General features: G+C 70.1%; 51 protein-coding genes and 1 pseudogene (1 of these 52 only partly in view). 37 read left to right on the forward strand and 15 right to left on the reverse strand.

Features of this window, described 5'->3' with window-relative positions; translation table 11 throughout:
• Positions 1-147 (forward strand): annotated as a pseudogene (locus JCR33_RS25695) (IS110 family transposase); the annotation flags it as partial.
• Positions 148-168: 21 nt separating this feature from the next.
• On the opposite strand, the gene JCR33_RS09215 reads toward JCR33_RS25695, so the two are convergent.
• The 3 genes from JCR33_RS09215 to JCR33_RS09225 form a co-directional block, all read right to left on the reverse strand.
• Positions 169-1131, reverse strand: a complete 963-nt coding sequence (locus JCR33_RS09215; RefSeq protein ID WP_232372471.1) for an NAD(P)H-dependent flavin oxidoreductase — start codon at positions 1129-1131, stop codon at positions 169-171.
• 7 nt (positions 1132-1138) lie between these two features.
• Positions 1139-1450, reverse strand: a complete 312-nt coding sequence (locus JCR33_RS24930) for a YegP family protein (RefSeq protein ID WP_198881772.1) — start codon at positions 1448-1450, stop codon at positions 1139-1141.
• A 145-nt stretch (positions 1451-1595) separates the two neighbouring features.
• Positions 1596-3110, reverse strand: coding sequence for a UxaA family hydrolase (locus JCR33_RS09225; RefSeq protein WP_198881773.1), 1515 nt, complete (start codon positions 3108-3110; stop codon positions 1596-1598).
• 277 nt (positions 3111-3387) lie between these two features.
• Here JCR33_RS09225 and JCR33_RS09230 point away from each other — a divergent pair, with 277 nt between their 5' ends.
• Both JCR33_RS09230 and ppa read left to right on the forward strand, forming a co-directional pair.
• On the forward strand, positions 3388-4194 hold the full coding sequence (locus tag JCR33_RS09230) for a hypothetical protein (protein WP_198881774.1): 807 nt from the start codon (positions 3388-3390) through the stop codon (positions 4192-4194).
• Between the two features lie 195 nt (positions 4195-4389).
• A complete protein-coding gene (gene ppa, locus JCR33_RS09235) occupies positions 4390-4926 on the forward strand; it encodes an inorganic diphosphatase (protein ID WP_198881775.1) in 537 nt (178 codons plus the stop codon).
• A 155-nt stretch (positions 4927-5081) separates the two neighbouring features.
• Here the strand turns inward: ppa and JCR33_RS09240 are convergent, their stop codons facing one another.
• A complete protein-coding gene (locus tag JCR33_RS09240) occupies positions 5082-6002 on the reverse strand; it encodes a LysR family transcriptional regulator (protein ID WP_269751166.1) in 921 nt (306 codons plus the stop codon).
• 147 nt (positions 6003-6149) lie between these two features.
• Here JCR33_RS09240 and phnA point away from each other — a divergent pair, with 147 nt between their 5' ends.
• The 20 genes from phnA (at position 6150) to JCR33_RS09340 (ending at position 27575) form a co-directional block, all read left to right on the forward strand.
• A complete protein-coding gene (phnA, locus tag JCR33_RS09245; RefSeq protein WP_198881777.1) occupies positions 6150-7418 on the forward strand; it encodes a phosphonoacetate hydrolase in 1269 nt (422 codons plus the stop codon).
• Positions 7419-7420: 2 nt separating this feature from the next.
• On the forward strand, positions 7421-8692 hold the full coding sequence (locus tag JCR33_RS09250; RefSeq protein ID WP_198881778.1) for an alkaline phosphatase family protein: 1272 nt from the start codon (positions 7421-7423) through the stop codon (positions 8690-8692).
• A complete protein-coding gene (locus tag JCR33_RS09255) occupies positions 8689-10242 on the forward strand; it encodes an ABC transporter substrate-binding protein (RefSeq protein WP_198881779.1) in 1554 nt (517 codons plus the stop codon). Before JCR33_RS09250 ends, JCR33_RS09255 begins: the two co-directional genes overlap by 4 nt.
• A 6-nt stretch (positions 10243-10248) precedes the next feature.
• The gene (locus JCR33_RS09260) at positions 10249-11118 is read left to right on the forward strand and encodes an ABC transporter permease (protein ID WP_198881780.1); all 870 of its coding nucleotides are present in this window, start codon (positions 10249-10251) and stop codon (positions 11116-11118) included.
• Complete coding sequence (locus JCR33_RS09265; protein WP_198881781.1) at positions 11118-12029, forward strand: ABC transporter permease; 912 nt, start codon at positions 11118-11120, stop codon at positions 12027-12029. The genes JCR33_RS09260 and JCR33_RS09265 overlap by 1 nt, the downstream gene beginning before the upstream one ends.
• Positions 12026-13639 (forward strand): dipeptide ABC transporter ATP-binding protein, encoded by a 1614-nt coding sequence (locus tag JCR33_RS09270; RefSeq protein ID WP_198881782.1) that lies wholly within the window; start codon positions 12026-12028, stop codon positions 13637-13639. Before JCR33_RS09265 ends, JCR33_RS09270 begins: the two co-directional genes overlap by 4 nt.
• A 99-nt stretch (positions 13640-13738) precedes the next feature.
• Positions 13739-14953: a TsoY family (seleno)protein gene (locus tag JCR33_RS09275; RefSeq protein WP_198881783.1), complete on the forward strand. Its 1215-nt coding sequence runs from the start codon at positions 13739-13741 to the stop codon at positions 14951-14953.
• Between the two features lie 57 nt (positions 14954-15010).
• Positions 15011-15733: a Crp/Fnr family transcriptional regulator gene (locus JCR33_RS09280; protein WP_198881784.1), complete on the forward strand. Its 723-nt coding sequence runs from the start codon at positions 15011-15013 to the stop codon at positions 15731-15733.
• Entirely contained in the window at positions 15730-17397 is a 1668-nt protein-coding gene (locus JCR33_RS09285) for an ABC transporter ATP-binding protein/permease (protein ID WP_198881785.1), read from the forward strand. Before JCR33_RS09280 ends, JCR33_RS09285 begins: the two co-directional genes overlap by 4 nt.
• On the forward strand, positions 17394-19004 hold the full coding sequence (locus JCR33_RS09290) for an amino acid ABC transporter ATP-binding/permease protein (protein WP_198881786.1): 1611 nt from the start codon (positions 17394-17396) through the stop codon (positions 19002-19004). The genes JCR33_RS09285 and JCR33_RS09290 overlap by 4 nt, the downstream gene beginning before the upstream one ends.
• Before the next feature lie 107 nt (positions 19005-19111).
• Positions 19112-20731: a cytochrome ubiquinol oxidase subunit I gene (locus tag JCR33_RS09295; RefSeq protein ID WP_198881787.1), complete on the forward strand. Its 1620-nt coding sequence runs from the start codon at positions 19112-19114 to the stop codon at positions 20729-20731.
• Between the two features lie 5 nt (positions 20732-20736).
• Positions 20737-21900 carry a cytochrome d ubiquinol oxidase subunit II gene (gene cydB / locus JCR33_RS09300; protein ID WP_198881788.1) on the forward strand — a complete coding sequence of 388 codons (1164 nt, stop codon included), beginning with the start codon at positions 20737-20739 and terminating at the stop codon, positions 21898-21900.
• Between the two features lie 13 nt (positions 21901-21913).
• Positions 21914-22048 carry a cytochrome bd-I oxidase subunit CydX gene (cydX, locus tag JCR33_RS09305; RefSeq protein WP_198881789.1) on the forward strand — a complete coding sequence of 45 codons (135 nt, stop codon included), beginning with the start codon at positions 21914-21916 and terminating at the stop codon, positions 22046-22048.
• 176 nt (positions 22049-22224) lie between these two features.
• On the forward strand, positions 22225-23529 hold the full coding sequence (locus tag JCR33_RS09310) for an NAD(P)/FAD-dependent oxidoreductase (protein ID WP_232372473.1): 1305 nt from the start codon (positions 22225-22227) through the stop codon (positions 23527-23529).
• 10 nt (positions 23530-23539) lie between these two features.
• Positions 23540-23896, forward strand: coding sequence for a DUF5368 domain-containing protein (locus JCR33_RS09315; RefSeq protein WP_198881791.1), 357 nt, complete (start codon positions 23540-23542; stop codon positions 23894-23896).
• Positions 23893-24855 carry an SLAC1 anion channel family protein gene (locus JCR33_RS09320; RefSeq protein WP_332461153.1) on the forward strand — a complete coding sequence of 321 codons (963 nt, stop codon included), beginning with the start codon at positions 23893-23895 and terminating at the stop codon, positions 24853-24855. The genes JCR33_RS09315 and JCR33_RS09320 overlap by 4 nt, the downstream gene beginning before the upstream one ends.
• Positions 24856-25006: 151 nt before the next feature.
• Positions 25007-25501 carry a bacterioferritin gene (locus JCR33_RS09325; protein WP_198881792.1) on the forward strand — a complete coding sequence of 165 codons (495 nt, stop codon included), beginning with the start codon at positions 25007-25009 and terminating at the stop codon, positions 25499-25501.
• A 117-nt stretch (positions 25502-25618) separates the two neighbouring features.
• Positions 25619-26128, forward strand: coding sequence for a hypothetical protein (locus JCR33_RS09330; RefSeq protein ID WP_211110188.1), 510 nt, complete (start codon positions 25619-25621; stop codon positions 26126-26128).
• 11 nt (positions 26129-26139) lie between these two features.
• On the forward strand, positions 26140-26730 hold the full coding sequence (locus JCR33_RS09335; protein ID WP_198881793.1) for a rhodanese-like domain-containing protein: 591 nt from the start codon (positions 26140-26142) through the stop codon (positions 26728-26730).
• A gap of 242 nt (positions 26731-26972) precedes the next feature.
• Positions 26973-27575, forward strand: a complete 603-nt coding sequence (locus tag JCR33_RS09340; protein WP_198881794.1) for an SAM-dependent methyltransferase — start codon at positions 26973-26975, stop codon at positions 27573-27575.
• A 45-nt stretch (positions 27576-27620) separates the two neighbouring features.
• Here the strand turns inward: JCR33_RS09340 and JCR33_RS09345 are convergent, their stop codons facing one another.
• On the reverse strand, positions 27621-28568 hold the full coding sequence (locus JCR33_RS09345) for a LysR substrate-binding domain-containing protein (protein WP_198881795.1): 948 nt from the start codon (positions 28566-28568) through the stop codon (positions 27621-27623).
• A 110-nt stretch (positions 28569-28678) separates the two neighbouring features.
• On the opposite strand from JCR33_RS09345, the gene JCR33_RS09350 reads away from it, so the two are divergent.
• A complete protein-coding gene (locus tag JCR33_RS09350) occupies positions 28679-29335 on the forward strand; it encodes a peroxiredoxin (RefSeq protein ID WP_198881796.1) in 657 nt (218 codons plus the stop codon).
• A gap of 175 nt (positions 29336-29510) precedes the next feature.
• On the opposite strand, the gene JCR33_RS09355 is transcribed toward JCR33_RS09350, so the two are convergent.
• A complete protein-coding gene (locus tag JCR33_RS09355) occupies positions 29511-30944 on the reverse strand; it encodes an ATP-binding protein (protein WP_198881797.1) in 1434 nt (477 codons plus the stop codon).
• Complete coding sequence (locus JCR33_RS09360; RefSeq protein WP_198881798.1) at positions 30941-31606, reverse strand: response regulator; 666 nt, start codon at positions 31604-31606, stop codon at positions 30941-30943. The genes JCR33_RS09355 and JCR33_RS09360 overlap by 4 nt, the downstream gene beginning before the upstream one ends.
• A gap of 105 nt (positions 31607-31711) precedes the next feature.
• Between JCR33_RS09360 and dsbD the strand changes: the two genes are divergently transcribed.
• From dsbD to JCR33_RS09380, 4 genes are read left to right on the forward strand one after another with little or no spacing between them, the layout of a single operon-like run.
• The gene (gene dsbD / locus JCR33_RS09365; RefSeq protein WP_198881799.1) at positions 31712-33562 is read left to right on the forward strand and encodes a protein-disulfide reductase DsbD; all 1851 of its coding nucleotides are present in this window, start codon (positions 31712-31714) and stop codon (positions 33560-33562) included.
• Positions 33562-34380, forward strand: coding sequence for a TlpA disulfide reductase family protein (locus JCR33_RS09370; RefSeq protein WP_198881800.1), 819 nt, complete (start codon positions 33562-33564; stop codon positions 34378-34380). The genes dsbD and JCR33_RS09370 overlap by 1 nt, the downstream gene beginning before the upstream one ends.
• Positions 34377-35036: a L,D-transpeptidase gene (locus JCR33_RS09375; RefSeq protein WP_198881801.1), complete on the forward strand. Its 660-nt coding sequence runs from the start codon at positions 34377-34379 to the stop codon at positions 35034-35036. Before JCR33_RS09370 ends, JCR33_RS09375 begins: the two co-directional genes overlap by 4 nt.
• A gap of 25 nt (positions 35037-35061) precedes the next feature.
• Positions 35062-35667 carry a DsbA family protein gene (locus JCR33_RS09380; RefSeq protein ID WP_198881802.1) on the forward strand — a complete coding sequence of 202 codons (606 nt, stop codon included), beginning with the start codon at positions 35062-35064 and terminating at the stop codon, positions 35665-35667.
• Positions 35668-35673: 6 nt separating this feature from the next.
• Here the strand turns inward: JCR33_RS09380 and JCR33_RS09385 are convergent, their stop codons facing one another.
• Together JCR33_RS09385 and JCR33_RS09390 are read right to left on the reverse strand one after the other, a co-directional pair.
• Positions 35674-36489, reverse strand: a complete 816-nt coding sequence (locus JCR33_RS09385; RefSeq protein ID WP_198881803.1) for a TrmH family RNA methyltransferase — start codon at positions 36487-36489, stop codon at positions 35674-35676.
• Positions 36486-37334 (reverse strand): class I SAM-dependent methyltransferase, encoded by an 849-nt coding sequence (locus tag JCR33_RS09390; RefSeq protein ID WP_332461154.1) that lies wholly within the window; start codon positions 37332-37334, stop codon positions 36486-36488. Before JCR33_RS09390 ends, JCR33_RS09385 begins: the two co-directional genes overlap by 4 nt.
• A 180-nt stretch (positions 37335-37514) precedes the next feature.
• Here JCR33_RS09390 and JCR33_RS09395 point away from each other — a divergent pair, with 180 nt between their 5' ends.
• From JCR33_RS09395 to JCR33_RS09430, 8 genes are all read left to right on the forward strand, one after another.
• Positions 37515-38270, forward strand: coding sequence for a CoxG family protein (locus JCR33_RS09395; protein WP_198881805.1), 756 nt, complete (start codon positions 37515-37517; stop codon positions 38268-38270).
• 42 nt (positions 38271-38312) lie between these two features.
• Complete coding sequence (locus JCR33_RS09400) at positions 38313-38801, forward strand: (2Fe-2S)-binding protein (protein WP_198881806.1); 489 nt, start codon at positions 38313-38315, stop codon at positions 38799-38801.
• 39 nt (positions 38802-38840) lie between these two features.
• Positions 38841-41204 carry a xanthine dehydrogenase family protein molybdopterin-binding subunit gene (locus JCR33_RS09405; protein WP_198881807.1) on the forward strand — a complete coding sequence of 788 codons (2364 nt, stop codon included), beginning with the start codon at positions 38841-38843 and terminating at the stop codon, positions 41202-41204.
• 13 nt (positions 41205-41217) lie between these two features.
• A complete protein-coding gene (locus JCR33_RS09410) occupies positions 41218-42018 on the forward strand; it encodes an FAD binding domain-containing protein (protein WP_198881808.1) in 801 nt (266 codons plus the stop codon).
• 8 nt (positions 42019-42026) lie between these two features.
• A complete protein-coding gene (locus JCR33_RS09415) occupies positions 42027-42566 on the forward strand; it encodes a prolyl-tRNA synthetase associated domain-containing protein (RefSeq protein ID WP_232372475.1) in 540 nt (179 codons plus the stop codon).
• Between the two features lie 136 nt (positions 42567-42702).
• A complete protein-coding gene (trxA, locus tag JCR33_RS09420; protein ID WP_211110189.1) occupies positions 42703-43641 on the forward strand; it encodes a thioredoxin in 939 nt (312 codons plus the stop codon).
• 14 nt (positions 43642-43655) lie between these two features.
• Complete coding sequence (locus tag JCR33_RS09425; protein WP_198881809.1) at positions 43656-44333, forward strand: LON peptidase substrate-binding domain-containing protein; 678 nt, start codon at positions 43656-43658, stop codon at positions 44331-44333.
• 9 nt (positions 44334-44342) lie between these two features.
• Positions 44343-44528: a Trm112 family protein gene (locus tag JCR33_RS09430; RefSeq protein ID WP_198881810.1), complete on the forward strand. Its 186-nt coding sequence runs from the start codon at positions 44343-44345 to the stop codon at positions 44526-44528.
• Between the two features lie 34 nt (positions 44529-44562).
• On the opposite strand, the gene JCR33_RS09435 is transcribed toward JCR33_RS09430, so the two are convergent.
• The 5 genes from JCR33_RS09435 to JCR33_RS09455 form a co-directional block, all read right to left on the reverse strand.
• The gene (locus tag JCR33_RS09435; protein WP_198882195.1) at positions 44563-46284 is read right to left on the reverse strand and encodes an ABC transporter ATP-binding protein; all 1722 of its coding nucleotides are present in this window, start codon (positions 46282-46284) and stop codon (positions 44563-44565) included.
• Between the two features lie 208 nt (positions 46285-46492).
• Positions 46493-47617: a serine hydrolase domain-containing protein gene (locus JCR33_RS09440; protein WP_198881811.1), complete on the reverse strand. Its 1125-nt coding sequence runs from the start codon at positions 47615-47617 to the stop codon at positions 46493-46495.
• A gap of 105 nt (positions 47618-47722) precedes the next feature.
• Positions 47723-50899 (reverse strand): efflux RND transporter permease subunit, encoded by a 3177-nt coding sequence (locus JCR33_RS09445; protein ID WP_198881812.1) that lies wholly within the window; start codon positions 50897-50899, stop codon positions 47723-47725.
• Positions 50896-52515 (reverse strand): efflux RND transporter periplasmic adaptor subunit, encoded by a 1620-nt coding sequence (locus JCR33_RS09450; RefSeq protein WP_198881813.1) that lies wholly within the window; start codon positions 52513-52515, stop codon positions 50896-50898. The genes JCR33_RS09445 and JCR33_RS09450 overlap by 4 nt, the downstream gene beginning before the upstream one ends.
• A gap of 169 nt (positions 52516-52684) precedes the next feature.
• Positions 52685-54181: an amidohydrolase family protein gene (locus tag JCR33_RS09455; RefSeq protein WP_198881814.1), complete on the reverse strand. Its 1497-nt coding sequence runs from the start codon at positions 54179-54181 to the stop codon at positions 52685-52687.
• A 153-nt stretch (positions 54182-54334) separates the two neighbouring features.
• On the opposite strand from JCR33_RS09455, the gene JCR33_RS09460 reads away from it, so the two are divergent.
• Complete coding sequence (locus JCR33_RS09460; protein WP_198881815.1) at positions 54335-56254, forward strand: tetratricopeptide repeat-containing sulfotransferase family protein; 1920 nt, start codon at positions 54335-54337, stop codon at positions 56252-56254.
• Here JCR33_RS09460 and JCR33_RS09465 read toward each other — a convergent pair.
• Positions 56244-56487, reverse strand: partial view of a sensor domain-containing diguanylate cyclase gene (locus JCR33_RS09465; RefSeq protein WP_198881816.1) — the final stretch only. The gene runs 812 nt beyond the window's last position; only the last 244 of its 1056 coding nucleotides appear in the window; its start codon lies off the right edge, out of view — the gene reads right to left on this strand; it ends in the stop codon at positions 56244-56246. The genes JCR33_RS09460 and JCR33_RS09465 overlap by 11 nt on opposite strands.

Raw genomic sequence — 56487 nt, forward strand, 5'->3', positions numbered from 1 at the left:
AACCCTGACCTCAAGGTGGTCTACCAGCGCCTTATCAGCGCGGGAAAGCCGCCCAAAGTGGCCCTCACCGCACTGATGAGGAAGCTCCTCATCCTCGCAAACGCCCTCCTGCGCGATGGCCGCCTTTGGACCGAGAAAGCCGATTGAAAAAGACGGATACTCTAGCGGCTAGCGTCGCTTCTGCCCGAGGCCGGAGATGACCGCTTCGGCTTCGCGCACCATGCGCTGGAGGATCTGCGCGGCGGGCGGGGCGTCGGCGATGAGGCCCACCGCCTCGCCGACGAAGACGCCCACGTTGTCGGGATCGCCGTCGCGAAAGGCGGCGGCGTAGGCCTCGGCCTCGCGCGCGGCGACGGCGCGATGGCCTTCGGGGTCGCCCTCCCAGCGGCGGACGAAGGCGTTGTCGAGCACGCGGGCGGTGAACTCGGCCGGCCAGTCGAACAGGCGGGCGATGTCGGTGGCCCGCTGGCGGACGGTGCCGTCACCCGTGGTGGCGAGGGCGGCCGCGCGGTGGCGGGGGTGGCTGAGCGCCTCCTCGCTCGCCCAGAAGCGGGTGCCGACGAGGGCCCCGTCGGCGCCGAGGGCGAGGGCGGCGGCGAGCCCTCGGCCGTCGGCGATGCCGCCGGCGGCGAGGAGCAGCGGTTCCGCGCCCACCGCGTCGCGAACTTCAGGCACCAGCGTCATGGTAGCGCGCGCCGCGCCGTGGCCACCGGCTTCGGTGCCTTGCGCCACGATCACGTCGGCGCCGGCGGCATGCACGGCACGGGCCGCGGCGACGGTCTGGACCTGGCAGATCAGCGCGGCGCCGGCCGCGCGGATCCGCTCGGCGTAGGGCGCGGGATCGCCGAAGGAGAGCATCACCGCCCGCGGCCGGTGCGCCAGCGCCTCGGCGAGGGCGGTGTCGTCACCATCGAGCCGCCAGGTGATGAAGCCGACGCCGACGGCCGCGTTGCCGGCGTCGCGAAAGGCGTCCTCGACGAAGCGGGGATCGGCGTAGCCGCCGCCGATGAGGCCCAGCCCGCCGGCGGCGGTGACCGCGGCCGCGAGCCGGCCGCCCGACACCATCGCCATCGGCGCCGACACGATCGGCGCCGTGAGGCCGAAGCGCTCCGTCAGGCGGGTCGCGATCATTGCGGCGTCAGCCGGCGTATCCCTGGCGCGTGGCGTTGGCCTCGGCATCGTCCCGCGAGGGGAAGCCGGTGGCGGCGGCACCGACGATCTTGCCGTTGGAGGCCGTCCGGCGCCACCGCCAATGACCGGTCTTGTCCTCGTAGAATTCCCACTTGTCCTTGGCGTTCTTGCCGCGGCTCGCGTTGGCTTCGCAGTCGCCCTTGTCCTTATAGCCCTCGCACGCGGCGCCGACGATCTGGCCCTCGGGGCTCGTCATGCGCCACCGCCATTCGCCACGCTTGTCCTGATAGATCTCGACCGAGTCTTTCTTCTTTGCCATCGCCGCCTTCCTTCCCTGAGCAGATCAGAATGGCGGGATTTTGGTACTCGATGCAAGCACTTGATGCAAAGGCAGGCATGACGGTGCCGCCTTTTCGGGCGTCCGGCACGGCTTGGACGGGGCAAGTCGTGCCGGAACCAAGCCGCTACATCACCGCGCCGATCTGCCAGGGTACGAACTCGTGGTCGCCGAGCCCCTGGGCTTCGGACTTGGTGGCCTCGCCCGACGCGACCGCGAGAATGCGCTCGTAGATGTGCCGGCCGACCTCCTCCACCGTCTTGTCGCCGGAGAGGATGGGGCCGGCGTCGACGTCCATGTCCTCGTTCATCTTGGTGGCGAGCTCCGACGTGGTCGCCACCTTGATGGTCGGCGCGGGCTTGGAGCCGAAGGCGGAGCCGCGGCCGGTGGTGAACACCACCACGTTGCAGCCCGACGCGATCTGGCCGGTGACCGAGGCGGGGTCATAGCCCGGCGAGTCCATGAAGGCGAAGCCCGGCGTGCGCACCTCGTCGCCGTACTCGTAGACGCCGGTCAGGGGGGTGGTGCCGCCCTTCGCCGCCGCACCCAGCGACTTCTCGAGGATGGTGGTGAGGCCGCCGCGCTTGTTGCCGGGGGAGGGGTTGTTGTCCATGGAGCCCTTGTTGCGGGCCACGTAGTCCTCCCACCAGCGGATGCGCTCGATGAGCTTCTTGCCCACCTGCGGCGTCGCCGCGCGCTCGGCGAGAAGGTGCTCGGCGCCGTAGATCTCCGGCGTCTCGGCGAGCACGCCGGTGCCGCCTTGGCCGACGAGAAGGTCGCACGCGTAGCCGAGCGCCGGGTTGGCGGTGATGCCCGACCAGGCGTCCGAGCCGCCGCACTGCAGCGCCACGGTGAGGGCGGAGGCGGGGCAGGGCTCGCGCCGCGCCTCGTTGGCGATGGGCAGCATCGCCTCCACCTTGGCGATGCCGGCGTCCACCGTCCGCTTCAGCCCGGCGACGTCCTGGATGTTCATGGTGGCGAAGAGCGGCCCTTGCTTGAGGCCGTAGGCTTCGAGGAGCCAGTCGATCTGGTTCATCTCGCAGCCGAGACCCACCATCACCACGCCGGCGAGGTTCGGGTGGCGGGCGTAGCCCCACATGACGCGCTGGAGGGCGGCGAACCCGTCTCCCGAGCCGGCCATGCCGCAGCCGGTGCCGTGGGCGAACGCCACCACGCCGTCGACGTTGGGGTAGGCGGCGAGGCGCTCGGGCGTGAAGTGGGCGGCGATCTTGTGGGCCGCCGTCGCCGAGCAGTTCACGCTGGTGAGGAGGCCGATATAGTTGCGCGTCCCGATGCGACCGCTGTCGCGCCGGTAGCCCATGAAGGTGTCGGCCGCCGTCGGCGCGGGCGCGGGGCGCAGGTTGGTGCCGAAGGTGTATTCCACGTCCGTCGCCCGGAAGGCGAGGTTGTGATCGTGCACGTGGGCGCCCGCCGGGATGGTCTCGCTCGCGTAGCCGATGATCTGAGCGTACTTCTTCACCGGCTCGCCGGTCTTGATGGTGCGCGTCGCGATCTTGTGGCCGCGCGGGACCAGACTCAGCGTGGCGACGTCCTCGATGGTGGTTCCGGCTTCGAGCGGCCGCGTGGCGGTCACCACGTCGTCCGAGGCATCGAGGCGAACGAAAACTCGATCTACTCCCATGGTCTTCTTTTATCCCGTTGTCGGCATGCGACCCACCATATGGCATCGCAGGCGTGAACGCACGGGGTGTCTCGATCTCTTTTAAGCTGCTCCTATTCTTATTTCATATGTCTGTTAATGGATTTGATTCAGCGGTCAGATGCGATGCTCTGGTGAGCCTTCCGAAGAAAAAGACGAATGATCGATGAAACTCTAGGGTGTTGTCGGCGATTGTTCGAAGGCAGTCGAAAGAACGGCGTCAAGTTGCTGCGGAGGCTGCAGACTAGGGAGTGAAATGATGCGTAGTGAATGGGTTGGCGCGCGAGCTTTACTGCTCGCCGCCATGATGTCGAGTACCGCCCTCGTCGCGCCGGCCGCGGCGCAGGTGTCTGTCGGCGGCGGCGGCGGGTCCGTGGCCGATGCCGACGTTTCGGCGAGTGTCGGCGGCGGATCGGTTGCCGACGCGGACGTCTCCGCAAGTGTTGGCGGCGGTTCGGTCGCCGATGCCGACGTCGGTGCGACGGTGGGCGGCGGCGGCTCCGTCGCCGATGCGAATGCCGGCGCGACGGTTGGCGGGGGCGGCTCCGTGGCCGACACGAACGCCGGCGCAACGGTCGGTGGCGGCTCCGTGGCCGACACGAATGCCGGCGCGACGGTCGGGGGCGGCTCCGTCGCCGACGCGAATGCCGGCGCAACGGTCGGTGGGGGCGGCTCGGTCGCCGACGCCGATGTCGGTGCGACGTTGGGCGGTGGCTCGGTCGCCGATACGAGCGTCGGCGCGACGGTCGGCGGTGGCTCCGTCGCCGACGTGAATGTCGGCGCCACCGTGGGCGGCGGCTCCACCGGTTCTACCGGGTCGACCGGCGGTACCGGAGCGACCGTCGGCAGCACCGGCGGGGTCGGGAGCACCGGCGGAGCCGGCGCCGGAACGGCAGGCTCGGGCACGAGCGGCACGATCGACGTCGCCGAGCTCAACGCCCGGATCGGCCGGATGTCCGAAGCCGAGGTTCAGGCGCTGAAGCGCCGCTGCCGCTCCATTCTGGCGAACCCGCGGATCTATGAAGCCGACCTCGCGTCCCTTTGCCGCCTGCTCAGCCAGATCTGACACGGACGGGGCGTCGCCCCCGAGGTTGCCGCCGGGGCACCCCGCAAGGGGTGTCCCGGCGCTCGCGCATCGGCTTTTGGGCGCTATGCCGCAGTGCAAGAAAAGAAACCTTGATTTCATGCCTGCCGCGGGCAATGACGCCCCTTCTATACGGACCGTCGCCGCCGCCGGGCGGGGAGAAAGAGGAATTGAGCCATGCGCCTCGACGCCATCCCGATCGGGACCAACCCGCCGGAAGACTTCAACGTCGTGATCGAAGTGCCTGTCGGCGGCGAGCCCATCAAGTACGAGCTCGACAAGGAGTCGGGCGCACTCTGGGTCGACCGCTTCCTCTACACGCCGATGCGCTTTCCGGTGAACTACGGCTTCGTGCCGCACACCCTGTCGGAAGACGGCGATCCGATGGACGTGCTCATCGCGAGCACCCGCCCCATCGTGCCCGGCGCGGTGATGAACGCGCGCCCGATCGGCGTTCTCCACATGGAGGACGAGAGCGGGTCCGACGAGAAGATCCTCGCGGTCCCCGTGAGCAAGCTCACGCTGCGCTACGAGAAGCTGAAGACCTACTCCGATGTGCCGGCGATCACGCTGCAGCAGATCGAGCACTTCTTTCAGCACTACAAGGACCTCGAGCCCAACAAGTGGGTGAAGGTGACCGGTTGGGGCGACGAGAACGAAGCGAAGAAGATGTTTCTCCAAGCCATCGAGCGCGCCAAGGCGAGCAAGGCCTGATCGCGGGCCCGCTCGGACCCACGAGGGGGCCGATGGGAGAGCCGGGGCATCGGCGTTTCCCAAGACGACACACGGTGGCCGTTCGAGCCGGCCATCGTCGCCATGCGACGGCCCGCTGAGGCCGATCGCCCGGCACGGCCGCCGGAGCCGGTGCTTCAGATCGATCGAGGATCGCCGAGACCGTCGAGCGCGGCGGCCGGCCCGCCAGCCATCAGGCGCCAGTGGCGCACCATGGCGGTGGCGAGAGCGTTCGCGGCGTCGGGGTGCCGGCCGTCCGGGTTGACGCCGACGCTGTAGCGGGCGCCGGGCACGCGCAGCGCCGCCCATGGCTCGACGAGGGCGCCGGTCTCGAGCTGCGGCCGCAGGATCTGCACCGGGCCGACGATCGCCCCGCGGCCGGCCAATGCCGCCTCCAGCGCCACGTAGAAGTGCGGATAGACCTTCGGCGGACGTGCCGGCATCTCGCCGAAGGCGTGGCGGCACCAGCGCGACAGCTCGCCGGTGCGCGTCGCCGCGTCGACGAAGGGGAGGGTGCGCGCGTCCATCGTCTCGGCGAGCGAGGGGGGCACGAGCAACCCGAGCTCCTCCACGAAGAGCGGACGTGGGGAGAGCCGCTCCGGCAGCGTCTCCAGCCGACGCACGACGAGGTCGCAGTCGAGCGCATCCCAGTCCTCGGTGGTGTGCGTCGGGCGCACGCGGATGCCGACGTCGCCGCCGGCAACCTCCAGCGCCGGCAGGCACGGAATCAGCCAGCGCATGGCGAAGGTCGCGGGGGCGGCTACGGTCAAGACGGCCTGGCACTCCTGCACGCCCACCTCCTCGAGCGCCCGCTCGATGAGGGTGAGCGCCTCGCCCACCGCCGCGGCGAGACGCTCGCCGGCCGCGGTCGCGATCATGCCGCGCCGGCGCTCGCCAAACATCGGCCGCCCCATCCACTCCTCTAGGTGCGCGATTTGCTTGCTGACGGCGCCATGTGTCACGGCTAATTCTTGAGCTGCAGCCGAAACGCTCCCCGTTCTCACCACTCCTTCAAGAGCAATCAGAGATTTTACCGGCGGTAGTCGTCGTTTTGTCATGTGAATTCATCTCACAACAATGGAATTTAATTCGATTGTGTGCGGTTCGACTTGACGATATCCCGATGAGCGTCGCGAAAGCATGTCGTGTCCCTGGTAATTCTCTTTATACATCAGGCACATGGCGGTTTGATAACGGGAGGCCCGATGTCCGTTCGATCCGAAGCCGAGTCCACCGTCGAGGCGTGCACCGTGAACGGTCGCACCTACCTCCTGCCGCACCGCCCCACCGCGGTGATCTGCTACGACGGATGCGATCCGGCGTACGTGGCGGCGGCTCGGGCGGCGGGCATCGTGCCGCATCTGTCGCGGATGATCGACGAGGGCTTCGCCACGACCGCGCTCGCCGCGATGCCGACCTTCACCAACCCCAACAACGTGTCGATCGTCTGCGGTGCGCCGCCGAGCGTGCACGGCATCTCCGGCAACTACTATCTCGACGCCGCGAGCGGCCGCGAGATCATGATGGTCGACGCCGAAGGGATGCGCGCCGGCACCATCCTCGCCGCCCTCGCCGACAAGGGCGTGCGCGTCGCCGCGATCACGGCGAAGGACAAGCTCCTCAAGGCGCTCGCCAAGGACCTCCGCGGCATCGCCTTCTCCGCCGAGCGGGCCGACGCGGCCACGCTCGCGGCGAACGGCATCGAGGACGCGACCCGCCTCGTCGGCCGCCCGACGCCGGCGCCCTACCACCCGGACCTCTCGCTCTTCGTGCTCGACGCCGGCGTGCGCCTCGTCGCCGGGCAGCGGGTGGACGTCGCCTATCTCTCGCTCTCCGACCTCGTGCAGCACGCCCATGCGCCGGGCACGCCCGAGGCGAACGCCTTCATGGCGGCGGTCGACGAGCGGGTCGGCGCGCTGCTCGCGGCAGGGGCGACAGTGGGCATCGTCGCCGATCACGGCATGAACGACATGGCCGACGACAGCGGCACCGCGCGCATCGCCTACGTCGCCGATGTGCTCGACGCGGCCTTCGGCGCCGGCCGCACCCGCGTCATCTGCCCGATCACCGACCCCTTCGTCCGCCACCACGGCGCGCTCGGCGGCTTCGTCCGCGTCCACGTGACGGACCCCGAGCTCGCCGTGGCGCCGGTGCTCGCCGCGGTCGCCGCGATCGACGGCGTGGCGGAGGCGATGAGCGGCGAAGAGGCGGCCGCGCGGTTCGACATGCCGCCCGATCGCGAGGGCGACGTGGTGGCGATCGCCGCGCCCGGCGTCGCCCTCGGCGCGCATGTCGCCGACCACGACCTCAGCGCGCTCGCGGGGGTCCGGCTGCGCTCCCATGGCGGCCTCGCCGAGCAGACGGTGCCGTTCATCCTCTCCCGCCCGCTCACCCCGGCCTATCGGGCGAAGGCCGCCGGCGGCGCCCTGCGCAACTACGACATCTTCGACTTCGCGCTGAACGGGGTGCTCTGACCATGGCGCGCGCGATCGTCATCATCCTCGACGGGCTGCGGCGGGACCTCGTGTCGTCCGAGACGACGCCGAACCTCGTCCGCTTCGCCGAAGAGGCGACGCGCTTCACCGCCCACCGCTCGGTGTTCCCGTCGGCGACGCGGGTGGTGTCCGCCGCCTTCGCCACGGGGTGCCACCCGGCGCGCAACGGTCTCTGCGGCAACACGGTGGCGCTGATGGCGGACGGTCGGCTCGGCCTCCACGACGTCGGCAAGCCGGAATTCTTCCCCACCAAGCGCCGCCTGACGGGGGTGACGCTGGAGCGCCCGACGATGGCCGAGCGGCTCGCCGACCGCGGCGGGGCGGTGGTGTTCAACAACGTCTCGCCCGGCGCGGCCTACGCCCACGATCCCGACGGGTTCGGCACCGTTTATCACCGCGCCGGCTCGCGCGGGCCGGGGTTGCGAGCGGTGGCGAAGCCGCTCGACATCGCCCTCGGCATCGATGGCGACCGCGCGATGGCCGACCGCTTCGTCGCCGAGGCGGTGGCGGGCGAGGCGGCGCTCGCGGTGCTCTGGCTGTCGGAGCCCGACACCACCCAGCACGCCGTGCCGCTCGGTTCGCCCGACCATCTCGCCACCCTGAAGGCGGCGGATGCGATCGCCGGCCGCGTCATCGCCGCGGTGTCGGAGCGGGACGAGGACACCCTCCTCGTCGTCGGCTCCGACCACGGCCACCAGACCGTCGGCAACGTCATCGACATCGACGCCTTCCTGGTGGCGGAGGGGCTGAAGACGAAAGGCGCCGACGACATCGTCGTGGCGCCCAACGGCACCGGCGCGCTGATCTACGTGCACCCCGACCGGGCCGAGAGCATCCCCGCCGTCGAGCGGGCGTTGCGCGGCACGCCCTGGGTCGGGGCGGTGTTTTCCGGCGACCGCCTCGCCGAGGTCGGACAGGCGCCGAATGCGGGTCTCGCGATCGCCGTGTCGATGGCGGCGAGCGACGCGACGAACGCGTTCGGGGTGCCGGGCGTCAGCGTCGCGGCGCGGCCGGCGGCCGGCAAGGCGGACCGCCTCGGCTGCGGCCAGCACGGCGGGCTCGGCCGCTTCGAGCAGTCGCCCGTCCTCATGATCCGCGGTCGCGGCTTTTCCGCCGGCGAGGAGCGCACCGACGCGACGTCCATCGTCGACCTCGCCCCCACCATTCTGACCCATCTCGGTGTCCCCCACGCGGACCTCGATGGGCGGGATCTTCACGCCCCTCTGGAACTCCACGGAGAACAACGGTCATGACGAAGCCCTTCGTCCGCCTCGATCGCCGGCAGATGATGATCGGCACCGCCGCGGCGGCGCTCCTCGCGTCCGCTCCCCTCGCCGCCGCGCAGGACGCCGCGCCGAACCACGGTGGCGTCCTCAACTACGCCACCCTCGGCCTCGACACCTCCGATCCGCACCGCCACACCGGCTCCATCGCCGTGCAGCAGCTCTATGTCGAGGCGCTCACCTCGATCGGTCCGGACGGCCGCGTCGAGCCCTTCCTCGCCGAGCGCTGGGACGTGTCGGAGGACGGCAAAACCTACACCTTCACCCTGCGCGACGGCGTGACCTTCCACAACGGCGACCCGCTCGACGCCGACGCGGTGGTCGCCAACATCGAGCGCGTGCGCAACAACGTGACGGGCGGCTGGCTCGCCTCGGCGATGAAGCTCGTCGAGAGCGTCGAGGCCACCGACCCGCGCACCGTCGTCCTCACCATGAGCGAGCCCTACGCGCCGCTCGTGAACCTCATGTCGGAGCTGTGGATCGTCTCGCCGGCCTCGAAAGGCTGGGATGCGACCATCGAGACGCCGATCGGCACCGGTCCCTTCATGTTCGGCGAATGGAAGCCGCAGGTGAGCCTCACCGCCCCGGCCTTCGCGCACTACTGGCGCGGCGAGGACCTGCCCTACCTTTCCGCCGTCGAAGTGAACCTGCGCGAAGACATCGACAAGGCCAACGCGTTGCGCGCCGGCGACCTCGACATCGTCAATGTCGGGCGCGACGTGGCCCGCCGCCTCGCCCAGGACCCGGCGATCCGCACCTCGACGCTGAAGGACTCCACCTGGTATTTCGTGTCCTTCAACAACCGCAGCCCGCGCCCGCCCTTCGACGATCCGAAGGTCCGCGAGGCGGTCATGCACGCCATCGACAAGCAGGCGTTCATGAACTTCCTCGCGCCCGAGACCGGCGTCCTCTCCAACCAGATGGTGATGCCGGGCCACGTCTACTTCGACGAGGCGATCGCGGCGGCCGACGCCTATCCGCAGGCGGATCTTGAGAAGACCAAGGCGCTGCTCGAGGAGGCCGGCGTCGACCCGTCCGAGATCACCATCGACCTCGTCTCCTGGCAGGAGAACTACCCGCAGGTCGTGGTGCAGATGCTGCGCCAGGCCGGCTTCAACGTGAAGCACTCCGCGCTCGACGATCTCGGCGCCCAGAACCGCCTCGGCCAGTATGACTGGGACGTCGCGGTGATGGCGTCCGGCCCGCGCGCCGACATCTTCCTGCGCTACGTGCGGCTGATGAGCGACGGCCCGAACCCGGTCCTGTGGGGCGGTATCCAGGACGCCGAGCTCGACCGGCTGATCAAGGCCGCCGTCGCCGAGACCGACGAGGCGGCGCGCAAGACGCTTTACAGCGAGGCGTTCCAGCGGGTGCTCGACAACGACTACTTCATGGTCCTCGGTCATGCGCCCAACGCCATCGCCATGCGCGAGGCGGTGAAGGGCTACGAGCCGGGCTTCACCTGGTCGCCGAACTGGGTGAGTGGCGGCATCGCCCAAACCTTCCTCATCGAGGACTGAGGCGCGATGGCCCTCGCGATGAAGGCAGACGGCCGCCGGGAGACCGGCGGCCGGGTCGCGCCCCGCATCGCGGGGGCGATCGTTCTCGCTATCGTGCTCGTCGCCCTGTTCGGGCCGTGGATCGCCACCCACGACCCGTTCGATCAGGACCTCTTCCACCTCAACGCCGCGCCCGGCGCCGACCATGTCCTCGGCTCCGACCACATCGGGCGCGACGTCTTCTCCCGCCTCGTCATGGGCGCGCGGCAGACGCTCGCCGTGGGCGTCGGCGGCACCCTCATCGCCTTTCTCCTCGGCGGTGCGGCCGGCCTCCTCGGCATGGCGCTGGGGCGGTGGGGCGAGATCGCCGTGTTCGCCTTCATCGACCTCGTGCGCGCGGTGCCGGGCATTCTCCTCGCCCTCCTCGTCATCGTCGCGGTGGGGGAGGGGACGGGGCCGGTGACGCTCGCCCTCGGCATCTCCTACGCCCCCTTCTTCGCCTATGTCGCGCGCGCGACGTACAAGCGCGAGGCGGCGCAGGACTATGTGCGCGTCGCGCGCCTCTTCGGCGGCGGGCGCCTCCACGTGCTGCGCCTCCACATCGTGCCGAACCTCCTCGGCAGCCTCGTCACCCAGGCGGCGATCATCCTGCCGCGCTGCATCGTGACGGAGTCGGTCCTCTCCTTCCTCGGCCTCGGCTCCTCGCCCGATGCGCCGACATGGGGGCGGATGATCTCCGACGCGAGCCGTTATCTGGAGGTGGCGCCGCACGCGATCCTCGCGCCGATCCTGGCGCTCGTCATGCTGACGGTGAGCCTCCTCGTGCTCGGCGACGCGCTGCGCGAGCGCATCGACCCGCTGCGCGCCGGACGCCGCACAGCAAGCGGAGGGGCGTGATGGCGCAGCTCAGCAGGATCCTCCTCGCCCTCCTGCGCATGGCGGCGCAGGCGGCCGGCATCGTGGTGATCGTGTTCCTTCTCTGCCGCATCGCGCCGGGCGACGCGGTGGACCGGCTCGCCCTCGAAGGCGGCCTCACGAGCGCCGAGGAAACCGCGCTGCGCCACGAGATGGGGCTCGATCAGCCGATCCTCGTCGATCTCCTCACCTGGTCCGCACACGCCCTCGCCGGCGACTTCGGCCAGTCGCTGCGCTACGGCCGGCCGGTGGCCGACATGCTCGCCACCGCCCTTCCCACCACGCTGACCCTCGCGGCGGGCTCCTTCGTGGTGGGCCTGCTGCTTGCGATGGGGCTCGCGGTGTCGGCGGCGGTCACCGGCAACCGCGTCCTCGCCCTCACCGTCAACCTCGTCAATGTCTGGTCGATCGCGCTGCCGACCTTCTGCGTCGGCGTCGTGGCGATCCTCGTCTTTTCGGTGTGGCTCGGCTGGCTGCCGGTGATCGGGGCGCTGGCGATGCCCATCGTCATCATCGGTATCGACAATGCCGGGCAGATCGGCAAGCCGCTCCTCGAAGAGCTGCGCGAGGCGACGACGTCGGCCCACGTGCGGACTGCGCGGGCGAAGGGGCTGGGCCGACCGCGCATCGCCGTCTTCCACCTCTTGCCGACGGCCTTGCCGGTGGCGCTCGCCCTCTCCGGCCTCGTCCTCGCCGGGCTCGTGGCGGGAACGCTCACCATGGAGATCCTGTTCGGCCTGCCGGGGCTCGGCAGCCTGATGCTCAACGCGATCCATGGCCGCGACTATCCGGTGGTGCAGGCGGCCATCACCGTGGTCGCCGTCGCCCTCGTGGTGATCAACGCCGTGATCGACATCATCCACCACGCCGTCGACCCGAGGCTCGCCCGATGACCGACAGCCCGCTCCTCAGCGTCCGCGACCTGACGGTCTACGCCGACGAGACCATGATCGTGGAGGCCGTGACCTTCGACCTCCGGGCCGGGGAGACGCTCGCGGTGGTGGGCGAATCGGGATCGGGCAAGTCCACCTTGGCCCTCGCCGTCACCGGCCTCCTGCCGCCGGGGCTTCACTGCGAGGCGGGCGCCGAGGTGCGTTTCGACGGCGTGCGCCTGCCTCTCGAGGAGGATCGCGCCATGCGCGCCCTGCGCGGCACCCGCATCGGCATGGTGTTCCAGGACCCGATGAACTCGCTCAACCCGTTCATGCGGGTCGCGAGCCAGCTCGCCGAGGCGCTCGGCCGCGTCGGGGTGCCGGCGCGCGAGCGGCAGCGCCGCATCGCCGCGCTCCTGCGCGAGGTGGAGCTCGGCCCCGAGCTCGCCCACCGCTACCCGCACCAGCTCTCGGGCGGCCAGCAGCAGCGCGTGATGATCGCGATGGCGCTCGCCGGAAGCCCCGACCTCCTGGTGGCGGACGAGCCGACGAGCGCCCTCGACACCACCACCACCGGCGAGATCGTCGGCCTCCTGTCCCGGCTGCGGCGCGAGCGGGGGATGGCGCTGCTCTTCATCAGCCACGACCTCGGCCTCGCGGCCGACGCGGACGCGATCATGGTGATGCGTCGCGGCCGCGTCGTCGAGACCGGGGCGGCGGCCTCGGTCCTCTCGGCGCCGCGCGAGGACTATACGCGGGAGCTCGTCGCGGCACGGCGCCTGCTCGCCGAGGCGCGGCCGACGGCGGCGAGTGGCGAGGCTCCGGTGCTCGCGAGCGTCGACGGCCTCGCTGTGGACTATCCCGCCCGCCGCCTCTTCGCGCCGCCGACGCGGGTGCTCCACGACGTGAGCGCGACGCTACGGGCGGGGCGCACGCTCGGCGTTCTCGGCCGCTCCGGGTCCGGCAAGAGCACGTTCGCCCAGGCGCTCGCCGCCATGCAGCCGCCGAGCGCCGGCACGGTCCGTCTCCTCGGCGCGGCGCTCACGCCTCTCGACGCGACGTTGCCGCGGCGCGAGCGGCGCGCCGTGCAGTTCGTCTTCCAGAACCCGCAAGGCGCGCTCAATCCGCGCCTCACGGTCGCCCGCGCGCTCGCCGAGCCGCTGCGCCTTGCGGGCCGGCTCGACGGGCTCGACGAGGCGGTCGCCCGGGCGCTCCGCGAGGTCGGCCTTTCCCCGGCGATGGCGGCCCGCTTCCCCCATCAGCTCTCCGGCGGCCAGCGGCAGCGGGTGTGCATCGCCCGCGCGCTCCTGTGCGATCCGAAGATCCTCATCTGCGACGAGGTCGTGTCCGCACTCGACATGACGGTGCAGGCGGAGATCCTGGCGCTCCTCGCGCGTCTCCAGCGCGAGCGCGGCTTCGCGATGGTGTTCATCGGCCACGACATCGAGGTGGTGCGCTGGATCGCCGACGAGATCGTGGTGATGCACCAGGGTGAGGTGGTCGACCGCTGCACCGCCGCGACGCTCGGCGCGCCGGACCGGCACGAGGAGACCCGCCGCCTTCTCGCCCACGCCCGCCCGCTGGTGCATGCGGCCGACATCGCGACGGAAGAGCGCCGCGCCACCGCCTGACGGATCGGCGCACGAGATCGGCGCGAGAGATGGTGACCTTGTCACCGTGAGGCGGATCGGTTTCGCGGCATAAATCCCCATCAACGATGGAGGACTTCCATGCCCAACACGCACGCACGAGCGGTTGATACGTGGTCGCCGCTCTATTTCCTCGCCTCGGTCGGGGCGGGCGGCCTCGCGGTCAGCTTCTTCATGTATCTCATGTTCTGGGTGCCCCATCCGGGGCGCGCCGTTCCGGTGGTCGAGGACATCGCGTCCCACCTCGGCTCGGCCGATGTCGTGACGATCGCGATGGTTGCCCTCGCCATGGCCGGCATCGCGGTCTTCGGCGCGTTCAACCTCGGTCTCCTCGTCTGGAATCTGCGCCGTGTGCCGGCCTTCACCCGCTCCGAGAGGGGGGCGAGCCTCCTCGCCTCGAACGCCGAGACGCAGCTGATGGCGATGCCGCTCGCGCTCGCGATGTCGGTGAATGTCGGCTTCATCCTCGGCCTCGTCTTCGTGCCGGGCCTCTGGAGCGTGGTCGAGGTGCTGTTCCCGCTGGCGATCGCGGCCTTCGCGCTGATCGGCGGGCTGGCGCTGCGGCAGGTCGGGCGCTTTCTCGGCCGCGTCATCGGCTCCGGTGGCTTCGACTGCCGAACCAACAACTCCTTCGCCCAGCTCCTGCCCGCCTTCACCTTCGCGATGATCGGGGTGGGGCTCGCGGCACCCGGCGCGATGTCGGCGACGCTGTCGACGGCGGGCATCTCGATCGTGCTGTCGACGTTCTTCATGGTCGCGGCGGTGGTGATCGCGCTCGTCGGCCTCGTGCTCGGCGTGCGCGCGATGATGGAGCACGGCGTCGCCGTCGAGCAGGCGCCGACGCTGCTGATCGTCGTCCCGATCACCACCGTCCTCGGCATCCTCGCGATGCGGCAGGGACACGGCCTCCACGTGCATTTCGCGAGCCACGGCACGGCGGGCGACATGCTTGTGCTCCTCAGCCGCCTGCTCTCCCTGGAGGTCCTGTTCCTCCTGTTCGGGATGACCATCCTGCGGGCGACCGGCTACCTGAAGCGCTTCGTCTTCGGCAGCGAGACGTCGGCCGGCGCCTACGCTCTCATTTGCCCGGGCGTGGCGCTGTCGGTGATGCTCCACTTCTGGATCAACAAGGGCCTCGTCGCGGCCGGCGTCGTGACGAAGTTCGGCGTCGCCTACTGGGCGCTCGGCGCCGTGGCGCTGGCGGCCCAGCTCGCGATGATCTGGCTTTTCGTGGTTCTCCACCGGCGCCATTTCATGGCGTCGCCGGTGCCGGTGCCGGCCACGGCGGCAAACTGAAGTGATGCCGGTTCGCCGCGCGCCTCGCGCCCGAAGCGGAGGGTTGGACGAGGCGCCATGAACCAACCGCAGCGAGAGGGGCGTGGTGCTCTGCGCCAGGCCCTGCGTGTCGCCGGGGGCCGCGAGCTGGTGGCGGCGGAGGGCGATATCGTCTTCCGCTTCGACGGGGTGCCGGACGCGTTCGTCTATCTCGTCTCGGGGCGGATCGGCGTGCGCTTTCGCGAGCTCGGCGCCGGCACGCCGTTCGCCGCATGCCGCATCACCGGCGGAGAGGACTGCCTACCGCTGACGGCGGCGCTCCTCGGCCGCATCGCCGTCGCGGGGACGGGGCGGGCGCTGACACGGGTGCACTGCGTCGTGCTCGACGCGGCACGCTTCGAGGCGCTGCTTCTGCGCTCGGAGGTGTTTCGCGCGGCGCTCTTCAGCGACCACGCGCGGCGGCTGCCCTTCATCTTCGCCCGAGCGGGCGGCGCGGCAAAAGAGGGCATCGACGCCCGCCTCGCCGACTGGTTACTGGCTCAACCGGATCGAAACGGCATCCGCACCACCCACCAACGCCTCGCCGCCGACCTCGTCACGGCGCGGGAGGTGGTCACGCGGCGGCTGCGGTTGTTTGCGGACCGGGGGTGGATCGTGCAGTCGCGAGGCATCATCATCGTTACGGGAGCGGCCGCGCTCTCCCGCCTCGCGCGGGGTCATCACCAGTGGAGCGCCGCGCCGATGCAAGGTGAAGGCACCGGCCGCAAGAGCCCGGCACGCGCCGACGACGCGCCGCGATGACGGAGACCACGGCCCCGCCGCGCGAGGTGCGCAAGCAGACGACGGACCGCATCTTGGGGCCCGTCGCCGCCGAGCTGCGCCGATCCGCCTATCTCTCCGTCGCCGCCGGGCTGATGTGGCCGCTGCAGGCGGCCGTGCTCGCCTGGATCGTCGCGGGCTGGGTGGAGGGGGCGACCGACCTCGGGCGCACCGCGCTCGGCGCCCTCGGCTTCGTCGCCGGCGGCGCGGTGCGGGCCGCGCTGGAGCGCCTCGCGGGCGCGGACGCCTTCGCGGCGGCCGATCGGGTCGTCGAACGGGAGCGCGCCACGCTCCTGACGCGGGAGGCGCGGGCGACCGGGCCGATGGGATCGGCCGCCGTCGCCGCCCTCGCGACGCAGAAGCTCCCGATGATCCAGCCCTTCATCACGCGCTACACCACGGCGATGACGCGGGTGCGCGTCGTTCCCCTCGTCCTCCTCCTCCTGACCCTCTGGCTCTCGTGGGCGGTGGCGCTGATCTTCCTCGTGGCGGGGCCGCTCATCCCGGTGTTCATGGCGCTCGTCGGTATGGCGGCGTCGGAGGCCTCGCGGCGGCAGATGGAGGAGATCGGCTCGATGAACGACATGCTCATCGACCGCCTCGCGGCGCTCACCGACATCCGCCTGCTCGGCGCCAGCGAGCGGGCGGCGGCGGACTTCGCGGCCCGCGCCGAGGGGTTGCGCGAGCGTACCATGGCGGTGCTGCGCATCGCCTTCCTGTCCTCCACGGTGCTCGAACTCTTCGCCGCGATCGGCGTCGCGATGGTGGCGGTGTTCGTCGGCTTCTCGCTGCTCGGCGTGATCGGCTTCGGGGCGTGGGGTACGCCGCTGACGCTCGCCGAGGGCCTGTTCCTGCTGCTCATCGCGCCGGAATTCTTCCAGCCGATGCGCGACCTCGCCGCCGCCTGGCACGATCGGGCGGCGGGTCTCGCCGTCGCCGAGGAGCTGATCGCGCTCGACGAGGCGCCGCGGGTGCCGCTCATCGGCAGGGCCGTGCCCGCCGCGCCGATGGCGGGGCCGCTCCGCGTGCGCCTGGACGATGCGGTCGCCGCCCTTCCGGGGCTCGCCGTGCGCCTGCCACGGCTCGACCTCTCGGCCGGCGAGGCGGTCGTCCTTTCCGGGCCGAGCGGGTCGGGCAAGTCGACGACGCTCGCCGCCGTCGCCGGCCTCGTGCCGCTCGCGTCGGGTCGGCTCGAGGTGTGCGGCGCCCCGCTCGGCGACGCCAATGCCGACGCCTGGCGCGCGCGCCTCGCCGTGGTGCCGCAGCGCCTCCATTTCGCCGCCGAGCCGCTCGCCGCCTTCCTCGACCCGCGGGGCACCGGCGCCGACCCGTGGCCGGCGCTCGACCTCGCTCGGGCTCGCGACGTCGTCGCCCGGCTGCCCGGAGGGCTCGACGCCCGCCTCGGCGAGACCGGCGGCGGCGTCTCCGGTGGCGAGGCGCGCCGGCTCGCCGTGGCGCGCGCGGTGATGGCGGGCGGCGACCTCGTGCTCGCCGACGAGCCCACCGCCGACCTCGACGCGGAGACGGCGCGGCAGGTCATCGACGCGCTCCTCGCCTTGCGGGACGAGGGGCGAGCGCTGCTCGTCGCGACGCACGACCCGGCGCTCGTCGCCGCGCTCGAGCGCACCGTCAGGCTGCCGGCATGAGGGCGCTTGGCTCGATCGTCCGCCTCGTCCTCGCCGCCGCCCCGTGGGCGATGGCGCGAGGGGCCGCGCTCTCGGTGGTGGTGCTCCTCATGGGAGCGGCGCTCCTCGGCCTCTCCGGCTGGTTCATCACCGCGACGGGGCTCGCGGGCCTCGCCGGCGCCGGCATCGCGTTCGACGTCTTCCGGCCGTCCGCCGGGGTGCGCTTCCTGGCGCTCGGCCGCACCGCGGCGCGCTATGGCGAGCGGATCCTGACCCACGACGCGACGCTCAAGGCTCTCGCGGCGCTGCGGGTGGACCTTTTGCGCCGGCTCGCGGGCCAGGGCGCCCGGGTCCTCGCCCAGCTGCGGGCGGAGACGGCGCTAACCCGCATCGTCGCCGACGTCGACGCGCTCGACGGGGTGGTGCTGCGTCTCCTCCTGCCGGGGCTCGCCGCGCTCGTGACCTACGTCGTGGCCTTCCTCGTGCTCGGCATGCTGGCGGGCTGGCTCGTCGCCGCGGCCGTCCTCCTCGGCACGGTGCCGCCGGTCGCCGTGATCCTCTGGCGGCTCGGTGCGGCGAGCCTCGGCCCCTCGCGCGCGGCCGAAGACGACACCCAGGCGTTGCGGCGCGGCGTGATCGACGCCCTCCGCGACCGCGAATCGCTGATCGCCTACGGCCGCCTGATGGCGCGGGAGACGGAGCTTCTCGCCGTCGACGGGGCCGCCCGCCGGGCCGCCGCCGAACTCGACACCATCGAGCGGCGGGCCGGCTTTCGGCTGTCGCTCGTCGCGACCCTCGTCACCGGTCTCGCCATCCTTGCGGGCGGGTTTCTCGTCGCGCGCGGCGAGGCGGGGGCGGCGATCGCCGCCATCGGCATCTTCGTGGCGATCGCGCTGACGGAAACGCTGATGCCGCTGCGCCGCGGCTTCGCCGAGCTCGGCCGCATGACGAGCGCGGCGACGCGAATCGTGGCGGTGGCTGGCGGGGAGGCGCGGCCGGTGTTCGGTGAGGCGCCGACCCTCGCGCAAGGCCCGGCGCTTAGGGTCGACGGACCGCAGCTCGACCTCGCCCTCGAGGCGGGAGAGGCCGTCGCGATCCGCGCGCCGAGCGGCGCCGGCAAGACGACGCTGCTCCTGATGATCGCCGGCCTCCTCCCGGCCGGTGCGATCGACATTCGCATCATGGGGCGCGATGTCGCGGCATGGCCCGACGAGGCCCTACGACATGTCCTGACTTTGGTGCCTCAACGGAGCGCTCTCATCGCCGGGACCGTGCGCGACAATCTCCGCCTCGCGGCCGACGCCGACGATGCGGAGCTCTGGCGGGTGCTTGCGGCGATCGGTCTCGCCGGCGAGATCGAGCATCGCGGCGGGCTCGATCTGCGCCTCGGCGAGGCTGGCTCTGGGCTTTCGGGCGGTCAGGCCCGGCGCCTCACCCTCGCGCGTGCGCTGCTCAAACGGCCGCGAATCCTGCTTCTCGACGAGCCGACCGAGGGTCTCGACGACGATGCCGCCGCCCGCGCCCTCGCCGGCGTGCGGCAGCTCCTGCCCGATGCGGCCATCCTCGCTGCCTTGCACAGGGCTTACGATCACCCTCTTTTTGACCGAACTCTTTTCCTTCGTTTGTGACCTTAGTCACCGTCCGGACGTCCATGCCGCGCTAACAGGGGTCGTTGATCGGCGGCATGGACTCGGGGCTCGGCACGTCTGCCGATCCATGAGCGAAGGAGTTAAGAATGGAGCTCGATCTCGTCGAGCTGTCACGCCTGCAATTTGCAATGACAGCAATGTATCACTTCCTGTTCGTGCCGCTGACGCTCGGTCTATCGGTCATCGTCGCGATCATGGAAACCGTCTACGTCATGACGGGCCGGCCGGTCTGGCGACAGATGACGAAGTTCTGGGGCACGTTGTTCGGAATTAACTTCGTCCTCGGCGTCGCGACCGGGATAACGATGGAATTCCAGTTCGGCATGAACTGGTCGTACTACAGCCACTACGTCGGAGACATTTTCGGCGCGCCGCTGGCGATCGAGGGGCTGATGGCCTTCTTCCTCGAGGCGACGTTCGTCGGGCTGTTCTTCTTCGGCTGGGACCGGCTGTCGAAACGGGGGCATCTCACGGTCACCTGGCTCGTCGCGATCGGCTCCAACCTGTCGGCGCTCTGGATCCTCATCGCGAACGGCTGGATGCAGAACCCGGTCGGCGCCGCCTTCAACCCCGACACGATGCGCATGGAGATGACCTCCTTCTTCGAGGTCATGTTCAACGAGGTGGCGCAGGCGAAGTTCGTCCACACCGTGTCGGCGGGCTACGTCACCGCCTCGGTGTTCGTGCTCGGCGTGTCCGCCCTCTACCTCCTGCAGAAACGGCACAGCGAGCTCGCTCGCCGCTCCATCACGGTGGCGGCGTCGTTCGGCCTCGCCTCGGCCCTTTCGGTGGTCGTGCTCGGTGACGAGTCGGGCTACGAGGCGACGCATAACCAGCGCATGAAGCTCGCCGCCATCGAAGGCATGTGGGAGACCGAGCCCGCTCCCGCGTCCTTCACCCTCTTCGGCTTTCCCGACACGAAAGCGCGCGAGACGCACTACGCGATCCACATCCCCTACGTGATGGGCCTCATCGCCACGCGCTCGCTCACCCAGGACATCCCCGGCATCAACGAGCTCGAGGCCGAATCGGAGAGGCGGATCCGCTCCGGCATCCTCGCCTACGACGCGCTGATGACGATCCGCCAGGAGCGCGACGCGACCCCGCAGGCGGTGCGCGACACCTTCGAGGCACACGGTGGCGATCTCGGCTACGCCTTCCTGCTGCGGCGCTACATCGATGATCCGCGCCAGGCGACGGACGCGATGATCGCGCAGGCGGCGAACGACACGGTGCCCACCGTCTGGCCGTTGTTCTGGGCATTCCGCGTGATGGTGGCGCTCGGCTTCGCCTTCATCGGGGTGATGGCCTACTTCTTCTGGCGCTCCTCCTTCCGCGGCGGGACCTACCCGCGCTGGGCGCTGGTGGCGGCCGTCGCGGCGATCCCCACGCCCTGGCTCGCGGCGGAGCTCGGCTGGTTCGTCGCCGAGTTCGGGCGGCAGCCGTGGACGGTCGACGGTGTGCTGCCGACCGCGCTGTCGGTGAGCCACCTCTCCGTCGAGGATCTCTTCCTCACCCTTGCCGGCTTCGTCACCTTCTACACCGTCCTCTTCGTGGTGGAGATGGGGCTGATGGTGAAGTTCATCCGCAAGGGCCCCTACCAGGACGTGGACGCGGTCGACGCCTGGAATGCCAGCCACACAGCGCGCCTCACGGCCAAGCCCGGTGCCACCGACGGCCCCGTCGGCCTGATGCCCGCGGAGTAAGACCCATGATCCTTTCCGAATTCATTAGCTACGACGTTCTCCGCGTCATCTGGTGGGGCCTTCTCGGCGTCCTCCTCATCGGTTTCGCGCTGACGGACGGGTTCGACATGGGCGTCGGCGCGCTGCTGCCCTTCGTCGCCCATACCGACGTCGAGCGGCGCGTCACAATCAACACGGTCGGTCCGGTGTGGGAGGGGAACCAAGTGTGGTTCATCCTCGGCGGCGGCGCGATCTTCGCCGCCTGGCCGCCGCTCTACGCGGTCTCCTTCTCCGGCTTCTATCTGGCGATGTTCGCGGTGCTCGCGGCGCTGATCCTGCGTCCCGTGGCGTTCAAATATCGCTCCAAGCGGGACCGCGCGGGGTGGCGCTCAAGCTGGGACTGGGCGCTCTTCGTGAGCGGGGCGGTGCCGGCGCTGATCTTCGGCGTCGCGGTCGGCAACGTCCTCCAGGGCGTGCCGTTCGAGCTGACGCCGGACCTCTTCTCGCTCTACGAGGGTTCGTTCATCTCCAAGTTCATCGGCCTGTTGAACCCGTTCGCCCTCCTATGCGGCGTGGTCTCGCTCGCCATGCTCCTCACCCACGGGGCGGCCTGGCTGTCGCTCAAGGCCGAGGGCACGGTGGCGCAGCGGGCGCGTCGGATCGGCGCGGTCACGGGCCTCGTCACCATCGTCGGCTACGCGCTCGCCGGCGTCTGGCTCGCCTTCGGCGTTAAGGGATATGCGTTCGTGGGTGACGTTGTCACCGACGGGCCCTCCAACCCGCTCTATACGGAAGTCGAGCGCACGTCGTCCTGGCTCGTCGCCTACGCCGAGCGTCCGTGGATCGCCATCGCACCGATCCTCGGCTTCCTCGGCATGGTGATGGCGGTGAAGGGGCTGCGTGCGGGCCGGGAGGTTTCGACGCTGTTGTGGTCGAAGCTCGGCATCTTCGGCGCGATCTCTTCGGTGGGGCTCACGATGTTCCCGTTCATTCTGCCGTCCTCGATCAGCCCGCGGAGCTCGCTCTCGGTGTGGGACTCCTCGTCCTCGCACCAGACGCTGTTCGTGATGCTGGTCGCGACGGTGATCTTCATGCCGCTGGTGCTCGCCTACACCGCCTGGGTCTATCGGGTGCTGTGGGGCAAGGTCACCGAGGCCGAGGTCACCGGCAATTCCGAAACCGTCTACTGAGGGAGACTGCCGCATGTGGTATTTCGCCTGGGTCCTCGGCCTGCCCCTCGCCGCTCTGTTCGCCGTCGTGAACGCCATGTGGCTCGAGATGCAGGACGACACCGCGCTCGCCGAACGGGGCGAGCAGCCGCCGGCGGTCAAGAAGTAACCGCCTCGCCGGTGGCGCGTCCGCGGGCGGTCTGACCGCCCGACGGCCGCCCCCGGCCCACCCTACGGCCCAACCCGCAAGGAAACGCGCTCGCGCCGCCCTACGGCGCAACGGGGGCGGCTTGCCCTCGCGAGGCGGGTCCACCGGTGCCGTGAAGAATGAGAAGGGAGAGACGCATGACCCTCGATCGCCGACGCTTTTTGGCACTGTCGGCTGCCGCAGGCCTCGCCGCCGGAGCATCCGCCACCACCGTGGGGTACGCGCAGGACACCACGCGAACCAACGCCAAGATCGTCATCATCGGCGCCGGGGCCGCCGGCACCGCGCTCAGCAACCGCCTGGTGGATCGGCTCGAAGGGGCGCAGATCACCATCGTCGATCCGCGCAAGGACCACTGGTACCAGCCGGGCTTCTCGCTCATCGCCGCCGGCCTCAAGCCGGCCGGCTACGCCGTCTCCCGCACCAGCGACTGGCTGCCCCGCGGGGTGAAGCTCGTCAGCGAGGCCGTCGTCGCCGTCGACCCCGAAACGAAGCGGGTCACCACCGACGCCGGGACGCAGCTCGACTACGACGTCCTCGTCCTCGCACCGGGCCTCGTCCTCGACAACGACGCGATCGAGGGCTTCTCGCTCGACGTGGTCGGCCGCAACGGCGTCGGCGCCCTCTACGCCGGCCCGCAATATGCGGCGAAGACGTGGGAGGCGGCGGCCCGCTTTTCGGAGACCGGCGGTGTCGGCCTCTTCACCCGCCCCGCGACCGAGATGAAGTGCGCCGGCGCGCCGCTCAAGCACACCTTCCTCATCGACGACATCGCCGAGCGGGCCGGCACGACGAAGCGCAAGATCGTCTACGCCTCGCCCTCCGACAATCTCTTCTCCGTGCTGATCGTGTCGGAGAAGGTGCGGATGCTGTTTCAGCACCGCGGCGTCGAGCCCGCCTATCGCCACGTCCTCAAGGCGATCGACGTGGAGAAGAAGGTCGCGACCTTCACTACCCCCGACGGCGATCTGCAGCGCGACTACGACTACATCCACGTCATCCAGCCGCAGCGCGCGCCATCCTTCGTGCCCGAATCGGGCCTTGCCTGGCCCGACCGCTGGATCGGCCAGGGCTGGGCCGAGGTCGACCCACACACCCTGCGGCACCGCCGCTACGCCGACATCTTCGCCGTGGGCGACGTCGCCGGCGTGCCGAAGGGCAAGACCGCCGCGAGCGTGAAGTGGCAGGTGCCGGTGGTGGAGGATCACCTCGTCGCCCATCTCGCCGGCCGCGAGGGGACGGCGCGCTACGACGGCTACACGTCCTGCCCGCTGATCACCCGGGTCGGCCGGGCGATGCTCGTGGAGTTCGACTACCAGAACAACCTCGTGCCCTCCTTCCCCGGCATCATCGCGCCGCTCGAGGAGCTTTGGGTCAGCTGGCTGATGAAGGAGGTCGCGCTCAAGGCGACCTACAACGCCATGCTGCGCGGCCGAGCCTGAGGAGGAACAGATGAAGGAGCTCACTCCCTCGACCCTCGTCGCGGTCTTCGAGGAAATCTTCGGCCGGGGTCTCTTCTGGGCGATGGTCGTGACCGCCGCGGTCGTGACGCTCGCCTACTTCTACGTGCTCATCCGCGACCGGCGGGTGAGCTGGCAGAAATTCCTCTTCGCCCAGCTCTCGATGCCGGTCGGCGCGGTCGGCGCCGTCTTCTTCGTGATGTGGGCCACCCACTCCGAGTTCGCCGACATCGGCGGGCCGATCGACGTGATCGTGCTGCTCGCCGTCGCCGTCGCCGGAGCGATCGGCATGGCGATCCTCGTCTACACCCTCGAATCGTTCCTCGTCAGAAGGAAGCCCTTGCCGTGACGACACCCGCCGCTCTCGAGACGTCCTCCCGGATCGAGCACTTTCCCATCGGCTATTTCGGCATGTCGATGGGGCTGTTCGGGTTCGCTCTGGCGCTGCGGGCGGCGGGCTTTCCCGTCGCCTCGCACGTCGGCATGTGGGTCGGCCTCGCCGCGTTTGTGGTGCTGGCGGCGATGCTCATCCTCAAGGCGACGCTCTACACCTCGGCCCTCGTCGCCGAGTGGCACCACCCCGTGCGCATCGCCTTCTTCCCGGCGACGACGATCTCGCTCCTCCTCTTCGCCGCCCTCATCCATCACGATGCGCCCGGCATCGCGACCGTCGTCTGGATCGTCGGTGCGGTCGGGCAGGGTGTCCTCACCGTCGTCGTGGTGTCGGCCTGGATCTCGCACCGCGCGTTCGGGCCGGGGCACCTGTCGCCGGCCTGGTTCATCCCGGCCGTCGGCAACGTGGTGGTGCCGCTCGCCGGGGCGCCGCTCGGCTACGAGGAGGCCTGCTGGTACTTCTTCGCCGTCGGCATCGTCTTCTGGCTCGTGCTCCTGACGATCATCTTCAACCGCCTGATCTTCCACGATCCGATCCCGGAGCGGCTGCGACCGACGCTCGTCATCCTCATCGCGCCGCCCGCCGTCGCCTTCGTCTCGTGGATCCAGCTCCACTCGGGCGCGCTCGACGACACGGCGCGCGTCCTCATCAACGCCGGCTACTTCTTCACCGCCGTCGTCCTGGTGCAGCTCCCCTCGTTGCTGAGGCTGCCGTTCTCGCTCCCGTTCTGGGCGCTGTCGTTCCCGCTCGCCGCGATCACGGTGGCGAGCTTCCGCTTCGCCGACCTGACGGGCTCCGCCGTTCACAAGACGTTCGGCTACGTGCTGCTCATTGTTCTCGCAATTGCCATCGTCGGTCTTCTCTTGCGCACCATTCGTGCCGTATGGGCGGGGGAGATCTGTCGACCCGAATGACGGATGGCGATCCAAGTACACTCTTTTCGCGACGTCTTGTCGCGAAATCGGCGCACTTGGTGACTCCGTCACCGTCGCCGGGGCCGCATGGGTCTACAACTGATCGCAACAGCGGCTTCTTCGAAGCGAGCCCGACCCGTGGAGGACGACATTGTCAAACGAAAACATCATTGAAGATCTTCAGACCGCGGTGAAGATGGAGATGAGTGCGGCGCACCAATATCAGCTTCACGCGCACGTCCTCGACGATTGGGGGCTCGGCAGGCTCGCCAAGCAGATGCGCTCGGAGATGACGGAAGAGCTCGGCCATTCCGACGCCTTCCTGGACCGCATCATGTTCCTCAGCGGCACGCCCAAGATCGAGCTCGCGAAACCGCCGCAGGTCGCCGGCTCGCTCGTCGAAATGTTCGAAATGGATCTCGCCGACGAGGTCGACGCGATCGCCTTCTACATCAAGGCCGCCAACAACGCGGCCGCGGTGGGCGACGTGGGCACGCGCGTGCTGTTCGAGCGGATCGCGCTCGACGAAGAAGAACACAAGAGCTGGCTCGAGACGCAGCTCGGCCTGATCCAGCGTCTCGGCGAGAAGACCTACAGCGCCAAGTTCATCGTCGTCGAAGAAGAGGAAGAAGAGGACGACGACTAACCTCGCCACCGTCCCGACGCCGGCCAGGGGTCGCGACAGGGGCGCCGCGTCGTCGCGGCGCCGGATGATGATCGCGACCCGCTCCGCCGCGTAGGGGGTCGAGGTTCCGCTCCCCCGATGGCCGTCCTGCCGTGCCGCCTGAGTGGCGCGGACCGGCAACGCGTGCCCAACACCCGACTGAAAGGACACAAGATGCAACGCTTGATCATTGCACTGCTCGCTTCGGTTGTTTTCGCCGCACCTGTCTCCGCGCAGGAAAAGCCGAACCTCGTCACCATCGTCACTTCGCCCGAGCCGCAAACGCAGCTGATGGCGATGGTCCTGACCATGCAGGCGGCCGCCCAGGGCGCCTCGCCTCACATCCTGCTGTGCGGGCCGGGCGGCGACATCGCGCTGAAGGAGGCGCCTGTGAGCGCCACCAGCGGCCAGCCGCCGAAGGGGATGAGCCCCCAGGGCCTGATGCAGACGATCCGCGAGAAGGCCGGCGCGACGGTCGAGGTGTGCGCCATCTACCTGCCGGGCAAGGGGCTCGACCCGTCGGCGCTGCTCGACGGCATCACCGTCGCGAAGCCCCCCGAGATGGCCGGTCGCCTGATCGCGCCCGGCACCACCGTCCTGTCGTTCTGAGAGAGGCCATGATGAAGACGATGATCGCAGCCGCGCTGTTCGCGGCAACCCTGGCGGCCGGCCCCGCGGCCGCCGCGCCGGAGCCGGAGAACCCCGCCCGGCAGACCTCATGGGGCCTCTATCTCACCTCGCAGGAGGCCTACGAGATGAAGCAGGCGCGCGGCGACGAGGTGCTCTTCGTCGACGTTCGCGAGCCGGTGGAGATCATGTTCACCGGCTTCACCGACGTGGTGGACGTGAACGTGCCGTTCCTGCTGGTCGATCCGTCGCGGTGGAACGCGAAGAAGCCGGTCCTCGAGATGGCGCCCAATCCGGATTTCGCCGCCGACATCGAGAGGGCGCTCGCAGCGCGGGGGCTCGGCAAGGATGCGCCGGTGATCCTGATGTGCCGCTCGGGCGGCACCCGCGGCGCACCGTCGGCCAACGCCCTCGAAGGCCTCGGGCTCGAGGCGGTCTACGTGGTCGTCGACGGCTTCGAAGGGCCGACCGCCAAGAACGATCCCAACGGGCCGCAGCGCAATGTCGGCGGCTGGAAGAACTCCGGCCTGCCGTGGGGCTACGCGCTCGACCCGAAGAAGATCTACACGCGGCCCTTCGACTGACGCCGCGACAACGCTGGAGACCTTCGCCATTCGCCCGCTCGCGGCCCTCATCGGGTGCCGCGGGCGGGCTGTCATCGTGGTGAGAGCGCCGTCCCATATGAGACGGCACCCAATGTGACGCATCCCCGATGGCTCGCGATTCCTTGCGTCGGGGGTGCCTCGACCATACCGGTTCGGGACGTATCAGAGCGCGTCGCGGCGTGCCGACCGGTGTCGATGCGACGTGAGGCAGGGAGAAGAGCATGACGTATTGGGACGAGAGGTTCGCCGGCGAGGACTATCTCTTCGGCACCGCGCCGAACGTCTTCCTGGAGCAGGAGGTGGGCCGCCTGCCGTCGGGCGGTCGCGTGCTCGCCGTCGCCGACGGCGAGGGCCGCAACGGCGTCTTCCTGGCGGAGAAGGGCTTCGACGTGACGTCGCTCGATTCCTCCGCCGTGGGGCTCGAGAAGGCCCGTCGCCTGGCGCAGGAGCGCGGCGTGTCGCTCCACTTCGTCCACGCCGACGTCGCCACCTGGGACTGGCCGGAGGCGTCCTTCGACGCCGTGGTGGCGATCTTCATCCAGTTCGCGCCCCCGCCGATGCGCGAGGCGATGTTCGAGCGGATGAAGGCGGCGCTGCGACCCGGCGGCGTCCTCCTGCTGCAGGGCTATCGGCCCGAGCAGGTCGACTACGGCACCGGCGGTCCGCCGAACCGCGAGAACATGTACACCCGGGCGCTGCTCGAAGAGGCCTTCGCCGACCTCGAGATCCTGCACCTTGCCGAGCACGACAGAGAGCTCGGCGAAGGCGACCGCCACGTCGGCATGTCCGCCCTGATCGATCTCGTGGCGCGGCGCCCCGAGTAGGTCGTCCACCGGCTCGCGGGCGGACGGGGGAGGGGCGCCGGATCCTCAGCGTGCGGCCGGCTCGCCGGTGGCGATCGCCTCTGGATCGGCGCCGGCGAAGAGGGCGTCGCGCGCCTCGACGAGGCAGCGGCGGACCACCTCGAAGACGTCCTCGCGCGCCGACGTCCGCCGCCTGACGAGGACCACCCGACGCGGCCGCGCTCCCGGCAGGTCGGTGAGGGCGATGCCGTGCCCGTCGGCTGCGCCCGCGGCGACGGCGAGCTTTGGCAGCAGCGTCAGCCCGAGCCCCTGGCCCACCATCGCGGCGAGGGTGGCAAGGCTCGTCGCCGCGAACGAGCCGTCCTCCGAGAGGCCCGCGCTCGGAAAGCTCGACAGGGCGTGACGCTGCAGGCAGTGCCCCTTTTCAAGGAGCAGGAGGCTGCGCCCCTCGAGGTCGCCGCCGTCGGCCGACGGACGGTTCGCCAGCGGATGGCCGCGCGGGGTCGCGAGCTGATAGCCGTCGTCGAACAAGGGCTCCACCTCGAGCTCGCCCGGCACGTCGTAGGGCAGCGCCATCACCACCGCGTCGAGCTCGCCCTTCATCAGCCGCGCGATGAGGGCGTCCGTCAGATCCTCGCGCAGCAAGAGCCGCACGTCCGGCCGCGCCTCGCGGATGAGGGCGAGGGCGGCCGGTATGATGAACGGCCCCACGGTGGGGATCGCGCCGAGACGAACGACGCTCGTGCCCCGTCCCGCATGCGTATCGGCAAGCTCCTGGATCGCCTCGACGTCGGCGAGCACGCTTTGCGCCCGCCGGGCGATCTCCTCGCCGACGGGCGTCATGAGGACCGAGTGGCGCGTGCGCTCCGCGAGCTGCACCCCCAGCTCCAGCTCGAGCTCCTTGAGCCCGGTCGAGATCGTCGACTGGGTGACGTGGCACGCCTCGGCCGCACGCGAGAAGTTCAGCGTGTCGGCGAGGGCGACGAGGAAGCGGAGCTGGCGGAGCGAAGGCATCGGACTCGTTATGGAATTTTTCGATCAATATCCGCTTTTAAATCAATTTCACAAACTCTGCCAAGGGCGGCATATCGACGGCATCGCAAATCGCACACGAGGAACCGACGATGACCAGCCCGACCGCCGAAGCCCCCGTCATGGGCCTGCCGCGCATCAACGAGAAGGCGCCTGACTTCTCCGCCCTCACCACCTCCGGCATGCGCAGCCTGTCGGACTACAAGGGCAAGTGGCTCGTCCTCTTCTCCCACCCGGCCGACTTCACCCCGGTCTGCACGACCGAATTCATGGCGTTCGCCCGCAAGGCGAAGGAATTCGAGGCGATCAACACCGAGCTGCTCGGCCTCTCGATCGACAGCCACTACGCCCACATCGCCTGGATCCGCTCGATCAAGGAGACCTTCGGCGTCGACATCTCGTTCCCGATCATCGCTGACCTCGACATGAAGGTGGCGTCGAGCTACGGCATGATCCATCCCGGCGCCGCCGACACCCAGGCGGTCCGCGCCACGTTCATCATCGACCCCGAGGGCGTGATGCGGGCGATGGTCTACTACCCGATGACCAACGGCCGCTCGGTGGACGAGATCTTCCGCCTCGTGACGGCGCTGCAGACCTCGGTCGAGCACAAGTGCGCCACGCCGGAAGCCTGGGCGCCGGGCGACGAGGTGATCGTGCCGACCCCGCAGACGGTGGATGCGGCCGAGAAGCGCGCCGACGAAGGCTACGCCACCAAGGCCTGGTACTTCTCCACCCGCAGTCTCTGACCGGCTCCACCGCCGAACGCGACACGGCGGGAGGGGACACCCCTTCCGCCACCGCCGCCCACCCAAAACGAGCCGCCGCGGCCCTTTGTCGATGAATCAACGCGTCGAGACATTTGAGTAGGTCGTGCCGTTCGGCGCAGACCTTGCGCGGCACTCAAATGTCGCGGTCGATCCGCTAGACGGCCGGCGTTCCGCTGTCGGCCTCGCCCGTCGGACCGGGGTGCGTCGCGCGAACGCCGGCGCTCTTCTCGACCGACGCGCGGACGATGCGGGCGGCGGGGAAGCGCAGCGCGGCGCGGAACCCGCCGCCGGCACGTGCGCCGAGGTCGAGCCTCGCTTCCATCCGCGCCGCGCAGGCTTCCACGATCGAGAGCCCGAGCCCGCTGCCGATCCCCTTGCGGTTCGAACCGCGGTAGAACCGCCCGCTCGCCCGCTGGAATTCCTCAGGCGCCATGCCGCCGCCGTCGTCCTCGACGACGAGCGCGCCGTCCCCCCAGCCGATCCACACCGTGCCGCCCGTCGCGTAGGTCGCGCCGTTTTCCGCCAGATTGCGGACGGCGAGAGCGAGGGGAGCCTCACCCACCGCGAGCACCACGTCGGCGAGGCCGTCGTCGACGACGAGACGGCCGCCGGTCGCTTCGAGGCGGGCGGCCGCCTCCGCGCTCGCCGCCGAGACCACCGGGAGAAGCCGCAGCCGGTCGCCCGTCGCGGGGGCGGCCGCCTCCGCCTCGCCGAAGGCGAGGAGCTGGCGCACGAGGCGCGCGTTGCGGTCGACGCCGGTAATGATGCGGCCGAGCGCCGCCGTGCGGGTCGCCTCGTCGGGCGCGCGGGCGGCGATCTCGGCCTGGGTGCGCAGGCCCGAGAGCGGGGTCTTCAGCTCGTGCGCGGCGACGGCGAGGAACTCCCGCTCGCGGCCGAGAAGCTCAGCAACGCGGTGGAACAGCCCGTTGAGGGCGCGCACCACGGGGCGGATCTCCTGCGTGGCGTCGTCCTCGGGCAGGGGCTGCAGGTCCTCCGCGCGGCGCCGCTCGAGCCGGGCGGCGAGCCGCGACAGCGGCGCCAGCCCGCGGCCCACCGCGAACCACAGGATCGCGGCGAGCAGCGGCAGCGTCACGAGCATAGGCACCGTGAGAGCGAGGAGCATCTCGCGCACGATGTCGTTGCGGAAGGTGAGATTGTCGCCCACGAGCACCTCCACCCCGGCCCGCTCGTTCCGGACCGCATAGACACGCCACCGCTCGCCGTCGACGACGCGGACCGCATAGCCCGCGGCGTGGTTCGACAGGCGGGCGTCGGGGGCGCCGGCCGACTTGCCCACGAGATCGCCCGACAGCGACCAGATCTGGCAGGAGAGCTGGCGCTGATAGCCCTCGTGCGTCCACTCGCCGGCGTCGAGGGTGCCGGCCGCGGCGGTAAGGCCGATCTCGTGGCTCTCGATCAGCGAGGAGACCATGTTGGCGGCCTCGCGCAGGCGTGCGTCGAGCACCCGCTCGAGCTTGGCGTTGGTGCTGAGCGTGATCCAGGCGGCGCCGAAGGCCCACACGAGCCCGGTGGCGACGATCAGCATCGCGAAGAGCCGCAGCCGGAGGGAGCTGCGCGGCGCGCTCACGCGTCGTCCCGGCGCAGGCGATAGCCGAGGCCCCGCACCGTCTCGATGAAGTCGCCGCCGAGCTTGCCGCGCAGATTGTGGATGTGCACCTCGACGGCGTTGCTCTCGACGCCGTTGGAAAAGCCGTAGAGCCGGTCTTCCAGCTGCTGGCGCGACAGGACGACCCCCGGCCGCTCCATCAGCGCGTGGAGGAGGGCGAATTCGCGACGGGAAATGCGGATCGGCTTGTCGGCGACTTCGGCCGACAGCGTCGCGGGATCGATGGCGACGTCGCGCCACTCGATCCGGGCGGCGGCTTGGCCGCGTCCGCGCCGCACCAGCGCGCGCAGCCGGGCGGCGAGCTCGTCGAGCTCGAAGGGCTTGCCGAGATGATCGTCCGCCCCCGCGTCGAGACCGGTGATGCGGTCGGCGAGGGTGTCCTGGGCGGTCAGCATGATGACGGGCGTCGCGTCGCCGCGAGCGCGCAGATCGGCGAGGATGGCGCGACCGTCACCGTCCGGCAGCATGACGTCGAGGACGATCGCGCTGAACCCGCCGACTGCGATCGCGGCTTCCGCGTCGGCCGCGGACGGGGCAAGGTCCACGGTGAAGCCCTGCAGGCCGAGACCCACGGCGAGACCGTCCCCGAGGAGCTCGTCGTCCTCCACGATCAGGATGCGCATCGTTGGCTCTCCATTGGCCCGACGTCGGGTGCGGGGCTGAGCTTAAGCGCGCCTTAAGCTGGCGAGGCGACACGCCTCCCACCTCATAGACCACGGGATGCGATGATGAGACGTAACGAACCGGCGACCGCGGCGATCCTCGTCGTGTGCGCCCTGTGCCTTCTCATCGGCACGTCCCCCGGCGCCGGAGCCGAGACGCGCAGCCCGCCGCTCGCCGCCAGCGAGGCGTTCGCCCCCACGCTGAGCCGGAGCGCCGACGGCGGCGTCGCTGTGCGCTTCGAGATCGCCGACGGCTACTATCTCTATCGCGACGGCTTTGCCGTCGGCGCGCAGGGCGCCTCGCTCCCCTTCGCGGTGCCCGACGGCGAGACCAAGGACGACCCGACGTTCGGGCCGAGCGAGGTCTATCACGATGGGGTGAGCGTGACGGTCGCCGGCGCGGCGCTCGCGGGGCTCTCGCGCGGTGCCGACGTCACGCTCCGCTTCCGCGGCTGCCAGGAGGACGGCATCTGCTATCGCCCGCAGGCGGTGACGTTCGACCCGGAGCGTCTTCTCATCGCCAGTGGCTCGTCCGCCGCCGATGCGCTCTCCCCGCTCTGGACGCGCGCGGCCCAAGCTCCCACGGCCGCCGACGCCGTCGGTGCCGCAAACGGGGAGGGGAGGGGAATGGTCGTCCGGGCCGACCCCGCGGCGGGCGGCGTGTTCGATCGCCTCTTCCTCGACGTGAGCGCGCCGATGGTGGTGGCGACCTTCTTCGTCCTCGGGCTCGGCCTCGCGTTCACGCCGTGCGTCTTTCCGATGTATCCGATCCTCGCCGGGCAGCTCACCCGCGGCGGCGGCAAGGGGATGCTCTTCGGCCTCACCCACTCGCTCGCCTACGTGGTGGCGATGGCGGCGGCGTTCGGGCTGATCGGCCTCGTCGCGGCGTGGTCCGGGGCGAACCTCCAACGGGTCCTCCAGTCGCCCGTCGCGATCGGCGCGGTCGCCACCCTCTTCGCGCTCCTCGCCCTCTCGATGTTCGGCCTCTTCGAGCTGCGCCTTCCGGGGCGCCTCGTCGCGGCCGTCTCGGCGCGCTCCTACGGCCATGGCCTCGGGGCGAGCGCGGCGCTCGGCTTCACCTCGACGCTGATCGTCGGCCCGTGCGTCACCGCTCCACTCGCCGGCGCGCTCCTCTATATCGCGCAGACGGGCGACGCCGGCCTCGGCGCGGCATCGCTCTTCGCGCTGGGGCTCGGGCAGGGCGCGCCGCTCGTCCTCTTCGGCACGGCCGGCGCGCGCCTCCTGCCACGCGCCGGCGCCTGGATGACGGTGGTGACGCGCGCCTTCGGGGTGGCGTTTCTCGGCCTCGCCCTCTTCATGGCCTCGCGCATCCTGCCGCCGACGGCGACGCTCTGGCTCGCCGCCGCGCTCGTCGTCGGCGTCGGCGTGGCGCTGATCGACGCTATGGTGCGGTCGGCCGGATGGATGCGCCAGCTGGCGGCGACGTCGGGCGTGCTCGCCATCGTCGTCGGGGCGGTGCTCGCGGTGGGGGCGATGGCGGGCGCGACCGACCCGCTGCGCCCGCTCGCCCCCCTCGTCGGCTCGGCGCCCGACCATGCGCCGCTCGACTTCCGGACCGTCTACTCGGGCGACGACCTCGCCGCCGCGGTCGCGCAGGCGGCGGGGCCGACATTCCTCTACTTCACCGCCGAGTGGTGCGTGTCGTGCACCGTCATGGAGCGCTCCGTGTTCGCCGACGCGGACGTGATCACGGCGCTCGGGCGCCACACTCTTCTCAAGGTCGACCTCACCGACGAGGGTCCGGCCACCGCGGCACTGATGCACGAGCTCGCCGTCGTCGGCCCGCCGACGATGCTGTTCATCGCCGAAGGCGGCGCCGAGGTGCCGGCGACGCGCGTCGTCGGCGAGGTCGGTCCCGACGCGGTGGTCTCGCGCGCCAGGAAGGCCGCGTTCTGATGCCGGCCGTGCAGCTGGGGCCGCTCCTCTTCGCCGGTGACCGCCTGGCGGCCGTCGTCGGCGTGATCGGCTTCCTCGCGGCCGCGGCGCTCCTGTCCGCGCTCCTCGATCGGCGTCTCGCCGGCTGGGCGACGACGGCCCTCCTCGTCGGCGTCGTCGCCGCGCGCATCGGCCACGTCGCCCTCCATGCGGCGACCTTCGCGACCGAGCCGCTGCGCGCGCTGATGGTGTGGCAAGGCGGGTTCTCGCTGCCGGCCGGCCTCCTCGGCGTGGCGCTCTACACCCTGCTCGCCCAGCGCACGACGAGGGCTCGCCTCGGCGCGGTGGCGGCGGTGGGCGGCGGGCTGCTCGCCTGGACGGGCGCCGCCGTCTTCGTCGCGCCGCAGCCGATCGCGGCGCCCACGATGCCGATCACGACGCTCGGCGACGCGCCGCTGCGCATCGCCGACCTCGCCGGTCGACCCGTCGTCGTCAACCTGTGGGCGACGTGGTGTCCACCCTGCCGGCGCGAGATGCCGCTTCTCACCGAAGCCGCGGCGGCGCGGACGGACGTCGGCTTCGTCCTCGCCAACCAGGGCGAGGGCGCTTCCGCCGTGCGGGCCTTCCTCGCCGCCGCCGGCCTCCCCGCCGCGCACGTCGCCATCGACCGCTTCAGGACGCTGTCGCGGCACTACGGCGTCAAGGGCTACCCGACGACGCTGTTCCTCAACCCCGACGGCACACTCCGCGCCGTCCATGTCGGCGAGATCTCCCGCGAAGCGCTCGGCGCCGCGCTGGGCGACCCCGCCCCCGCCAGACGAACCGAGGCTTCCTCATGACATCGCTCCGCCCCTTCCTCGCCCTTCTCCTCGCGCTCGCGGCGGGAGCGTGCACCACGTCCGTGCAGCAGGCGGTCGACGCCACCCCGGGCGTCTCGACGCCCAGCAGCGATCAGCGGGTCGCCGAGATGTACGGCACCGTCTCCGACAGCGGCTGGACCGTGCCGGCGGTGCAGAAGATGCAGTCCCGCAACGTCAGAAAGCTCGTCGACGACCCCACCGGCCAGCCCGCCGGCACCCTCGTGGTCGACCCCAGGGAGCGCTACCTCTATCTCGTGATGGAGGGCGGCAAGGCGATGCGTTACGGCGTCGGCGTCGGCAAGGCCGGGCTCGAGTTCACCGGCGAGGGCGTCGTCGGCCGCAAGGCGACCTGGCCCGGCTGGCGGCCGACCGACGACATGATCGCCCGCGATCCCGACCGCTACGCGGAGTGGCGCGGCGGCATGGCCGGCGGCATCGACAATCCGCTCGGGGCGCGCGCCCTATACCTCTACAAGAACGGCCAGGACACCCTCTACCGCATCCACGGCACCAACCAGCCGTGGTCGATCGGCCAGGCCGTCTCGTCCGGCTGCATCCGGATGCTCAACCAGGACGTCATGGATCTCTATCGCCGCGTGCCGCAGAACGCGCGCGTCGTCGTCCTGCCCGCCTGATCCTTCGAGACACGGAGTTGCGACCATGACCGAGACCACCCGCCGCGCCCTTCTCGTCGGCGCCGCGACCCTCGCCGCCGCCACGGTGCCGGGCGCGAGCCTCGCCCAGCGGATGCCTTCGCCCGACGAGGTGTTCAACGATCCGGCCGCCCCGGTGTTCGGCAATTCACGCGGCAACGTCACCCTGGTGGAGTACTTCGACTACCAGTGCCCCTACTGCAAGGCGACCCACCCCGATATCGTGCGGCTCGTGGAGGCGGACGGCAACGTGCGGCACGTCCTGAAGGACTGGCCGATCTTCGGCCCGTCCTCGCTCTACGCCTCCCGCCTGGCGCTCGCGGCGGGGCGGAACCAGCGGACGGCCGTATCGGCGCTGATGGCGACCGAAGGGCGCCTCAGCAACGCGATGATCGACGACGCCTTCGCCGGCGCCGGTCTCGACCCGAGGGGGCTGTTCTCCGAATATGAGCGGCAGCGCCGGCGGATCGACGGCCTCCTGCGGCGCAACTCGGCGCAGGCCGAGGCCTTCGGCTTCATGGGCACGCCCGCTTATATCGCCGGCACCACGCTGTTTGCGGGCGTGCCCGACATGGGCGACGTGCGCGCGGCCCTCGAGGCGGCACGCGGTTAGGCCACCTCAGGGCAGGAAGGGTCGCCTGAGCTCATAGAGGGCGACGGCCGTCGCGACGGCGAGGTTGAGGCTGTCGGCCTTGCCCGCCATCGCGATCTTCACGAGCGGATCGCACACCGACGCCGCCGCCTCGGTCAAGCCGGACTGCTCGGTGCCCATCAGCAGCATCTGCGGCTCGGCGGCGGGCACGTCGCGCAGGTCGACGGTGCCGTTGAGGTGGGTGCCGACGATGCGGCCCGGAAAGTCGACGGCGAAGCTCGAGAAGCGCGCGAGGTCGGTCCGGGCGATCGGGACGTGGAAGATCGACCCCATGGTGGCCCGTACCGTCTCCACCCCGAAGGGGTCGGTGGCGGCGCCGATGAGGATGAGGCCCGACGCCCCCACCGCGTCGGCGGTGCGGATGATGGTGCCGACATTGCCCGGATCGCGCGGCCCCTCGAGCGCCACGACGGTGCCTTTGGTCATCGTCTCGAGCGGGGCGAAGCGCTGCTCGAAGACGCCGATCACCGTCTGCGGATTGTCGCGCCGGGCGAGCTTCTCCATCACCGGGATGTTGGTGAAGATCACGTCGCCACCCTGCGCGCGCACGCGGGCGGCGAGCTTGGTCACGCCCTCCTCGTCGCTCTTGGGCTCGAGCGCGATGATCATCTCCGGCGGCCATCCCTCGTCGAGGGCGTCGACGATGAGCTTGTGGCCTTCGGCGAGGAAGAGGCCCGACTCGGCGCGCGCCTTGCGCTGCTGCAGCGCCTTCGCCGCCTTGATGACGGGGTTCTGGGTGCTCGTGATGTGCTTGACGGTGCCGGCCCGCGCCCGATCGCTCATGGCCGCCACGTCGCGAACATGGAGGTGGGCAGCAGGCGGCCGGAGGCTTCGCGCAGGGCGAGCTCGCCGGCCTCCACCGCACCGCCGCGATCGCCGAGCGCCTCGGCGAGGAGGCGGCCGAAGGAAAGGGCCGAGGCGCGGATCGCATAGGCCGTCAGGATGACGAAGCGCGCATCCTCGGCGATGAGGCCGGCGACGTCGTCGACCAGCTTGGGAAGATCGTCGAACAGGTTCCAGACCTCATTCTTGGGGCCGCGGCCGAACTTGGGCGGATCGAGCAGGATGCCGTGATAGCGCCGCCCGCGGCGCACCTCGCGGGCCGCGAACTTCGTCGCATCGTCGCAGATCCAGCGGATCGGTGCATCCTCCATGCCGGATGCGGCCTGGTTCTCCTTGGCCCACTGGATCGCCTTCTTGGAGGCGTCGACATGGGTGACGCGGGCACCGGCGGCCGCCATCACCAGCGAGGCGGCGCCGGTGTAGCCGAAGAGGTTCAGCACCTCCGGCGCGTCGGCGCCGGCGAGCGCCGCGGCGGCCTCGTCCCAATGCGGGCGCTGCTCGGGAAAGAGGCCCGTATGGTGGTTCGTCGAGATCCGGCAGAGCATGCGGGCGGGGCCGCAGTCCACGGCGAATTCGGGCAGGCGCTCGCTCCACCGACCGCGCCCGTCCTCCTCGTCGGAGCCTTCGTAGCGCGCGTCAGCGTCGCGCCAGAGGGCGGGATCGGCCGGCGCCCACATCGCCTGCGGCTCGGGGCGCACCAGGCGAACGCGACCGTAGCGCTCCAGCTTCTGGCCGTTGCCGGAATCGAGAAGCTGATAGTCGTCCCATGGCTCGGCTACACGCACTGATAGTGTTGCGGGTGGAGCGTTCCTCGTCAGATCGGCCATCTGCGCCTTCCCGTGCGGTTGTCGCGGCGGGGCGAACGGGGCAATGTCTCGCCCTGCCGGGCGCCCCCGCCGCCTGGCCGTCCGCGGTCCGAGACGCCCTGTCCGATGGGCGCCGCCGCCATGATTGGAGACCGTCGCATGGAGCTCACCGGCGAACACCGAATTCCTGCCCCGCGCAAAGTGGTGTGGGATGCCCTGCAAGACCCCGAGATTCTGAAAGAGTGCATCAAAGGCTGCCAGCGCCTCGAGAAGATCGACGATCGGCACATGGAGGCCACCGTTCAGGCGAAGGTCGGCCCCGTCAAGGCGACGTTCGAAGCGAATGTCGAGATCGTCGACCCCAAGGAGCCCGAGGGCTACACCCTCACCGGCGAAGGCAAGGGCGGTGTCGCCGGTTTCGCCAAGGGCTCGGCCGACGTCAAGCTCGCCGAGGACGGCAACGACACGATCCTCACCTATAACGCCTCCGCCAAGATCGGCGGCAAGCTCGCCCAGCTCGGCTCCCGCCTCGTCGACACCACGGCGAAGAAATATGCCGCCGACTTCTTTTCGACCCTCTCCGAAAAGTTGAGCGTGGCCGCCGTGACGCCGCCGCCCGTCGCTCCCGCCGCGGAGGCTGCCGCCCCGGCCGCTCCCGCCGCCCCGATCGTGGAGGAGCCGATGCCTGAACCCGACGCGGCCGGCCGCGTCGAGCCCTCCGCGGAACTGATCGACGAAGGCGTGTCGGAGGCCGAGAACGCCGCCGCCTCGGCGCCGATCGATTCGCCGCATTTCGAGGACACCATCGAAACACAACTCGAGGTCGCCGCCGGTCGGCGCGTTTGGGGCGGTCCCTGGTTCTGGGGGATTTTGGCGTTTGCCGCCGTCATCCTAGTTCTGATAGCGTTGCAATAATTGGAATAAAACCAATTGCTATCATTCCGAGGAGATGAGGGCATGAGCGAGGTCAAGCTCACCGTCAACGGCCGCGAAGTGTCGCGCGACGTGGAAGACCGCACCCTTCTGGTGTCCTTCCTGCGCGAGGAACTGGGTCTCACGGGCACCCATGTCGGGTGCGACACGTCGCAGTGCGGTGCCTGCACCGTGCATGTCGACGGCAAGGCGGTGAAGTCGTGCACCGTGTTCGCCGTTCAGATGGACGGTGCGTCGGTCACCACCATCGAAGGTCTCGCCAGTGGCGCGACGCTGCACCCGATGCAGGAAGCCTTCCGCAACAACCACGGTCTGCAGTGCGGCTTCTGCACGCCCGGCATGATCATGATGGGCGTGGACATCGTGAAGCGTCACCCCGAGGGGCTCGACGACACCACCATTCGCAAGGAGCTCGAGGGCAACATCTGCCGTTGCACCGGCTACCACAACATCGTGAAGGCGATTTCCGCCGCAGCCAAGGAGATGTCGACGCCCGCAATGGCCGCCGAATAAGACCAACTCTAGGGAGGAAGCGCCGAAAGGAGAACAACAATGGGCGTTCAAGGGATCGGTGCGCGGCTGGTGCGCAAGGAAGACCAGCGTTTCATCACCGGGTCGGGACGGTATACCGACGATATCTCCGAGCGGCACATGACCACCGCCGTCTTCCTGCGCTCGCCACATGCGCATGCGAAGATCGCGTCGATGGACATCGCCGCGGCCAAGACGATGCCGGGCGTCATCGCCGTCATCACCGGGCAGGACATCATCGACGGCGGCATCGGCGATCTCATCTGCGGCTGGATGATCCACTCCAAGGACGGCAGCCCGATGAAGATGTCGCCTTACAAGGTGATGGATCCGGACACCGTGCGCTATGTCGGCCAGCCCGTCGCCATGGTGGTGGCGGAGACCAAGGCGCAGGCCGTCGACGCCGCCGAGGCGATCGAGATCGACTATCAGACGCTGCCGGCTCTCACCGACTTCGCCCACGCGATGGACGAGGGCGCGCCGCAGGTCCACGAGGTGGCCCCGAACAACCTCATCTGCGACTGGCAGCTCGGCGACGAGGCCGCCACCGACGCGGCCTTCGCGAGCGCCGCCCACGTCGTCGAGGTCGACATCCGCAACAACCGCCTGGTGCCCTCCGCCATCGAGCCGCGGGCGGCGGTGGCGAGCTACAACGCGGCGGAGGACCACTACACCCTCTACACCACCAGCCAGAACCCGCACGTGGCGCGGCTGGTGCTGTCCGCCTTCTACAACGTCGCCCCCGAGCACAAGCTCCGCGTGGTGGCGCCCGACGTCGGCGGCGGCTTCGGCTCCAAGATCTACATCTATCCCGAAGAGATCGCCTGCCTCTTCGCGTCGCGCACGGTGAAGCGCCCGGTGAAGTGGACCGCCGACCGCAGCGAGTCGTTCATGACCGACGCCCACGGGCGCGATCACGTGACGAAGGCCAAGCTCGCCCTCGACGCCGACTACAAGTTCCTCGGCCTCAAGGTCGACACCATCGCGAACATCGGGGCCTACATGAGCCTCTTCTCGTCCGCGACGCCGACCTACCTCTACGCGACGCTGCTGTCCGGCCAGTACAACCTGCCGAACATCTACGCCAACGTGAAGCTCGTCTACTCCCACACCACGCCGGTCGACGCCTATCGCGGCGCCGGGCGGCCGGAGGCGACCTTCGTGGTGGAGCGCATCGTGGAGGTGACCGCCCGCAAGCTCGGCATCAGCCCGGTGGAGCTGCGCCGCCGCAACTTCATCACCGCGTTCCCGCACCAGACGCCGGTGCTGATGAACTACGACCCGTCCGACTTCCCCGGCCTCCTGACGAAGGCGCTCGAGGTCATCGACTACGACAACTATCCCGCCCGCAAGGCGCAGTCGGAGGCGGATGGCAAGCTGCGCGGCATCGGCTTCTCCTGCTACATCGAGGCGTGTGGCATCGCCCCGTCGCAGGCGGTGGGCTCGCTCGGTGCCGGCGTGGGCCTCTGGGAATCGGCGGAGATCCGGGTGAATCCGGTCGGCACCATCGAGATCCTCACGGGCTCCCACAGCCACGGCCAGGGCCACGAGACCACCTTCACCCAGGTGGTGGCCGAGCGCTTCGGCATTCCCAATGAGAACATCCAGATCGTCCATGGCGACACCGACAAGGTGCAGTTCGGCATGGGCACCTACGGCTCGCGCTCCGGCCCGGTCGGCATGGGCGCCATCGCCAAGGCGCTCGACAAGGTGGAGAAGAAAGCGAAGCTTCTCGCCGGCCACCTGATGGAGGCCGATCCCGACGACATCGTCATCGAGAACGGCGAGCTGAAGGTCGCGGGCACCGACAAGAAGCTCGCCTGGCACGAGGTGTCGCTCGCCGCCTACGTCGCCCACAACCTGCCGGAGGGCATGGAGCCGGGGTTGACGGAGAAGTCGTTCTACGACCCGGCCAACTTCACCTTCCCGGCGGGGGCGTTCATCTGCGAGGTGGAGATCGACCCCGGCACCGGCGTCACCCGCATCGCCAACTTCGTGGCGGTGGACGACTTCGGCGTGATCATCAATCCGCTGGTGGTCGAGGGGCAGGTGCACGGCGGTCTCGCCCAGGGCATCGGCCAGGCGCTGCTCGAAGGCTGCGTCTACGACGATGCCGGTCAGCTCATCACCGCGAGCTATATGGACTATTGCGTGCCGCGGGCGGATGATCTGCCGTCCTTCGCGCTCGATCATCTCGAGATCGCCAACCCGAGCAACCCGCTGGGCATCAAGGGCTGCGGCGAGGCCGGGGCGATCGGCGCGCCGCCGGCGGTGATCAACGCGATCACCGACGCGCTCGGCACCGAAAACATCATCATGCCGGCCACGCCCGAGAAGGTGTGGCGCGCGGCGCAGGCTGCTCGCCCGCAGTTGGCGGCCGAGTGAGGAGAGGCGAACCATGTACGCAACCAACTACGCGAAAGCGACCAGCCTCGAGGACGCCGTCGCCAAGCTCCAGGCCGCGGAGGACGGCAAGTTCCTGGGCGGCGGCCAGACGCTGATCGCCACCATGAAGCAGCGGCTCGCCGCGCCTTCCGACGTCATCGACGTGACCAAGATCCCCGAGCTCAAGGGGATCACCGTCGATGCCGACACGGTGACGATCGGTGCCGCCACCATCCATTCGGAGGTGGCGAGCTCCAAGGAGATCGCGGCGGCGATCCCGGCGCTTTCGGGCCTCGCCGGCACCATCGGCGACCCGGCGGTGCGCAACATGGGCACCATGGGCGGCGTGCTCGCCAACAACGACCCCGCCGCCGACTATCCGGCCGCCGCCATGGCGCTCGACGCGGTGATCCACACCTCGAAGGGCTCCTATCCGGCGACCGAGTACTTCACCGGGATGTTCGAAACGGCGCTCGACGACGATGAGATCATCACCAAGATCACCTACCAGATCCCGCTGAAGGCGGCCTACGAGAAGTTCCGCAACCCGGCCTCGCGCTATTCGCTCTGCTCGGTGTTCGTGGCGGTGCTGAAGAACGGCGAGCCTCGCGTCGCCGTGACCGGCTCCGGCAACGACGGCGTCTTCCGCGTGGGCGCGATGGAAGAGGCGTTGAAGTCGAACTTCGCCCCGGAGGCGGTGACGGGGATCGCCGTCGATCCCGAAACGATGCTCGCCGACATCCACGGCTCGGCGGAGTACCGGGCGCATCTGGTGTCGGTGCTCGCCGGCCGCGCCGTCGCCAAGGCGGGCTGAGCGGCGCCTTGAGCGCCCCCGATGCGCCGGCGACCGCCGGCGCCGCCCCGCGCGGCCTCGACCGTCTGGCCGAGGCCTTCGCCGTCCTCGGCATCGATGCGCCCACCGTGGAGCACGAAGCCGCCTTCACGGTGGACGACGCGCGCACGCTGCGCGGCACGATCCCCGGCCTTCACACCAAGAATCTGTTTCTGAAGGACAAGAAGGGCCGCCTCTTCCTGGTCACCGCGCCGGAGGATGCCGCCATCGACCTGAAGCAGATCCATCACGCCATCGGCGCCAAGGGGCGGGTCAGCTTCGCCTCCGGCGAGGTGCTGACGGAGGTGCTCGGCATCCTGCCCGGCTCGGTCACGCCGCTCGCCCTCATCAACGACGATGCGGGGCGCGTAACGTTCGTGCTGCACCACGCCTTTCGCGAGGCCGAGCTCGTCAACGTGCATCCGCTGCGCAACACGGCGACCACCACGCTGGCGCTCGCCGACTTCTACGCCTTCCTGCGGCATATCGGCCGAGAGCCGGACATCCGGGAGATTCCCGCTCCCGCCTAGCGGTCGGGAGCGACTTTATCCGTACATCCGGCTTGCATCGGGCGGTGACTTGCGCGCAGCCTTTGCATGGCCGTGGCGATTGCCTTGCGCCACAAAAAGCCCATCTTTGGTAAAGAGAGATCATAGGGACGATCGTATGAGCACGCTTTTGGGTCCGGGTGGACAGGTGATCTCGTCGGGGGCGGAGGCTGCGCCGGCGCCCGCTTCCTCCGGGTACGTCGTCGATACCACCACTCAGACCTTCGCGCAGGACGTCCTGGAGGCGTCGCGCGAGGCTGTCGTCCTCGTCGACTTCTGGGCGCCCTGGTGCGGCCCGTGCAAGCAGCTTGCCCCAGTGCTGGAGAAGGCGGTGAAGGCCTTTTCCGGTGCGGTGAAGCTCGTGAAGATGAACATCGACGACTACCCGGAGATCGCGGGCCAGCTCGGCATCCGCTCGATCCCGGCCGTGATCGCCTTCCGCCAGGGCCAGCCGATGGACGGCTTCATGGGGGCGCAGACCGAGGCGCAGGTGCGCGCCTTCCTGGAGCGCGTCGCCGGTCCGGCCACCGACGGTGTCGCCGAACTCATCGCCGAGGCCGAGACCGCCCGGGCGCAGAAGGATTTCGAGCGCGCCATGATGCTCTACAGCGAGGCGCTGCAGCGGGACGAGGAGAATGCCACCGCGATCGCCGGCATCGGCTTCACCAGCCTCGAGGCGGGCAATGTCGAGGGGGCGAAGAGCATCCTCGACCAGGTGACCGACGAGATCCGCGCCCAAGCCCCGCTCCAGTCGCTCGAGGCGGCGATCCGCCTCGCCGAGCAGGCGTCGTCGGTGGGCGGGTCGGCCGCACTCGCCGCGGCGGTGGAGGCCGATCCGACGAACACCCAGGCGCGCTTCGACTTCGCTCTGGCGCTCGCCGGCGAGGGCGACCGGGCCGGCGCCGTCAAGGAGCTGGTGGAGATCATGCGCCGCGATCGGGAGTGGAACGAGGGTGCGGCGCAGAAGGAGCTGATCAGCTTCTTCGAGGCGTGGGGACCCACCGACCCGGCCACCATCGCCGGCCGCCGCAAGATGGCATCCGTACTCTTCGCTTGAGGGGAAAACGTCATATGCGCATGGGCAACGCGACGTACGACACCATCGAGAAGGTGCCCACGCTGGTGCCGGTCTTCCCGTTGTCGGGAGCCTTGCTCCTGCCGCGAGCCCACCTGCCGCTCAACGTCTTCGAGCCGCGCTATCTGAAGATGGTGGACGACGCGCTCGGCGGCGACCGGGTCATCGGCATGGTGCAGCCGCGCTTCGGCGAAGGCTACAACGCCGACGACGAGCGGCCCGCCCTGTGCGACGTGGGAGCGCTCGGCCGCATCATCTCCTTCCAGGAGACCGGAGACGGGCGCTATCTGATCCAGCTCGGCGGCGTCTGCCGCTTCCGCATCCTCGAGGAGGAGATGGGCGATCTGCCCTATCGCCGCTGCCGCATCTCGGCCGACAGCTTCGGCTCCGACCTCGCCAACATCTCCGGCGAGGAGAATGTCGACCGCGACGCGCTGATCCGCGCCTTCGAGAACTATCTTGACGCCAACGATCTGGAGGCCGACTGGAAGAGCGTTCGCTCGGCCTCCAACGAGGCGCTGGTGAACACGCTCGCCATGATGAGCCCCTACGGCCCTGCCGAGAAGCAGGCGCTTCTGGAGGCGCCGGACCTTGCTTCGCGGGCAGCGACGCTCGTCGCGATCACCGAAATGGAGCTCGCCCGCCAGACCGGCGACGAGCCGATCTTGAACTAGGAGACGACGATGGCCGAGGAGCGCAAGGTGGACCCGAAGTTGCTGGAGCTTCTGGTCTGCCCCGTGACCAAGGCGCCCCTGCGCTACGATGCGGTCAAGAACGAGCTGATCTCGGAGCAGGCGAAGCTCGCCTTTCCGATCCGCGACGGCATTCCCATCATGATCGCCGAGGAGGCGCGCCCGCTCGACAGCTGATGCGGCCGCGCCCCACGTGACGCCAGTTCGCCGGTCAGCTGACCCCGGCGAACTGGGTGTCGTGCAGGCGGCGATAGATGCCCCGCGCGGCGACGAGGTCGGCGTGCCGGCCCTCTTCCGCGATCCCCTCCGGCGTCACCACCACGATGCGGTCCGCATCGCGGATGGTGGCGAGGCGATGGGCGATCATCAGCGTTGTCCGTCCTTCCGACAGCGCCGCGAGCGAGAGCTGAATCTCCCGCTCCGTCTCCGTGTCGAGCGCGGAGGTCGCCTCGTCGAGGATGAGGATGGGCGGATCCTTCAGGAAGATGCGGGCGATGGCGAGGCGCTGCTTCTGCCCGCCGGAGAGCTTCACCCCACGCTCGCCGATCACCGTGTCGAGCCCGTTCGGCAGCGCGTTCACCACATGGTCGAGGCGGGCCCGCTTCACCGCGTCGACGATGTCGGCCTCGCCGGCGCCGAGGCGGCCGTAGGCGACGTTGTCGCGCAGCGTGCCGGCGAACAGGAACACGTCCTGCTGCACGATGCCGATCTGGCGGCGTAGCGAGGCGAGGGTGACGTCGCGCACGTCGGTGCCGTCGATGGTGATGCGCCCGCCCGTCGGCTCGTAGAAGCGGGGCAGCAGCGAGCAGATCGTCGTCTTGCCCGCGCCGGACGGGCCGACGAAGGCGACGGTCTCGCCGGCATGGATCGTGAGGTCGATGTTCTGCAGCACCGGCCGCCCGCCGCCGTAGTGGAAGCTGACATTCTCGTAGCGGATCTCGTGGGTGAGCGGCGGCAGCTCGACGGCCTCTGGCCGATCGACGATGTCGGGCTCCGTCGCCAGCAATTCCAGATAGCTGCGGAAGCCGGCGACGCCTTTCGGGTAGACCTCGAGCACCGCGTTGATCTTCTCGATCGGGCGGAAGAACACGGTGACGAGCAGCAGGAAGCTGACGAAGCCGCCGGCCGTCAGCGAGCCCTTGAGCACGAACCACGTGCCCGCCACCATCACGATCACCTGGATGAGGCGCATGCCGAGATAGGAGAGGGCGATGTTCGCCGCCATCATCTTGTAGGCGGTGAGCTTGGTGGTGCGGTAGCGCTGGTTGTCGGCGGCGAAGAGGGTGCGCTCGTGCTCCTCGTTGCCGAACGCCTGGACGACGCGCATGCCGCCCACATTCTCCTCGAGCCGCGCGTTGAACGCTCCGACGTCGCGGAAGAGCGCCCGGAAGTTGGTGGTCATGCGCGCCCCGAAGTGGCTGGTGAGCCAGGCGACGAGCGGCACGATGGCGCCGGTGATGAGCGCGAGCTCAAGGTTCACCGACAGCATCAGCAAGAACGCGCCGAGGAAGGTCATCACGGCGATGAACACGTCCTCCGGCCCGTGATGGGCGACCTCGCCGACCTCCTCCAGGTCCTTGGTGACGCGGCCCACGAGATGTCCGGTCTTCTGATCGTCGTAGAAGGAGAAGGACAACTTCTGCAGATGGTCGAAGGCGCGGCGGCGCATCTCCGTCTCGATGTTGATGCCCAGCATGTGGCCCCAATAGGTCACCGTGAACATCAGGCCCGTGTTGATCAGGTAGATGAGCAAGAGGCCGATGGCCGCCGCGACGATGATCGCCCAGTTGCCCGCCGGCAGGAGCTCGTCGATGAACAGCTTCACCGCCATCGGAAAGCCGAGCTCGAGCAGGCCGGAGACGACCGCGCAGCCGAAGTCGAGCGCGAACAGTCCCCGGTGGGGGGCGTAGTAGGCAAAGAACCTGCGGATCACGTCCATGGCGTCACCAGGCGGCTCCGCGCGTGGGAGACCTCGCGGAGCTCGTACGAACTCCGAAGGGGCGAGGGTGCGCGGCAAGTGTGAGATCGTCGAGGATCGAGGTGCGGACCCCGATGCGACGACCTTTAGTCCGTCCGCCCCGATCCCGCAATCCGCCGTCGCGCGCGGCTCCCATGCGCGAACATGCTCATAGGTCGCGGCATCAGCCGCCGGCGGCCTCGCCGTCCGTCGCCGCCTCTGCCGCAGGTGCGGCCCTGGCGGGGGTGGTGGCGGCCGGGAGCGCCGCCTCGCCCGCCGCGGCGAGACGGGCCGCGGGGCTCACGATGGTCTCCGCCACCAGGCGGTGGAGCTCGTCCTTGTAGCCGCTCTTGCCGGCCGGATCGGTGGTGGAGGAGGTAATCGCCACCGTGAGCGCGAGATCGGGGATCACGTAGATCATCTGCCCGCCATAGCCCCAGCCGAAATAGGCGGCGTGGCCGGCGAGGGAGCGCTGGAACCAGCCATAGCCGTAGGGCTCGCCGGAAAAGCGGGAACGGGTCCGCGCCACGAACGAAGCCTCGATCCAGTCCTGTGGCACCACCTCGGTGCCGTCCCGCGTGCGGCCGCGATTGCGGTAGAGCTCGCCGAACGCGAGTAGCGAGCGCGGGGTCATCGCCATCTGGTTACCGCCGAGATAGATGCCCTGCGGGTCGCGCTCCCACCCGGAGATCGCGACGCCCGCCGGCCCCAGCCAGTCGCGCGCGAGGGCAAGGGTGGAGCGGCCCGTCGCGCGCGTCAGGATCGCCGACAGGAGGTGGGTGCTCCCGGTGGAATAGAGCATCGCTCCGCCGGGCTCGTCGACGAAGGGGCGGGCGAGGGCGTCCCGCACCCAGTCCCGGCTCGACACCCAGCCGCCGTAGTTGGCGCCGGAAGTGCGCTCCAGCCCCGCCTGCATCGACAGAAGGTGGCCGATGGTGATCTCCGCGAGGCGGGGGTCGGGGTCGGCCGGCAGCTCGTCCTTCAACAGCAGGGCGATGGGCTGGTCGGTGCCGTCGAGCATGCCCTTGGCGATGGCGATCCCCACCAGGGCCGAGACGATCGATTTGGAGGCCGACTTGATGTTGGCGGGCCGGTCCGTCGCATGGCCGCGGAAGCCCTCCTCGACCACCACCTCGCCGTCGTGGGCGATGAGGAGGGTGTGGAGCGGGTCGAGGCTCGCGGCCCGCTCCACCGCGCCGGCGAAGAGGGCGGCGCCACCTGCCGTCGACGTGGCGTCGGGCTGCGCGAGGGCGGGGAGGGTGATGGCGGAGAGGAGCAGGGCGGCGGCAAGCGCGGCGGTGCGGGGCAAAGCGGTCCTCCTCGGGATGCTTGTCGAGGACCTAGGTCGTCAGGGGGCCGGGGGCGCTGCGGCATGGCGCCGTCGGCACCCCCGGTCCGGTCACAATCCGGCGAGCTACTCCGCCGGGGCGGGGTGCGGCTGCCCGTGCGGCGGGGGCGGAGGGGCCCCGGTCCGCTCCGGAGTGTCGCGGCGCCGGCTGACCACGTCGCCGAGCCACTGGAACATCACGTAGAGGCCGGGGATGAAGATGATGCCGATGCAGGTCGCCGCGAACATGCCGCCCATCACGGTGAGGCCGAGGACGACGCGCGACACGGCGCCCGCACCCGACGCCGTCACCAGCGGCACGGCGCCGAGGATGAAGGCGAAGGCGGTCATCAGCACCGCGCGGAACCGCATGTGGGCGGCCTGCCGCGCCGCTTCGTAGCGCGTGTGCCCCGCCTCGCGCGCCTCCTTGGCGAACTCCACGATGAGAATGGCGTTCTTCGCCGCGAGGCCGACGAGCAGCACGAGGCCGATCTGGACATACACGTTGTTGGTGACGCCGAAGTAGGCGATCGTGCCGATGGCGCCGAGGGCGGCGACGGTCACCGAGGCGAGCACGGCGAACGGGTTCATCCAGCTCTCGTAGAGGCCCACCAGGAAGAGATAGCCGAACAGCACGGAGAGGGCGAGGAGGACGCCGAGCGTCCCGCTTTGGCCCTGCTCCTGGTAGGACATGCTCGACCAGGAATAGGAGAAGCCCTCCGGCAGCTCCTTGGCCGACACCGCCGCCATCGCCGCCATCGCCTGACCGTTGGAGAAGCCGGGGGCGGCGGAGCCGTTGATCGGCGCGGAGGCGAACTGGTTGTAGCGGTAGGAAAGGTCCGGCCCGAGGGTGAAGTGAGGTCGGGCGAGCGTCGACACCGGCACCATGTTGCCGTCGGTGGAGCGCACGTAGATGCGGTTGAGGTCCTGGATGCTGTCGCGGTAGTCGGCGTCGGCCTGGATGTTGACCTGGAAGATGCGGCCCAAATACGAGAAATCGTTGACGTACTTCGATCCGAGCTGCGCCTGCAGGGTGTCGTAGAGCGAGGAGATCGGCACGTTGAGGCTCTCGGCCTTGGCGCGATCGATGTCGAGATAGATCTGCGGCACGTCGGCGGCGAAGGTGGAGTAGGCGCGGCCGATCGCGGGCTCGCCGTTGGCGGCGACGGTGAGCCCCTTGAGCGCCTGATCGAGCTCCTGCGGCGACTGACCGCCGAGCGCCTGCAGGCGATAGTCGAAGCCGGCGGCGGAGCCGAGGCCCGGGATCGGCGGCGGCGGGAAGGCGAACACGTTCGCCTCCGGCATCGCCGCGAACTCCTTGGTCAGGTGTGCGTAGATCGCCTTCAGGCTGGTCTCGGGGGTCGTGCGCTCCGACCACGGCTTCAGCACGATGACGGCGAGGCCGGTGTTGGAGGCCGGAGCGCCGGTGAGGAGGCTGTAGCCCGACACCGTGATCACGTTGGCGACGCCGTCGGTCTTCTGCGCGATCTCGTTGATGCGGGCCGATACGGCCTGGCTGCGCGGCAGGGCGGCGGCCGACGGCAGCGAGACGTCGACGAACAGCACGCCCTGGTCTTCGTTCGGGATGAAGTCGGTCGGCACCTTGCCGAGGATCACGCCGGAGGCGACGCCCGCCGCCACGATGGCGATGCCGGCGATCAGCGAGCGCCGCGCGATCATGCTCACCATGCCGACATAGCCGTTGCGGGTGGTGTCGAGCACCTTGTCGAAGGCCCGGAGCGGCAGGATCTTCTTCGCCGTCGGCTTGAGCACCAGCGCACAGATCGCCGGGGACAGGGTCAGCGCGTTGATCGAGGACAAAAGCACCGCCGAGGCGATGGTGACGGCGAACTGACGGAACAGCTCGCCGGTGATGCCCGGGAAGAAGGCGACCGGGCCGAACAGGGCGAACAGCACCAGCGTGGTGGAGATGATCGGCCCCTGCACCTGCTCCATCGCCTTGAGCGTCGCGGCGCGCCGGTCGAGCCCCTCCTCCTCCATCACGCGTTCGACGTTCTCCACCACCACAATGGCGTCGTCGACGACGATGCCGATGGCGAGCACCACCGCGAAGAGACTGATGGTATTGGCCGAAAAGCCCACCGCCAGGAGGATCACGAACACGCCGATGAGCGATACCGGGATCGTCGCGGCCGGGATGATCGTGGCGCGCAGGTTGCCGAGGAAGACGTAGGTCACGAGCATCACGATGACGGCGGTGATGGCCAGCGTCATCTTGATCTCTTCGATCGAGGCGGAGACGAAGAGGGTGCTGTCGTAGACGAGCTCGGCGTCGATTCCGTCGGGGAAGCGGGACTTGATGTCCTTCAGCTGCTCCCGAATGTCCGTCATCACGCCGAGCGCGTTGGCGCCGGGGGCCTGATAGATCGCGACGCTCGCGGCGGGCTTGCCGTTGAGCGAGGAGAGGGCGGAGTAGGTCTGCGCGCCGAGCTCGATGCGCGCCACGTCGCGCAGGCGCACGACGGCGCCGTCGGCGCCGGTGGCGATGATGATGTTCTCGAACTGCTCCGGCGACTGGAACTGGCCGAGGCCGGTGATGGTGTACTGCAGCGCCTGGTCGTCGTTGGCCGGCGGGCCGCCGATGGTGCCGAGCGAGGCTTGGATGTTCTGCGCCTGGATGGCGCTCGTGATGTCGGCGGTGGAGAGGCTGAGCGAGGCGAGCTTGATCGGGTCGAGCCAGACGCGCATCGAGTAGTCGAGCGCGCCGAGAAGGGTGGCGTTGCCGACGCCCTCGACGCGCGACAGCGGATCGCGGACGTTGATGGTCGAGTAGTTCGAGATGTAGATCGGGTCGAACCGCCCGTCCGGCGAAAAGACGTTGATGACGCCCAGCATGTTGGTGGACTGGGCCTGGGTGGTCACGCCGAGCGCCTGCACCGTCTGCGGCAGCTGGGCGAGCGCCTGCGACACGCGGTTCTGCGTGTTCACCTGGGCGATGTCGGGGTCGGTGCCGATCGCGAAGGTGACGCTCAGCGTGTAGGTGCCGGCGGAGGACGAGGTGGACGACATGTAGATCATGTCCTCCACGCCGTTCACCTGCTCTTCGATGGGAGCGCCGACGGTGAGGGCGATGGTCTCCGAATCGGCGCCCGGATAGCTCGCCGTCACCTGCACGACGGGTGGTGTGATCTCCGGATATTGCGCCACCGGCATCGCCATGAGGCAGAGCGCCCCGGCGATGGTGATGACGAGCGAGATGACGATTGCGAGGCGCGGGCGCTCGACAAAGACGCGCGAGATCATTGGGCGCTGCTGCCGGTGCGGGGCGCGGAGCCGCCGGTCGACGAGCCGCCCGACGTGCCGGAGCCGGATGCGCCGCTACCCGACGCGCTCGCCCGGGTCGGCGTCACCGCGATGCCCGGTCGAACCTTCTGGATGCCCTGCACGATGATCGTGTCGCCTTCGACGAGGCCCTCGGTCACGGGCACGCCGGCCTCGATCGTCTGGCCGGTCTGGATGCGGCGCTCCTGCACGGTGTTGCTGCCGTCGAGCACGAACACGTACTGGCCCTCGCGGTCCTGCAGGATTGCCGAGGCCGGAATCACCGGCAGCATGGTCTTCTGCGCCTCCTGCACCTTCACGGTCACGAAAGCGCCGGGCAGGAGCGCTGCCTTGGGATTGGGGAAGTCGGCGTAGATCACCAGCGTGCCCGTGCCGGGGTCGATCTGGTTGCTGGCGAAGCTGATGTCGCCGTCCTGGTCGTAGGTCGACCCGTTGGCGAGGGTCAGCAGCGGCTCGAAGAGATCGGACGGCGGCCGGCCGCTCAAGGGGCCGGGCGTGGCGGCGGCGGGCGCCGCGCCCGTTCCGCCCGCGGCCGAGGCGCTGGCGCCGGACGCGCCGGAGCCGTCCGTACCGGCGGCTGCGCTCTGGCCGGCGTCGCTGCTGCTCGCCGGCGAAGTGCTCGTCGCCGCTGCCGCGCCGCCGTCGGTCGGCGCGGTCGTGCCGGTCCCGGAGGAGCTGGTGCCGGAAGAACTGGTATCGGAGGAGCCGGTCGTCGCCGCCGAGGCGCTCGTGTCCGAGCCGCTCGTCGAGGGCGTCGCGGGGCTCGACGCTGCGCCGCCCGTCGCCGTGGCGCTGCTGGAAGCGCCGTTGCCGGAGCTCTTGGGCGCGTCCGGATCCACGCCCTGCATCAGGTTGATGTAGAGCGCCTCCGGGATGGAGAAGGCGACGCGGATCGGGTTGAGCTGGTTGATCGTGGCGAGCGTGCCGGACGCGGTGTTGACGAGGTTGCCTTCGGTGATCGCCACCACGCCGATGCGGCCGTCGATCGGGGCCACTACGTCGGTGTAGGAGAGGTTGAGCTGGGCGGATTGCACCGAGGCCTCGGCCTGCTGCACCGAGGCCTGCGCCTGCTCGACCTGCGCCGCGGCGGTGTCGCGTGAGGCTTGCGCGTCGTCGGCCGTCGCCTGGGAGACGGTGCCGCGCTTGACGAGGGCGAGCTGCCGGTCGAGCACGGTTTGCGCGTTCTTCAGGGTCGCTTGGCTGCCGGTGACCTGGGCCTTGGCGGCGGCGAGCTGACCCTGGGCCGCGGCGAGGCTCGCCTCGTAGGGAGCCCGCTCGATGTTGAAGAGGACCGTGCCCTTCTTCACCATCGATCCTTCGGCGAAATTCACGCTGTCGAGAAAGCCCTCGACGCGGGCGACGAGGTCGACCGACTGGATTGCCTGAATGCGGCCGACATATTGGCCGCTGCGGGAGACGTTCTGCGCCTTGACGGCCTCCACCACGACGGCGGGCGGCGGGGCGGAATTCTGGGCCTCGGCGGACGTGGCGGCACCGACTGCAGCGGTCGCAAGCAGGATTGCGGCCAGCCCGCTCCTCGTGCGGATCCGAGGAGCGTTTGCGGTTGGTGTCGCCATCTGATGTCTCCGTGCAAGCGTCGTCCGACCCTTAGCATCCCGCCGGTTGCATTGCACCTCGCCATGGCGTGATCGAGGGCTCGCCGCGGCGGCGGTTGCCGTCGCCTGCGCCGGAGTCGCTCGCGACGGTCCCCCGGTGTTGCGTCGCTGCATCACCCGTCGCCTCGCCTCAGTGGGCGTGGCGCTCCACGTGATAGGGCGCGGCGGCAAGGCCCGGACAGTAGGAGGAGACGAGCGGCGCGAGGCGGTCGAAGAGCGCCTTCTGGCGGACCGTCGCCGCGGCGAGGCGCTCGCGGGTGGCCTCGGCGTCGGCCGCGAGGCGGGCGAGATCGAGGCCCACCACACGCTTGTCGCGCACCACCATGCGCCCGCCCACCATCACGTCGCTCACCGAACGGCCATCCTCGCACAGGACGATCTGATTGATCGCGTTGTTGAGCGGGATGAAGTTGATCGAGGAGAGGTCGAGGAACACGATGTCGGCCTGATAGGTGGGGGCGATGCGGCCGAGCCGATCGAACCCCAGCGCGCGGGCGCTCCCCTCCGTGGCGGCGGCGAACACCTCGCCGTTCGACAGCCACTCGGCGAGATGGGCCGGGCCGCGGGCGTGGCTGACGTAGATCGCCGTGCGCATCGCCTCGTACATGTTCTGGTTGTCGCTGCACCCCGACCCGTCGGTGCCGATGCCGAGATTGACGCCGAGGTCGAGCATGCGGCGCGCGTCGGCGATGCCGCTGCCGAGGAGGGCGTTGCTGCCCGGGTTGTGCGCCACCGAGGCACCGTGGTCGGCGAGGCGACGCATGTCGTCGTCGTCGAGCCACACGCCGTGGGCGACCACGAACTCGGGTCCCACGAGGCCGAGACGGTCCATGTGGGCGAGCAGCGTGCTCGCGTAGCGCGAGCGACCGACGATCGCCTGCATCTTGGACTCGGCCACGTGGCTGTGGAGGCCGATGCCGTGTGCCCGGGCGATGTCGCGGCAGCCGGTGAGGAACCCGTCGGTGCAGTGGTGCGGGATGGTGGGGGCGACGGCGGGGCGGACGGTGTCGCCGCCCGCCCAGGTCTCCACCGCCTCGCGGATGCGGGCGAGGGTCGTGTCGGCGGGGGCCATGGACAGCGCCTCCACCTCGCGTCGCAGCGGGTCGGGCAGTGCCTCCTTGAGGCCGGGGATCGCCTCGAAGAAGGTGAGGTCGGCGACCATCGGGGCGACGATCGCGCGCATGCCGACGTCGCCGTAGGCCTTGGCGATGGCGCCGAGGCCGGAGGGCGTCGGTGCCGGAAACTCGAAGGCGAGGTCGTAGCAGGCGGTCGAGCCCTTCAGCAGCATCTCCGCGGCGCCGATGAGGGTGGAGAGATATTTGTCCTCCTCGGTGCGCGCGCCGCCGACCCAGGGGGCGGCGGTGAGAAGAAGCTCCAGCGTCCAGCGGTCGCCGAACCCCTTGGAGAGGTTGCCGTGGCCGTGGGTGTGGGCGTTGACGAGGCCGGCGTGCATCAGCTTGCCGCCGGCCTCGAAGGTCAGCGCGCCTTCTGGGGCGGCGAGGCCCGGCGGGCCGATCTCTCGGATCGTGTCGCGCTCGACGAGAATGTCGACGAACGGCGCGTCCGGCGTCCTCGGATCGGCGAGCCGGCCGCCGCGAATGATGGTGAACTCCGGCGTTGCAGGCATCGCATCCTCCGCGGCGTCTCCGTCCTTACTGGCGCGCCTCGGCCGGCGCGGCAAGCTCCGCGAGAGCCCCCGCGGGTTTCATCGCCGCGGCAGACCTCGCGAAAGGACGGTGCGACGCCCATGCCCAGCTTCAGCCCTCCAAACTCGAGCCCAGTGGACCGATCCCTGTCGCAGGCCCGCGCCCTCGCGCGGAAGGGAGACTATCTCGCGGCGGACCGGATCTATCGCGACGTTCTCGCCCGCCATCCGGCCAACGCCCGCGCCGCCGAGGGGCTGAAGGCGCTGCGCGACCCGACGCCCACCGGCTCCGGCGCGAAGGCGAAGCGGGTGCGCGCCGCCGTCGCCCGGCTCGACCGCCTCGTGAAGACGGGCCGGCACCAGGTGCTCCTCGCCGAAGCGCCGAGCCTTCTGCGCGATCATCCGGATGCCGCGCAGCTGCCCTTCCTCGTCGGGCTCGCCCAGCTCGGCCTCGGTCAGCCTGAGGCCGCCGTCGCCGCTTTCCGCGCCGCGATCAGGATCCAGCCTACCTTTCCGGAGGCGCACAACAACCTCGCCAACGCCCTGAGGGCGGCGGGCGAGGTCGAGGCGGCGCTCGCCGCCTACGGCGAGGCGATCGCCATCCATCCGGAATTCGCCGAGGCCTACAACAATCTCGGCGCCGCGCTGAGCGGGCTCGGGCGCTACGGCGAGGCGGTGGCCGCGCTCGGCAAGGCGGTGCGGCTGCGGCCGGCCTATCCGTCGGCACTCAACAATCTCGGCGTCGCGCTCGGCGAGTACGGCCGCTACGGCGAGGCGATCTCGTGCCTGGAGCGGGCCGTGGCGCTCCAGCCGGACTTTGCCGAGGCGCACAACAATCTCGGCAACACACTGCGGGCTGCCGGGCGCCACCGCTGCGCCCTCGCCGCCTACGAGCGGGCGCTCGCGCTACGACCGGGCTTTGCCGGCTGCGCGGTCAACCGTGGCGTCACCCTCGCCGAGCTCGGCCGCATGGAGCCGGCGGCGGACGCGCTCCGGACGGCGCTGCAGGCCGATCCGGCAAGCGCGGAGGCCTACTACAACCTCGCCACCATCGTGACGCTCGCGCCCGACGGCCCCGAGGCGGCGGCAATGCGAAGCCTCCTCGCCCGCCCGGCCATTCGCCGGCGCGATGGGATCCACCTCTCGTTCGCCCTCGCCAAGGTCGCCGACGAGGCGGGGGCGATCGACGAGGCGTTCTCCCACTTTGCCCGTGCGAACGCGCTGCGCCGCGCCGAGGCACCGTACGACGCCGCCGCCGACCGCGCCGCCGTCGACCGGCTGATGGAAGTCTTCGCCACGGCTCCGGCCGAGCTGGCGGCCCCTTCGGGCGGGGCGCGGGGGCCGATCTTCATCGTCGGCATGCCGCGCTCGGGCACCACCTTGGTGGAGCAGATCCTCGCAAGCCACGCCGAGGTCGACGCCGCGGGGGAGATCCTCGCGCTCGAGCGCGCGATCCACGCCCATCTCGGCCCGCTGGAACGGTTGCGGGCCGACGCGCTGAGCGCCGACGCGCTTGCCGGCATCCAGGCCCACTACCTCGCGGCGGTCGCCGATCTCGGCGCCTCCCGCCCGTTCCTGACCGACAAGCTCCCCGCCAACCATCGGCGCATCGGCTTCATCGCCATGGCCTTTCCCGACGCGCCGATCATCCACGTGCGGCGCGATCCGGTCGCCACCGGCTGGTCGATCTACAAGAGCTTCTTCGCCACGCGCGGCAACGACTATGCCTACGACCTCGACGACATCGTGGCCGCCTACGCCCTCTACGAGGCGATGATGGCGTTCTGGCACCGGCGCTTTCCCGGCCAGATCCACGATCTCGACTACGAGCGGCTGACGGCGGCGCCGGAAGCCGAGATACGCAGCCTCCTCGCCCGCTGCGGCCTGGAATTCGACGCGTCTTGCCTGGAGCCGCACCGCACCGTTCGCGCGGTCGGCACGCGCAGCCTGCAGCAGGTCCGTCGGCCGATCTATGCCGGCAGCAACGCCGACTGGCGACGCTACGCCCAGCATCTGAAGCCGCTGGTCGACGGCCTCGCCCGGCCTACACCATGAGCGAGCCGGTGGCGCCGACGAGCGGCGCCGGGATCCGCTCCAGGTCGCGCACCCGCGGCTGGCGCAGATAGGGCAGGGTCGCGGGGGCGCTCTTGGTGTCGTCGCTGTCCTCGTCGAACACGCAGACCTGGTTGCGGCCGGACGCCTTCGCCCGGTAGAGCGCCGCGTCCGCCCGCCGCAGCGGCGCGGTGAGGCTCGTCTCGCCGGCGATGAGGCTGCCGACGCCGAAGCTC

It is taken from the genome of Acuticoccus mangrovi, from assembly GCF_016411865.1.
GTDB lineage: Bacteria > Pseudomonadota > Alphaproteobacteria > Rhizobiales > Amorphaceae > Acuticoccus > Acuticoccus mangrovi.

Bases quoted from the DNA above. Each gene is read 5' to 3' on its own strand.
- JCR33_RS09215 (WP_232372471.1), bottom strand. From the start codon at position 1,131: ATGATCGCGACCCGCCTGACGGAGCGCTTCGGCCTCACGGCGCCGATC.
- JCR33_RS24930 (WP_198881772.1), bottom strand. From the start codon at position 1,450: ATGGCAAAGAAGAAAGACTCGGTCGAGATCTATCAGGACAAGCGTGGC.
- JCR33_RS09225 (WP_198881773.1), bottom strand. From the start codon at position 3,110: ATGGGAGTAGATCGAGTTTTCGTTCGCCTCGATGCCTCGGACGACGTG.
- JCR33_RS09230 (WP_198881774.1), top strand. From the start codon at position 3,388: ATGCGTAGTGAATGGGTTGGCGCGCGAGCTTTACTGCTCGCCGCCATG.
- ppa (WP_198881775.1), top strand. From the start codon at position 4,390: ATGCGCCTCGACGCCATCCCGATCGGGACCAACCCGCCGGAAGACTTC.
- JCR33_RS09240 (WP_269751166.1), bottom strand. From the start codon at position 6,002: ATGACAAAACGACGACTACCGCCGGTAAAATCTCTGATTGCTCTTGAA.
- phnA (WP_198881777.1), top strand. From the start codon at position 6,150: ATGTCCGTTCGATCCGAAGCCGAGTCCACCGTCGAGGCGTGCACCGTG.
- JCR33_RS09250 (WP_198881778.1), top strand. From the start codon at position 7,421: ATGGCGCGCGCGATCGTCATCATCCTCGACGGGCTGCGGCGGGACCTC.
- JCR33_RS09255 (WP_198881779.1), top strand. From the start codon at position 8,689: ATGACGAAGCCCTTCGTCCGCCTCGATCGCCGGCAGATGATGATCGGC.
- JCR33_RS09260 (WP_198881780.1), top strand. From the start codon at position 10,249: ATGGCCCTCGCGATGAAGGCAGACGGCCGCCGGGAGACCGGCGGCCGG.
- JCR33_RS09265 (WP_198881781.1), top strand. From the start codon at position 11,118: ATGGCGCAGCTCAGCAGGATCCTCCTCGCCCTCCTGCGCATGGCGGCG.
- JCR33_RS09270 (WP_198881782.1), top strand. From the start codon at position 12,026: ATGACCGACAGCCCGCTCCTCAGCGTCCGCGACCTGACGGTCTACGCC.
- JCR33_RS09275 (WP_198881783.1), top strand. From the start codon at position 13,739: ATGCCCAACACGCACGCACGAGCGGTTGATACGTGGTCGCCGCTCTAT.
- JCR33_RS09280 (WP_198881784.1), top strand. From the start codon at position 15,011: ATGAACCAACCGCAGCGAGAGGGGCGTGGTGCTCTGCGCCAGGCCCTG.
- JCR33_RS09285 (WP_198881785.1), top strand. From the start codon at position 15,730: ATGACGGAGACCACGGCCCCGCCGCGCGAGGTGCGCAAGCAGACGACG.
- JCR33_RS09290 (WP_198881786.1), top strand. From the start codon at position 17,394: ATGAGGGCGCTTGGCTCGATCGTCCGCCTCGTCCTCGCCGCCGCCCCG.
- JCR33_RS09295 (WP_198881787.1), top strand. From the start codon at position 19,112: ATGGAGCTCGATCTCGTCGAGCTGTCACGCCTGCAATTTGCAATGACA.
- cydB (WP_198881788.1), top strand. From the start codon at position 20,737: ATGATCCTTTCCGAATTCATTAGCTACGACGTTCTCCGCGTCATCTGG.
- cydX (WP_198881789.1), top strand. From the start codon at position 21,914: ATGTGGTATTTCGCCTGGGTCCTCGGCCTGCCCCTCGCCGCTCTGTTC.
- JCR33_RS09310 (WP_232372473.1), top strand. From the start codon at position 22,225: ATGACCCTCGATCGCCGACGCTTTTTGGCACTGTCGGCTGCCGCAGGC.
- JCR33_RS09315 (WP_198881791.1), top strand. From the start codon at position 23,540: ATGAAGGAGCTCACTCCCTCGACCCTCGTCGCGGTCTTCGAGGAAATC.
- JCR33_RS09330 (WP_211110188.1), top strand. From the start codon at position 25,619: ATGGCCGTCCTGCCGTGCCGCCTGAGTGGCGCGGACCGGCAACGCGTG.
- JCR33_RS09335 (WP_198881793.1), top strand. From the start codon at position 26,140: ATGAAGACGATGATCGCAGCCGCGCTGTTCGCGGCAACCCTGGCGGCC.
- JCR33_RS09340 (WP_198881794.1), top strand. From the start codon at position 26,973: ATGACGTATTGGGACGAGAGGTTCGCCGGCGAGGACTATCTCTTCGGC.
- JCR33_RS09345 (WP_198881795.1), bottom strand. From the start codon at position 28,568: ATGCCTTCGCTCCGCCAGCTCCGCTTCCTCGTCGCCCTCGCCGACACG.
- JCR33_RS09350 (WP_198881796.1), top strand. From the start codon at position 28,679: ATGACCAGCCCGACCGCCGAAGCCCCCGTCATGGGCCTGCCGCGCATC.
- JCR33_RS09360 (WP_198881798.1), bottom strand. From the start codon at position 31,606: ATGCGCATCCTGATCGTGGAGGACGACGAGCTCCTCGGGGACGGTCTC.
- dsbD (WP_198881799.1), top strand. From the start codon at position 31,712: ATGAGACGTAACGAACCGGCGACCGCGGCGATCCTCGTCGTGTGCGCC.
- JCR33_RS09370 (WP_198881800.1), top strand. From the start codon at position 33,562: ATGCCGGCCGTGCAGCTGGGGCCGCTCCTCTTCGCCGGTGACCGCCTG.
- JCR33_RS09375 (WP_198881801.1), top strand. From the start codon at position 34,377: ATGACATCGCTCCGCCCCTTCCTCGCCCTTCTCCTCGCGCTCGCGGCG.
- JCR33_RS09380 (WP_198881802.1), top strand. From the start codon at position 35,062: ATGACCGAGACCACCCGCCGCGCCCTTCTCGTCGGCGCCGCGACCCTC.
- JCR33_RS09385 (WP_198881803.1), bottom strand. From the start codon at position 36,489: ATGAGCGATCGGGCGCGGGCCGGCACCGTCAAGCACATCACGAGCACC.
- JCR33_RS09395 (WP_198881805.1), top strand. From the start codon at position 37,515: ATGGAGCTCACCGGCGAACACCGAATTCCTGCCCCGCGCAAAGTGGTG.
- JCR33_RS09400 (WP_198881806.1), top strand. From the start codon at position 38,313: ATGAGCGAGGTCAAGCTCACCGTCAACGGCCGCGAAGTGTCGCGCGAC.
- JCR33_RS09405 (WP_198881807.1), top strand. From the start codon at position 38,841: ATGGGCGTTCAAGGGATCGGTGCGCGGCTGGTGCGCAAGGAAGACCAG.
- JCR33_RS09410 (WP_198881808.1), top strand. From the start codon at position 41,218: ATGTACGCAACCAACTACGCGAAAGCGACCAGCCTCGAGGACGCCGTC.
- trxA (WP_211110189.1), top strand. From the start codon at position 42,703: ATGAGCACGCTTTTGGGTCCGGGTGGACAGGTGATCTCGTCGGGGGCG.
- JCR33_RS09425 (WP_198881809.1), top strand. From the start codon at position 43,656: ATGCGCATGGGCAACGCGACGTACGACACCATCGAGAAGGTGCCCACG.
- JCR33_RS09430 (WP_198881810.1), top strand. From the start codon at position 44,343: ATGGCCGAGGAGCGCAAGGTGGACCCGAAGTTGCTGGAGCTTCTGGTC.
- JCR33_RS09445 (WP_198881812.1), bottom strand. From the start codon at position 50,899: ATGATCTCGCGCGTCTTTGTCGAGCGCCCGCGCCTCGCAATCGTCATC.
- JCR33_RS09450 (WP_198881813.1), bottom strand. From the start codon at position 52,515: ATGGCGACACCAACCGCAAACGCTCCTCGGATCCGCACGAGGAGCGGG.
- JCR33_RS09455 (WP_198881814.1), bottom strand. From the start codon at position 54,181: ATGCCTGCAACGCCGGAGTTCACCATCATTCGCGGCGGCCGGCTCGCC.